The organism is Shewanella gelidimarina (genome assembly GCF_023283945.1).
GTDB lineage: Bacteria > Pseudomonadota > Gammaproteobacteria > Enterobacterales > Shewanellaceae > Shewanella > Shewanella gelidimarina.
On sequence record NZ_JAKIKW010000028.1, the window covers coordinates 1 to 57,671 of the forward strand.

The window sequence follows — 57,671 nt, forward strand, 5'->3', positions numbered from 1 at the left end:
GCTTGGTACTTGAACCCCGGCGGGAAAGAACATTCCCCAGAACAGTAAAGCCACGGCCTCAACGATATGCTAGAAACAAAAATGCCGCTCACCTTAAGTGAACGGCATTAGCCCAAAGGCTCCTTTTTTTGTGTAATAAGAGCAGGCTTTACTGAGCCAAATACGCTAGCACAACTTCATGGTGATCTTTAGTTTTAAACTTATTGAACACATGAGCAATATTACCATCTTGTCCCACGAGAAAGCTTAAACGATGAATGCCATCGTAGATCTTACCCATAAAGTTTTTCTCACCCCAAACGCCAAAAGCATCAGCAATGGCGTGGTCTTCATCACTGAGTAATGAAAAGTTGAGTGCTTGTTTATCTGAAAACTTAGCAAGCTTTGCAACTGGATCTGGGCTAAGGCCCAATACAGTGACCGATAAGTCATTAAGCTGAGGTTGGCTATCACGTAGGCCACAAGCTTGCACGGTACAACCTGGGGTTGAAGCTTTTGGGTAAAAGTAGACCAGTACGGGTCCTGACTTTAACGCATCGCTCAAGCTAACTGTTTCGTTATTTTGATTCTGTAAGGTAAACAGCGGCGCTTTATCGCCAGCAGCTAACGTATTCATATAATGTCCTCTTTAATCTAAACTATCAATGCCTTGCATATGTTCCAAGGTGCACTCTAACGACATCTCTTTGGCAAGCTCGTAAATACTGATTTCGAGTTTTTCGAGATCAACTTTCTCGGGAACATTAATGGTGAATAAAATATTTTGAGATGGTTTACCCGCATCATCTTCGTCAGCATGGGACTTAACGGCGGCTAAATCTAACGAGCGGTCAGCTAAAAACTGGGTGATCTTCTTCATGGTGCCACGTTGGTCATGGCCATTAAAGTTGACTTCCAAACGGGAAATATAATTCTGCGTAGTATGTTTTGATGTTCGCTTCATGACGGTCATCAATTCAAGCTCAACACTTAAACTCGGCAGGGTAGATTCCATCCTCGTGATAGAAGACCATGAACCTGACAACATCATAATCAAGGTAAACTCATTACCAAAAAGTGCCATTCGACTGTCGACAATATCACAGTCACACTCACTTGCGAGTCGAGCAAATTTACTCACAATGCCTGGACGGTCGGCCCCCATTGCAGTAACGACCAAGTGATTGGACATTAAGTACCTCATTTTTTGTATTAGTAGAACAAAAAAACAGCAGATTTATGATGTGTGCTTTTTTGCGGTTAACAATGCTACCACAAGTTAGTTAATTTGCGATCTTTGTCGTTGATGCAAGCTGGCATATTTAATATATTTCAAGTTGATAATGAATCTGGCATCAGTTGCTCAGTAGTGCTTGTTTTTAACGGCTTGCATCAGTACCATAGCCAGTCCTGAACCCTTGGGGAATACACATGATAAACGGAAGCATCGTCGCCTTAATCACACCAATGAATAGTGATGGCACAGTAGATAATAAGAGTCTTGAACATTTAGTTGAGTACCATATCGCCCAAGGTACAGATGCAATTGTTGCTGTTGGCACAACAGGTGAGTCGGCAACTTTGCCAGCAAACGAGCATATTCAAGTTGTTGCACAAACTGTAAAGTTTGCAGCAGGGCGCATTCCAATTATTGGTGGAAATGGCGCAAATGCAACATCAGAAGCAATAGAACTGACAAAAGGACTATCAAGTGTTGGCGTTGCCGCCATGCTTGGCGTGACCCCTTATTATAATAAGCCGTCGCCTAAAGGGCTTATCGCACATTATAAAGCGGTTGCACAAAGCACTGATGTTCCTCAAATCCTATACAACGTACCCGGTCGTACGGCCGTTGATATGTTACCAGAGACAGTTGCAGAGCTATCGAGTGTGAGTAACATCATTGGCGTTAAAGAGGCTACGGGCGATTTAGCTCGAGTGAGTCAGTTGCGCCAATTATGTGGTGATGACTTTTTACTCTATAGCGGTGACGATGCAACGGCTCGAGAATTTATTTCTTTAGGTGGCAATGGTGTTATATCGGTAGCAAACAATATCGTTCCTAAAGCGTTTAAAGCTATGTGTGATGCTGCATTAGCAGGAAACACTGCCGAAGCTATAAAAGTCGAAGAATCTATTAAATGTTTGTTCGGTGCACTATTTTGTGAAGCCAATCCTATCCCAGTAAAATGGGCAGCTCATAGAATGGGACTTATCAGCCAAGGTGAAATTCGTTTACCTTTAACGGAACTTTCTACCGAGTTTCATGGTCTGTTGCTAGAAGCAATGAAAAATGCCCGAATTGAGGTTTAAGAATAAATGCTAAAGCAAGTATCACCATTATTACTGATCGCAGCTGTTACAGCGTGCAGTACGCCGATTGACAGAAGGCAAGCAAATGACGTGGATCAACAATATCAAGATCTCTCTTCTGCGCCTCAGTTAGTTATGCCTGAAGGTCTAAATCAACCTAACTACAGCAAGGAATATGATATTCCTGAAGTGGGTTCTAAAGTTGATACCACATTAGTGGGTAGTACCTTAGACATTCGTCCGCCGCTACAGGTTTTACCTATGGCAGCAGGTACACGTGTTGAAGAAGGCGATGACAACATTAAGATTATGGTTGAATCGATTGATAATGATTCAGACCTAAAGCAAGAGATCTTCGATGTTCTAAAAGAGTATTTCGCGAGTCAGTCGGTTGAAGTTCGCGCCGAAGATTATGAAGCGGGTACATTTGAAACTGATTGGATTGAAAGTTCTGAAGTGGTCGAATCCAGCTTTTGGGGCAGCGACAAAGTCTATCTATTACGTCAACGCTACAAATACAATGTTGATGTTCGACCACACGGTCGCAGCGGTAGCGTCACCATCGATCTTATCGAACATGAAGAATCTTATGATGGTGAGGAGCAAGAAATTCTACTCAGTGGCGAAGATAAGCGTCGTTATACCATCGATATTCTAAATGAATCGATAAGCTATATGAGTGTGAAACGTGCTCAAGCAATGAAAGCTAAGCGTCTTAAGCAGAGCTTAGGTATTGACGTCAATCTGATTTCAGAGCAAGACGAGCAAGCGTATTGGCTTGCTGACGCTAAATTTAAGCGTACTTGGGATCGTTTGCGCATCGTATTGCCAGAAATGGGCTTTGAAATCGTTGATATGGATAGCAACAAAGGGCTGTTATATATCAATGTGACTGATGACTCAGGTTTTTGGAGCTCATTGTGGGGTGAAAAGAAACTGACACTCGATGAAGGTTCTTACCGTATAGAGCTTAAAGACGACACTGACGATAATAAAACCCAGATCAATCTATTAGGTGCTGACAATGCGCCATTAGATAGCGAAGTTGTTATTGCTATTTACGAAGGCTTTTCCGAGTTAATGGAAGAAGATCGAAAAGTGCGTTAACGCATTACTGCGCATATAAAAAGGAGCCTTGGGCTCCTTTTTTTATATCTGCAATAAACGGGTTTAGAGTTTTGTCATCTCTCGAGCTAATCATATTGAGTGTGTTATATCCGGTCGATAGAGGCAAATTTTAGGTAAAAGGTTGTGATAAGGGTTTTGACCACAGATATACCCCAAATAATTGATAATCTATTGATAAAGTGCTGCTGATTAAGAATGTGACTGGAGTGTGTTATTTGTAAGAAAAAGTAAAACGTATTGATGCATAGTCACAGCAAGGTAAACTACCCCCAATTGAATAAAGTAGTTTGTTAGGAAATCCATGAAAAAAATAACAATAATCATACTGATTGCATTAGCAGCAGGCTTTGGATATCAATATTATCAACAACAGAACGTGGTCAAGGTTAAAAAAGCTAGGCCTACACCCAATGTTGTGGTCGCTAAAGCGACGATTCAACCGATCCGTGATGAAGTGGAAGCGTTAGGCACCAGCAAAGCAAACGAATCTATTACGGTAACCCCTAAAGTGTCTGAGGTCGTGACTAAGGTCAACTTTGAAGATGGTGATTTAGTTGAGAAAGGTCGCTTAATCGTGCAGTTACAAGATAGCGAACAAAGAGCGCGAGTGACGGTAGCAAGAGTGAAAGTGCAAGACCATCAACGGGAATTGGACCGGATCCGCTCGCTAGTCACAAGCCAAACGATTGCAGAGCTTGAGCGAGATCGATTACAAACACTCATCGACACCGCGAAAGCAGAATTAGCGCAATCGCAATCTGCGTTAACCGATCGACGGATAACGGCTCCATTTTCGGGTGCACTCGGCTTACGTCAGGTCAGTGTCGGTGCATTAGTGACTCCTGGTAATGCTATTACTACACTCGATGATATCTCTGTCATTAAGCTGGATTTTTCCGTACCGGAACGCTTTCTTCAATCGTTAGCGATTGGGAAGGTTGTTGAAGCGACAGCAGTTGCGTTTGATGGTGAGATGTTTGTTGGCAAAGTGGTATCTATTGATAGCCGCATCAATCCCAGTACGCGTACCGTCATTGTTCGAGCACTGATCCCAAACCCTAAACACCGTTTGCTTCCTGGCATGTTGATGAAAGTAAAACTCATTAAACAAAGCCGAGAAGCGTTAATTTTACCCGAGTCTGCGATTATACCAATACAAGATAGACACTATGTTTACTTGGTCAATGATGAGGGCGTGGTTGAGCAGCAGCAAGTGACGCTTGGCTTACGAAAACGTGGCTGGGTTGAAATTCTCGATGGCGTTGAACTCGACGAGCAAGTGGTGATCCGCGGTATTTTGAAAGTCCGTCCAGGTGATACCGTTAAGGTGACCTTTAGTGAGAAATTTAGCTTCCTAAAGCAAGCTAGCGTGGAGCCAGTGGCATGATCTTAACGGACATTTCGGTTAAGCGGCCGGTCTTCGCTTCGGTTATCAGCATCTTGTTAATCATTTTTGGTTTAGTGGCATTTGAAAAACTGCCGTTGCGCGAATATCCTAATATCGACCCCCCAGTCGTTTCAATTCAGACTAACTACCGCGGCGCCAGTGCGGCTGTCGTTGAAAGCCGAATTACCCAGCTCGTCGAAGATAGAATTAGTGGCGTTGAAGGCATTAAACATATTAGTTCATCAAGCAGTGATGGGCGCTCGAACGTCACATTAGAGTTTGACGTTGGTCGAGACATTGAAGCCGCTGCCAACGATGTCAGAGACCGAGTGTCAGGTCTTTTGAATAACCTTCCTGTAGAAGCTGATCCACCAGAAGTTCAAAAAGCCAATGGCGGTGATGAAGTCATTATGTGGCTCAACTTGGTCTCGGATCAGATGAACACATTGCAGCTGACCGACTATGCCAGGCGATATCTTGTCGACCGTTTCTCTGTGATCGATGGCGTGGCTAATATGCGTTTAGGCGGTGGTAAAGTCTATGCGATGCGAGTCTGGATCGATAGACAAGCATTGGCCGCAAGAAACTTAACGGTTGCTGATATTGAATCGGCATTGCGATCTGAAAACGTTGAGTTACCTGCAGGTAGCATAGAATCTAAAGAGCGACACTTTACCGTTAGACTAGAAAGAAGTTATCGCACCTCTGATGACTTTGCCAATTTGGTACTCGCCGAAGGTGATGATGGCTACTTGATTAAACTAGGCGATGTGGCAAAAGTCGAAATAGGCTCTGAAGAGGAGCGTATTACGTTTAGAGGTAACCGAGAGGCGATGATTGGTCTTGGTGTGTCTAAGCAATCGACAGCCAATACCTTGGATGTTGCCCGTGCAGCCAATGCTTTAGTGGATCAAATTAACCCCACTTTACCAGCAGGCATGGAAATAAAACGCTCTTACGATAGCTCCGTCTTTATTGAAGCCTCGGTCAAAGAGGTTTATCAAACGCTGTTTATTGCCATGTTCTTGGTCATAGCGGTGATCTATCTGTTCTTGGGCAGTGTTCGTGCCATGCTAATACCAGCACTCACTGTCCCCGTGTCATTAATGGCGACCTTTATCGTGCTTTATGCGCTGGGTTACACCATTAACCTACTGACGCTACTGGCGATGATCCTCGCCATTGGTATGGTGGTTGATGACGCCATCGTTGTACTAGAAAATATCCATAGACGCATTGAAGAGGGCGATAGTCCGCTAAAAGCGGCGTACCTTGGCGCCCGGGAAGTGGCATTTGCTGTAGTCGCGACAACCTTAGTACTGGTTGCGGTATTTATGCCAATCACCTTTCTCGAAGGTGATTTGGGTAAGCTGTTTAAAGAGTTTGCCGTCACAATGAGCGCAGCAGTGATCTTCTCTAGTATTGTGGCGTTAACATTAAGCCCAATGATGTGTTCTAAACTGCTTAAGCCTGCAGGTCAATCTTCTTGGCTTGTAAGGAAAATAGATAGCGGAATGAATAGGCTATCAGCGGGCTATCGAGCTTGGCTTAGAAAGGCAATGTTACATCCGTTTATTGTGTCATCATTCATTCTTGTTGCATTGGTCAGCAGTGCATACCTTGCAACAGAAGTACCGCAAGAGTTTGCACCCAGAGAGGATAGGGGATCTATGTTCCTTATCGTCAACGGTCCACAAGGGGCAAGCTTTGAGTATATCGAATCTTATATGGATGAGATTGAAAACAGATTAATGCCGTTAGTCGATTCTGGTGAGATCAAACGCTTATTAATCCGCGCGCCCCGTAGTTTTGGTCGTAGTTCTAACTTTTCTAACGGTATGGCGATCATCGTATTAGAAGACTGGGCCGTAAGACGCAGTGCCTTTGAAATTATCGGCGATATTCGCGGACGTTTATCTGATTTAGCCGGCGTACGAGCGTTTCCTGTTATGCGTCAAGCTTTTGGGCGTGGTGTGGGTAAACCGGTACAGTTTGTACTGGGTGGCCCTAGTTATGAGGAACTTGCTCGCTGGCGCGATATTATTATCGAAAAGGCGAAAGAGAATCCTAATCTTGTTGGCGTAGATCATGATTATAAAGAGACTAAACCTCAGCTTCGAGTGGTTATCGATAAAGATAGAGCTGCAGATCTTGGGGTTTCTATTTCACATATCGGTCGTACGCTGGAATCCATGTTAGGTTCAAGGCTAGTGACAACCTTTATGCGCGATGGTGAAGAGTATGATGTCATTATTGAAGGTAATCGTGATAATCAAAATACGGCAGCGGATCTTGAGAATATCTATGTGCGTTCAGAACGTTCACAAGAGCTTATTCCGTTATCAAACTTGGTCAGTGTTGAAGAGTTTGCAGATGCAAGCCAGCTGAATCGTTATAACCGTATGCGAGCCATTACCATTGAGGCAAACCTTGCAGATGGTTATAGTCTTGGTGAAGCACTTGATTATCTCAATGATTTGACTCTCGAGTACCTGCCGGCTGAAGCGATCGTCAGTTATAAAGGTCAGTCATTGGATTACCAAGATTCAGGTAATTCTATGTACTTTGTCTTTATCTTAGCGCTCGGTATTGTGTTTCTGGTATTAGCGGCGCAATTTGAAAGTTTTGTTCACCCTGTGGTGATCATGCTGACAGTGCCATTGGCGACACTCGGTGCCTTAATCGGATTGTGGGCAACGGACCAAAGCCTCAATATATACAGCCAGATTGGTATTATCATGTTGGTAGGCTTAGCGGCTAAAAATGGGATTTTAATTGTCGAGTTTGCCAATCAACTGCGTGATAAAGGCGTTGAGTTCCAAAACGCTATTATTCAAGCATCTAGCCAACGTTTACGCCCTATCTTAATGACTGGGATCACCACAGCAGCTGGGGCTATTCCATTGGTAATGGCTGAAGGTGCTGGCGCAGAGACACGCTTTGTCATTGGTGTCGTGGTTTTATCGGGAATCAGTTTAGCGACTTTCTTTACGCTATTTGTTATTCCCGTAGCTTATTCGCTGTTGGCTAAAAATTCGGGTTCGCCAGAGATGGTTGCTCAACAACTCGAAAAAGAGCTTGCGGATTAGGCTAGTTAGAAAGGTGAGTTAAAAATAGACAACAAAAAAGGCGCTTTAAGCGCCTTTTTTATTGTCTGAATATCAACAAAATAGAAAGATAAAATTACTGTGGTTTATCGCCTTTATCATCTTGTTCTTTCTTTTTATCCTGATCGACAGGATCTGTTGATTTAGGTTTCTTCTGATCTTTACCGAACTGAGGCATCTTGTATTTAGCGCTGTATTTAAGCACGGCTAAATTACTGGCGATGACACCAATCACTAATAAAATAAGTAAGCCAACTTCTAGATCAGACATATTCTTACCTTATTGTTAATCAACTGCCAAACGAGATTCACAGATACGAATATCTTCAGGTGTATCCACTTCTGGCGAGTCAAAAGCACTGATGGCGACTTTGATCTTGTAGCCATGTTCTAGGGCGCGTAACTGCTCAAGCTTTTCCAAATCTTCCAATCTACCGAGTGGCAGCTTGGCAAACGTGTGCACAAACTTACGCGTGTAGGCATATACCCCTAAGTGTTTATACACCGGGTAATCGTCAGTATCACGGCCAAAAGGGATGCGTGCACGTGAGAAATACAATGCATTAAACTCATTATCAAACACCAGCTTTACATGCTTTGGATCGTTGAGCTCTTCCTCTTCGGTAATTTGAAATCCGAGAGTTGCCATTCCGAACTCACCAGGGTGACGGTCGAAAAGGCTAATAATTTGTTCGATAGAGATAGGGTCTATCAGTGGCTGATCACCTTGTAGATTAACCACTAAGTCGTCTTCTGCAAGCCCTAGCTGTGTGATAGCATCTTCGATACGATCCGTACCTGAAGCGGCTTCTGCACTTGTCATGATAACCTTACCACCAAAACCTTCGACGGCATCTTTTATGCGTTCGTCATCGGTTGCGACATAGATATCTTTAAGCCCTTTTGCTAGTGATGCACGCTCGTAAACATGCTGGATCATCGGTTTACCGTTAATTGGAGCCAATGGCTTGCCAGGAAAACGACTTGAGCCGTATCGAGCAGGGATCAACAAGGTTACATTCATTCAATTTACCTAATAATAAAATTAATGGGCTTCTTGATAGAAGCCCATTTAGCATCTAAAGAGGACTTAGATACGACGGAATAGCTTAGTGAGCATTTCGTCTGTGACTTTCTCTTCCCAGCCTTCGCCATAAACATTGTCCCAAAGTGGGCCCATGCTCTTCGTGACGGCAACCATCTTAGCGATAGTTTCGTCAGGCAAGTCTTTACAGATATTCTTTGGTAGGACAATGTTATGTTTATCCATCATCTTACGGAACTCTGCAACACCCTCAGGATAGAACTCTTCGAGCACGTCGAATGCTAAACAGTTACCGATACCGTGATGGTAACCAAGTACATAGCCTAGACCATATGAAACAGCATGACATGCACCTACTTGGCTGTAAGCAATGCTCATTCCGCCCATGTAAGATGCCATCATCAGCTTGTCATCTTTCTCTTCATGGTCGTCAATGAAGACTTGGCGACAAAGATCCATCGATTTTTCAGCGAACGCTTTAGCAAATTCGTTGAGGTAGGTACCTTCAAGTGATTCAACACAGTGAATATAGCAATCCATACCGGTATAGAACCACTGATCGGTAGGCACGCCAGCAATTAATTCTGAATCCATGATGATTTGATCAAAAACGGTGTAATCAGAGTTAAGTCCAAGCTTACGCACAGGTCCGCAAAGCACTGCAGTACGAGACGCTTCTGCGCCAGTACCTGATACTGTCGGAATACCGATGTGGTGTACTGCTGGGTTGTTTATTAGATCCCAACCTTGATACTTAGCACTGCCACCGTCATTGGTTAGCATAAGAGCTACAGCTTTTGCTAAGTCGAGGGTAGAACCACCGCCTAGACCGATAACACTTACTGGCAACTTGCCGCTAAAAGCTTGTACTTGTTCAGTCAGCGCATCAACTTGCTTAGTGCTTGGCTCGTCATCGACATTGACATAGATAAGCATGTCTTGGTCTTTAGCAGGGACTCGGCCACTAAGAGGCTTATCTTGGTGAACGTCATCGACCAAAAAGACCACAAAATCATCTTCACTTTTGCGTTCTTCAGCGAGAACAGTATCTAGCTGGACAAACGATCCGCGACCAAAAATCATTTTTGGTACACATTTGAAATTTTTAAAACTCATTACAACATTCTCCGTTGAGACTATTACTGTAAAAAGTGCAATCGCGTCTTAAGAATAGACGCGACAACGAAATAAATCTTATTAAGCGAACGCGCGCTTAATATTTTCGATACGTTGGTTTATCTCTTCTTCAGTCCAAGATAGCTTGATCAACATCGAGATAGTACGGCTCATAATGGCATCAGACTTTGGTACTGAAACCTTAGTATAATCAGGACGATCTTCGATTAATGTGATCGGTAAAGCGGCCGGAGACTTAAGCTCTTGGATATGCTTCCAGTTGTTTAGGTAATGCCAGTTATTGATATACCAGTAGAAACAACCATCAACGCCATTTTCAGCTAACTTCTTGTTGATCTCAATAGTGCGAGCTTCAGTCGGCATAAAGAATGTTAGGAAACCTGCTGAATCGCCTTCTGGATCGGGCAGTTCGCGGAAGGTAAGTTCCGGAATAGTCGCCATTGCATCTTTGATGACTTTCTTATTGGTACGTTGAATATCAATAATTTTATCAAGTTTACGCAGCTGCGCTAAGCCCATCGCAGAGTTTAACTCTGAGATGCGGAAGTTCAGCCCCATCATGGGATGACCTTCAGCGCCACGATCGTTGCCAACATGGTCATGGCCGTGGTCAGAGAACATGTGTGAGTTGTTGTATATGGTTTCGTTGTTAGTGATGACCGCTCCGCCTTCACCACAGGTGATGGTTTTAACAGAATCAAAAGAGTAGCAACCTACATCACCGATGGTACCAAGGGCCTGACCTTTGTAACTAGCACCAATTGCTTGGCAAGCATCTTCAAGAATAACCAGGTTGTGCTTAGCGCAAACTGCTTTAATCTCATCCATCTTACCCATAGAACCACACATTTGAACTAAATTGATGGCTTTAGTTTTTGGTGTGATAACCGCTTCAATACCTTCAGGAGATAAACAAAGCGTTTCATCAATCTCAGCAAAAATAGGAACAGCGCCTGCCATGAATACAGCTTCAACTGAAGCGACAAACGTGAATGGTGGTACGATAACTTCATCACCCGCGCCAATGCCAGCTGCAGCCATTGCGGTTTGCAGTGCAGCGGTACCACTTGATACTAAGTGAGCATGCTTTGCATTCATTTTCTCGCAAAGTAAGGCTTCCATCTCGCGTGTTTTCCAACGATCATTACGCATATGATCGAAGTTATAACGGAAAGTAAAACCGTTCTCCATTACGTCTGCAACTTCCTGCTTCTCTTCAGGACCAAATAATTCAAAACCAGGCATGGACATTTCCTTAGAATTTACTGCGCTCATAAGCGCTAAAAATAACTAATGGATTATAACTGTGATATGGGGGTAACTGCGAGATTTCTTAGCAATTTTCTATCGATTAATGCAATTATACCAATTGCATTAAGTATTTGACCCATTCAGAGCGCCTCAGACTTTTCAATTCAAGGCGCATTGGTGAAGAAATGGTTATTCCCTTTTAAGCCAATGCAAAGCAGAAGTGGAAAGTCTAAGCCGCTCACGTAGTGCGGCCGACGTTTAAAGGAAATGGCAAAGCCCTTTAAGCTTCGTTGTGGGCTTTAGATATACGACTAAATGGTCTATTTTGTTCCATACAAAATAAGACATTCCCACCCTCCTTGGCGGTCAGATTTAGGAGGTAGAGCGAAGCAGGATGCCAGAGCCGAGAATAACTATTAGCTTCAATCCCCCATCTTGCCTACAGGGCTTTGAATTCCCGCTGAATGGTCAAACTTTTAATGCAACTGGTATTACACGCAATAACGGCAGTTTCTGAAATATGAGTATGCTTGTTTGGTTATCGGGAGTCTCAATTTCGCGGTTTAGTGAAAGGAACTACGGCAATAAAAAAGCGCTGCTAAGTTTAGGGAACTGCCACTGGAGAAATCGACAAGAGCGGTGGATTTGGCTAATGCATTGACATACTTGATATAACAAAGGCTATCGACTCTAAAGCACTGATAGCCTGTATTTATATAGAAGCTACTTAGTTTTTATTAAACTCGCTTTCTTTGTTTATTGTCACATCAAGATCAGAGAGTAGGCCGTTTTCGACACTGTATATCCAACCATGAATGGCCACTTCTTGGCCACGATGCCATGCCTCTTGCACTATTGTGGTGCTGCAAACGTTATCGACTTGTTCCATTACATTAAGCTCACACAAACGGTCAAAACGTTCCGCTTCATCCATCTTGGATAACGTTTCTTTATGCAGACGATGAATGTCTCGTATGTGACCTAACCAATTATCAATTAACCCAAGCCTTTCTGTGCCCATTGCAGCCTTTACACCACCGCAACCATAATGCCCTACGACCATGATATGTTTAACTTTTAACACATCGACGGCATATTGAAGTACCGAAAGACAATTAAGATCGGTATGGATCACCATGTTGGCGATATTACGATGAACGAATACTTCGCCAGGCATTAGATCAATGATCTGATTAGAAGGGACTCTGCTATCAGAACAACCAATCCATAAATACTCAGGGTTTTGCTGTTTGGCTAATTGCTCAAAAAATTTGGGGTCTTCTTTGAGTATGCGACCAGCCCAGCGTCTATTATTATCAAAAAGCTGTTTTAGTAATTTCATTCTGCTCTTATTTTCAGTCAGTTAACTAGAACGATGATGCAGGGCAAGCATATCATCAATTGATTACCTTGCTGGTCTATTCAGTAATGGTTGTTTGTGTTCTAACAATCAGTAAAATTGTAGAACACAAACCTTAACTGGTTGTTAAATAATGTTGCGTGACGGTAATGTATGTTTAGTTTGTTTCATTTCTAGCTAATTTGTAGCAGTCAGAAATTCAGTTAGGTGCTGATTAACAAATTCAGCTTGCTCTAAGGTCGATATATGGCCCGCATTAGGAATATGGATAAACTTACTGCCATCAATGGCATCGTGCATTAGGTAACTTTCTAATACTGAGCGTGCTTTATCTTGCACTCCAGCCATAATCAAACAGGGTAACGTCAGTTCTTCCACTTGTTCCAACGTATCTCGTCGGCCGAAAATCATCTTTCCTAAACGGAATAGGCTATCGATTTGCTCGCTGTTGATATTGGCGAGTGTTACATCAAACTTATCAACCAGTAATTGATTAGGATTATCCGCAAAAAACAACGGAATTATAGTGGCTCGTAGAGCTGGGGAAATACCTTTTTCATGCTTTATGACGTCAAGCATAGCGTAGTATTTGTCGCGGGTGATCTCTGGCTCAAAGCCGATAAAGCTATTGAGCATGACCAAGCGTTTAACGCGGGTTGGCGCAAGTAGCGCTAATTCTGCGCCCCACATAGCACCGACAGATAAACCGATAATCGAAAAATCTCCGATATCTAACGAATCCATTAGCGACAGCATTTGAGCAGAGACATCGCGTAAGTTACGGCATTGGGCTGGCATATCTGTTGATAAACCATGACCCCATAAATCGGGGACGATACAACGATATTGTTGACTCAAAAGTTCAATCTGTGGCGCCCACATTTGCGCATCCCACAGGTAGCTGTGCCCAAACAAAAGCACAGGGCCTTGGCCGATATCAATATAGCTAATGGTTTGATTATCGATAGTGTATTGCTGTCTATGAGTGGCAAAATCTAGATTTTTCACGGATTATTCTCTGTCATTGTGAATTTATTTGTTATTAATTTCGATACTTGATTATAGCGGGACTGGCGCGACACGGTAAACATATTCTCGGGTTAACGCGTCTAACTTATCCAGGACTTGTTCTTTATATAATACCGACGAGTGTTGCAGGATATCGGCTAAGGTCTCTACATTGAACGCATCAACATAGTGCTTAGATACCGGATAATAACTAAGATGCCATGGCTCTGCACTGACACCACTTAAGCCTTGTTGAAAAGGCAAGTAAAAGCCAAAGTGTTGAGCATTGCTCATTAACCACAAACTCAAGTTATAGCAGGGCCCATTCAGTTGATACTCCTGCGGAATTAGCTGTAAATCATGCTTTGATATCTTGTTGCTATCAAAAATATCGATATCAGTACCCCAATGATGTCTTGAGGTCCCAGGCAGTGCGGACCATAGCAGTATTAGCGCCATAATCTGCTCTGCTGTTTTGCCGTCGATGTCGACTGGCTGAGCGTCTTTGTTCAATAATACGCGAGTGCCACTGGCTTTTGCATTCCAAATTAGCTGCTGCCGATCAAAATCTCGAAAAGCAGAGCATATCTCTATCGCTAACCCTTCTTTTTCAGCAGCCGTGCGCATTCTATCAAATGCGTTCGCGGTTTCTTGCTCAAGGAGGTAACCGTAGCACTCAATTAAATGAGCACTGCTGAGTCCATAAAGGTGAGGCGCTGCTATTGGCACAACAGATTTTCCAAAATAGCTTCATAACACAGAGCCAGTTGCTCGAGGTCGGAGACTTTCACGCATTCATTCACTTTGTGAATTGTGGCGTTAACAGGGCCTAACTCCAGCACTTGTGCACCCGTTGGCGCAATAAATCGGCCATCAGAAGTCCCCCCTGATGTTTGAGGATCAGTCTCCAGCCCGGTAACCTTTCTAATGGCATCGCGCGTCGCATCTAACAGGGGACCGTTGCCGGTTAAGAATGGCAGGCCATTGAATATCCAGCTTATATCATAATCTAACCCGTGTGCGTCGAGTATGTTAAGCACACGTTGGATCAAGATGTCAGCGGTGACTTCAGTAGAGTACCTAAAGTTAAACATGACCTCCAATGCACCAGGAATGACGTTTGATGCCCCAGTGCCACCATTGATATTAGCAATTTGAAAGCTGGTCGGCGGGAAAAACTCATTGCCATTGTCCCACTTCATCCGGGCTAATTCATCGAGCACTGGTGCCGCTTTGTGAATAGGGTTGTCAGCAAGGTGAGGGTAGGCGACGTGTCCTTGCACCCCATTGATGGTGAGGTTGCCTGTTAAGCTTCCACGGCGTCCATTTTTAACAATATCACCCAGTTTATGCGTTGATGATGGCTCACCGACTAATGACCAAGTGATTTTTTCATTACGCTCTTCTAAGGTATCAATGACCCGAGTAGTGCCATTAATAAATGGCCCCTCTTCATCACTCGTGATAAGAAAGGCGATTGAGCCGTTATGGTCGGGATGGTTTTTAACAAACCGCTCAGTAGCAACTACCATGGCCGCAAGTGAGCCTTTCATATCTGCTGCGCCGCGTCCATGCAGGTAGTCATCAATGACGACAGGCTCAAAAGGTGGCGTGTGCCAACGGTTGAGATCGCCAACGGGTACCACATCAGTATGGCCAGCGAAACAGAAAACAGGGTCTTGGGTGCCTTTTCGAGCCCACATGTTAGTGGTGTCTTCGAACACCATATCTTCAATGTTAAAACCGGCATCAGCCAGCCTTTTTGCCATCAAGGTTTGACAACCTTCATCTAGCGGCGTAACCGATGGACGAGAGATTAAATCTTTTGCCAATGCTAGTACTAAAGAGTCTTTAGATTGGCTCATAGATTAAACCACGCTTTATATTCAGCTTCTTTGAATCCGACATTAACTTTGCTGCCGTTGATGAGTACTGGGCGTTTGATTAATGTTGGATAAAGTACCATTAGTGCGATAGCTTTCTTTTCATTAATGTCATTTTTTTCGGTGTCAGTTAAATTTCTAAAGCTGGTACTACGCTTATTAAATAAGGTTTCCCATCCAACGACAGCGACCCATTCTTCGACTTGCTCTGCAGTGAGCCCATGTTCACGAAAATCATGAAAATCAACGCTAAGATTATTCTGTTCGAGCCATTTACGGGCTTTACGTACGGTGTCGCAATTCTTAATGCCGAAAAGTGTCAAAGCGGGTACTCCATTATTAATTTTATTAGTGGATCTCATTGTGGCATTGGTTTTGTTAAGCCTCAAGGAAGAAATAGCTCAGCTTGGGGTTATTGAGTTTTATTCAACTTATTGGCGTTGATATGTGATAAACCTGATGAGGAAACATTACATGTAAGCAACAAAAGCCGAATGATTGTATTCGGCTTTTGTTATGTGAAACGAAACATTATCTTAAAGTATGGCGGAAAAAATAATATCTTTACCCGCTTCTAAGGTCCCCTGCTTTTTATCTAAACCTTTCACATCTTCCATGTTGGCGATAAGTACAGGCGTCAATAAGCTATCGGCATGCTCTTTTAGATATTCAATATCGAACTCTAAGATAGGCTCTCCCATTTTGACTTCTTGGCCCTCTTCAGCGAGACGTTTAAAACCGTTCCCCCTAAGCTCTACAGTGCCGATCCCAAAATGAACAAAAATCTCTAATCCTTGCGGAGATTCAATACTAAAGGCATGGTTGGTTTCAAAAATTTTGCCTATGGTTCCATCTATCGGCGCAACAATATGCTGGCCTGTTGGTGCGATGGCTAATCCATCCCCGACAATTTTTTCAGAGAATACAGCGTCGGGTACTTTCTCGATCGCAACAATTTTGCCAGAAACGGGTGCATATACATTTACACTGCCCGCGATGTCTGTTTGTCCGGAAACAAGACGTCTAATGCGGCTTAAAAATCCCATTTATTTGCCCCTTGGAATCATTATAATATTCAAATTAGACTGCATTTATTATATCTCTATAAACTAAGACCTGTTAGATAAAGATTTAATTCTTCGATTCTTTCTATCTTTTGTGCCTGTTTGGCCATCTCTAAGCAAGATGGGTAACTGCTGGCTCTTATCGCCGATTTGACTTCCAATAACGAGACTAGATTGACACTGAGTTCATCAATACCCATTCCCACAAGTAAAGGTGCAACAATAGGGTCGCTGGCCAATTCGCCACAAAGAGAGACTTTGACATTGTGCTGCTTGGCAGTATCAATACTCATTTGAACCAAAGTTAAAATGGCGGGTGAAAGCGAAGGGTAATCCCGTGTCAGTTGCGGATTTGTTCTGTCAGCAGCCATTGCATATTGTGTTAAATCATTGGTGCCAATGCTGATAAAGTCGAGCCTAGGCAGCATTGATGCAAGGTTTATCACGGCGGCAGGTGTCTCAACGACGATTCCGTAACTGAGTTCACCATACCCTTTTTCTTCTTCGTTTAAGCTGCTTTTACATTGTTCAATCAATTCAAAAAGTGTGTCTAGTTCTTCGACTTGGTTGATCATAGGAAACATCAACCGAATAGGTCCGTGGTTCGCAGCACGCAAAATGGCTTTTAGTTGGGTGATCAGTATTTCAGGATGTGCGAAGGTATATCGAATGCCTCTGATGCCTAGCGCAGGGTTATCTTCACAGGCTGGATTTAAGCAGGGTAACTCTTTATCAGCGCCCACATCGAGGGTACGTATGGTAAAGGGCTTGCCATCCATGAGCTGAAGCGCATCGCAATAGAAATGGTATTGTATTTTCTCCTGTGGAATAGTCATGGTATTCATTAGCATGAATTCGGTTCTAAAGAGCCCGATCCCTTCAGCGCCAACATCGGTGAGATGGCTTATTTCATTTAAACTGCCCACATTAGCCAGTAATCCCACACTGTGCCCGTCGAGGGTCTGAGCGGGGAGATCTTTAAGCAGCAAGAGTTGCTGTTTATGCGCTTCATCTTGTTGGCGTAGTTGGGTCAGTCTTTCGATGATGTCAGCTGTGGGGTTTAGATGCAGCTCGCCGTCGATAGCGTTGAGTACGACGGCGTCGCCATCGTTAATTTGTGACCGTTCAAATTGGCAACTTAACAGCGCTGGGATCCCAGCGCTGCGTGCCAAAATCGCAGTATGGCTTGTTAACCCTCCGGTGTTAAGCACTAAGCCTGTTATGTGTTGTAGCGGTAGCATGGCGAATTCAGCGGGGGTGAGATCATGGGCCAATATAATGGTTGGCGTTGTTAACTGGCTGAGGTCCAGATGTTGTGCGCCGCTGAGTCTGGCGATTAAGCGACTCGCTAAACACAAAACATCCTGTGCTCTATTGGCTAAATAGGGGTCTTCTAGTTGTTCAATCTCTGAAGCTTGATGGGAAAATACTCTCTCTATGGCCACCGCTGCATTAATTTGTAGCTGGCTAATTTCATTTACGACGACCTCTAGGAGTGAATCATCATCAAGAAAGAGTAAATCAGCTTCAATCAGATCATAATGCTCAGAACCGACCTTAAGCTTTGCTAGTACCTCTGCTAAATGGCCTTTTTGCTTATTGAATGCTTGTGCTAGTTTTCGTTGTTCATTGGGTATTTTATCAGAGGACAAGCGTCGATAGTCGATTTTTTCATGGTGTAGATTGAGGTGTAGGGCTTGGCCGAACGCGACGCCTGATGAAACAACAATACCTTTAATCGACATAACGGAGCCTTTTAGCTAAGTGTAATAAGGAGTTCAGAAACTTCTTCAACGGCTTGCTGAGCTTGTTCACCTTCAGCGATAACTTTGACTTCTATACCGAAATAAAGCCCCAGTGTTTGCAGCTTAAAAAGACTTTTTGCACTGGCCTGCTTTCCGTTACATTCTACGATAATATCGCAATCAAATGATTTGGCTTTTTTAACTAATAGTGCCGCAGGTCGAGTGTGTATACCGTGCTTAGCGGTTATTGTAACGGTTTTTTGGTACATATAATCTTCTCGTTAAAAGGCTAAGAATCGGCTGTATAAGCTGATGATTATCTGCTCTGATGTTCAATGATTTGATAGTTCTTTTTCTTGAGCGCTTTTGTAGCTTCAACCAAGGTGTCTTTTTTTACCAGAATATAGTCGGTATCGAATGTAGAGATAGCAAATATACTAATTTTTTCTGCGGCCAACGCGCCTGATACGCTCGATAAGATGCCTGTCATGGAAAAGCCTAAAGGGCCCAATACTTCAAGACAGCGCCAACCATTTTCCTGCTCTAGACTTTCCATTTCGAAGGTTGAAATTACGACAACTGACAGTTCTTCGCTCGTTTTCCCGATAAAGTAGATCTCTTGCTGAAAAATCGCACTCGGTACGATACTGTCAGGGGCGAGGCTATGAATAGTAAAAAGTTGCGGATGAATCGCTAAGGTCATGCGTGCCATAAATTCAATTCCGTATTGATAGAACGTCCGAATTGAATTTAGCTTAACATAGTTTGAATAATGAAAAAGGGGCAAATTATGCCCCTTTATTAATGTGGGTAAGCGCTTAGCTGACCTTAAACTGGCTTAAGGTTTTGGCTGAGTTTTTGCTAATTGATTGTAATGACACTGCGGCATGACGGTTGCTTTCGTTGGCCTTCACCGACACTTCAGTCAGTTCTGTAATACTGCATATGTTGCGATTAATCTCTTCAGTGACCAGAGATTGCTCTTCTGTTGCGCTGGCTAACTGCGTGTTCATATCGCTGATATGAGCAACGAGATCCAAAATTTCAGTTAGCGATTCGCCCACACCCTTAGCTTGACTCTGCACTTGCTCCGATTGTTGTTGTGTACGCTCGTTACTTGAGACGACCGAACTCACGCCTGATTGGATCTCAGTGATGATTTTTTGAATTTCATTGGTAGAGTCTTGAGTTCGGTTTGCTAAAGCACGCACCTCATCGGCAACGACTGCGAATCCTCTACCGTGCTCACCTGCACGGGCGGCTTCAATCGCGGCATTAAGCGCAAGCAGGTTAGTTTGATCGGCGATGCCTCTTATCACATCTAATATGCTGCCAATCTGTTTTGAAGACGTGCCAAGATGGTGGGTTATCTGCTCAGATGTCTTTAACTCTTCGACTAATCGCTGCGTATTATCTAAGGTGTTATCCATTTTCTCCATGCTGAGCTGGGCTTGCAGTTTGACACTGTTTGCGGCGTCTGCGGCTTGATTGGTGTTGGTTGCCATCTCATGGGTGGTTGACAGCATCTCGTTGATTGCAGTTGCAACGCTGCTGGTTTCTTGATGGAGGTGATCAACACTGCTATTTGACTCCTCTACGGCATTAAGTAAACGCGCGGCATCATCATCTAGGTTTTTTCCAAGCGGTTGCAGTTGAGCAACCGTATCTGCAATCTTTATCACAAACAGATTAAAAGCCTCTGCTAGCTCTGCTACCTCATCTTTACCTTTTGTGGGTAACCTTTTGGTTAGATCGCCGTCACCTTGCGCAATATCTTTCATCGCCGCAATCGCATTTTTAAGGGGGGCGGTAATAGATAGATTAAGCAACAAGAAGAATGAAAAAATGGGAATAGATATCATTAGCATGATAAGCACGTAATCAAATGCCATCGAATACATGACATTGTTGATCTCGCTATTATAACTGCCGGTAATGAGTGTCCAATCCCAAGCAGGATAGTACCTAGCCTCAACCAATTTATCTTCTAACTGACGGCTTTGAGGGTTAATAAAGCTGACTTGGCCTTTGGCCGTACCATTGATTGCTGCAGCTGCAACGATTGCAGAAAGTGTGGTGTCATTACCTTGCTGGTTAATGCTGGCAAGCTTGTTGCCGATAGTTTGCTTACTGGCGCCATTGGCTAAAATGGTGTTGTCTTTATCAAGTAAAATGAAGTGGCCGTTATCGCTAGAATGGATCTGGCTGATAAGGCTAGCACTTTCTACCTTTGCATCTCTTTCAGAAATGTCACCATTACCCGCTTGCATCCGATGTGCTTCAATAACACTGATAACCGTGTTTAGCTGCGCATCATTTTGCTGCCACTTTTGCGTAACAAGGTTGTTGTATTGCTCGTTTATCGAAAAACTGGCAAAACAAACGGTACCGATCGCTGCCAGCATGAGCATTAAAATAAGTCGTTGGAGGATGGTTAGTTGTCTTAAAAGGGCAGTCATAAGAGCCTGGCTCCATTAAATAAAGAGTGTCATGAATGTATCGTTTATTGTTAAGCAAAAGAACCCATAACAGTATGTTTATTTTAAAAATGTTAACTACATCTACTCTTTATTTATTTTTATATTTTCTAAATCATAGATCTCAATTTCAGCCGCTAAACAGCATTTTATTTTGAGGTTTAGAATAGATGTTCTGATGACTTTTTTTTAAGCATAATTTATTTCGCCTAATGTCTGAACACCTGCAGATGAAATCGACGTTTTTGCTTTGTTTTGTTACGGGATTGCGGCACTATGAAACGATTACTACAACAAGGTTTTAATTATGCTAACAACGCAAGAATCTGTAACAACTGATGACATATTACGCAAGCTGTGTTTGTCAGTCTCTCACGTGCTTTCTAGCACCACCAACAGCCAGATCACGCACGCTGGAATGGTGCAATCCATCACGCGTACGTGTCTAAAGCCTGACTTAGGTTGTTTTTCAATATTTGACGGTGGTTTCTCTGGATTAGTGGTTATCAATTTTTCGGCACCCGCTGCCGTTGAGATTTATCGCGAATACATGATTAACATGGGAATGCCAGAATCTGAACTGGCGTTTTCGCATACCTCAGATGAAGTCAGTAATGTGATGGGCGAACTGATGAATCAGATGTTAGGTGATTTCATTAATAAAATAAGTAAAGAGCTGCAAACGTCGATTAGTCAAAGTCAGCCAAAAATGTTGACGATTAATAAGGAACTTACTATTTCGGTTGATACCAACCTCGATGAAGCCGTGGCCAGAAGAGTGTCTTTCAAAACACAAAACAACCATATTTTTTATCTTGAATTCGCAATGGATAAAACGGAGTTCATTAAGTTAAACGATTTTGATGCCGATGAGGATTTTGACCTAGACGCCTTATTAGCTGAACATGCTCAAGGCAATGGTGCGCAGTTGTCAAAATCAGCACCAAAAGAGGCCCACATGAACACCAGTGCAGACGATCTGTTTGACGAGTTAGGAATTTAAGACGATAAGGCAACCTCGGTTGCCTGCCGGTATTGTTTAGATGGAATTTAAACGTGCTATAGCGCTATTTATATACTAATAAGAAAGGTTTAAATAAATATTTTGGTCATAAAAGCAACCTCAATCAATATCGCCTACACAGCAGGGGGGACTCTCAATCTACCGTGTCTAGAGTATTGCGAAACAGCCCTCTAGTTAATGTGGAAACACGTCAGCGGATCCCAACCATAGCAAAAGAGCTTAACTACAAAGTCGATAAACATGCCAGTAACCTCCGCATGCAAAATAGCCAAACGCTTGTCTTACTGCTTTGTGAAGATCCAGCCAATGACGATTCACGCATTAATCCTTTTTTCCTAGCGATGCTGAGAGCGAGCTAATCGCGATTAGCGTCATTGGGCCTCAATGCTAAAAGGTTATCAGTACCCGCTGAAATTGCAGTGGTAGGTTATGACGACATTACTGTAGCAAGTTTACTAATCCACTGTTGAGCAGAACACTAAGCTTGCCAAAGAGCTTCTAGTCGAAAGCTTGTTAAAGCTAATGAATGGCGAAGAGGTAATTATCACCATTGATCTTGACGAACCTTGTGATTTGGCCATCGGCTTAGCCGCTTATTATGTTTTACAGCTTGCTAAGCGTATTGAGCCAATGTATCGGCCTAACGCATGGGTGTTAACGGCCTTGGCTTGTTAAGTATCTTTGTACGTTGGCTTTACTTTGTTTGGTTATCGCCTGCATCAACTTAAATTCAGGGTGTTGAATATGATGATCTTGTTTAAGATCCTCGAGCATCACCAACCATAAATCCGCTGTCATTTCTGAATCCGCTAACGCTCGGTGAAATACACCGTCGTGTTCAATCTGCTTATAGTGGATCAGGCTGCCAAGTTTATGATTAGGCGCGTCTTGATAAAGTCTTCTGGCAATTAACATAGAACAAGCAAACTGACCGTTATAGTCCCGACCTATCAATTGAAGCTCAGCGTCTAAAAAACGCTGATCGAAAGAGGCGTTGTGGGCAACTAGATTATAATCATCGATAAAGTCAGCAAATTTATCCATCACCTCTTCACACGGCGCTGCGCTACTGAGCATTTGATTGCTAATGCCAGTGTAACTTTCGATAAAGCTACTGACTCTAAATCCTGGATTCATTAGCTCTTGAAACCTATCGATGACAATGCCGTCTTTTAACATCACCGCTCCGATCTCTATTGCACGGTCACCTTGAGTGGGAGACAGGCCGGTGGTCTCAAAATCCAGCACAATGACAGTGTTGGCTTTGTTGCTAAGTTCGGTGCTTAAACGATGCGGATCTACTGCAGTTGAAAAGTGTGCCAATGTGCTACGCGCCCTATTAAATTTGTCGTTATTGTAGTTCTACAGCGAAGTGAGTCAATTTAAATGTTGTGGTTAATTGAATACCGCGGTGTTAATACGTCGTTTAAGACGACTAATCTGTCATTTTATGATCTCGACCAAATTACTAAATGCTAATACTTGTTAGTATCGCCGCAAATTATAGTGGGTAACAAATATGCAATTAGATTTAAATGGTATAACGCCAAAACAGTTTCTAGAGCAGTACTGGCAAAAGAAACCACTGGTGATCCGTCAAGGCTTTAAAAACTTTAAAGATCTCCTTTCACCAGAAGAGATGGCAGGGCTTGCTTGCGAAGACGTGGTTGAATCTCGCCGCGTGTTTAAAGAAAATGATGAATGGCAAGCTGAGTTTGGCCCATTTGAATCTTATGAAGAATTGGGTGAAACTGACTGGACGCTAATCGTGCAAGCGCTTAACAACTGGGTGCCTGAAGCTGAAGAACTGATAAAATGTTTTGATTTTATCCCACGCTGGCGCTTAGATGACGTCATGGTCAGCTATGCCACACCGGGTGGCGGAGTCGGTCCACATATCGACCTTTATGACGTATTCATTTGCCAGGGTTCTGGCCGACGTCGTTGGAGAGTGGGTGATCTTGGACCCCATAAAGAATTTGCAGCACATCCAGCATTACTCCACACCGAAGCATTCGACCCCATTATCGATGTTGAATTACTACCAGGCGATATCTTGTATTTACCACCAGGGTACCCTCATGACGGCGTCACGATTGAGCCATCAATGAGCTTTTCTGTGGGTTATAGAACGGCGTCAGCCAAAGATATGATCAGCGCTATGGCAGACCACATCATCGACAAAGATATGTGTAATGAGCAAATTGCCGATCCTGATCGTGTATTAAGCGAAAACTCTGGCGTTGTTAATAACAGCGATCTTGAGCGTATTAAGCAACAACTTTTTGCCACGCTTGATGACAAGTTAGTCAGCGAGTTTAGCGGTCGTTACCTCACTCAATCTAAGTGCGAACTAGATTTGCCAGAAGAGTGTTTAGGGTTCCAAAGCTTAGATGTGACAGAGCAACTTAAGCAGCAACCTTTAATTAAGCTTGGCGGTCTACGTACCCTGTATTTTGAAGCAAGCGTTGCTGACGGTGTGCTTTATATCAATGGCGAGCAATTTACGCTTTCAGCAAGTCGCGAAGCGTTCATTGCATTGTTATGTGATACCCAAGCGCTAACAGCAGAAGACTTAAGCCCGTGGTTAGAAGATAACGAAGTGGTTGAGCAATTAACCGCTTGGGTTAATGCTGGCTATTGGTATTTTGACGATATCGACTAAATCTACTTAACACTGTAGATTCAAAAAAGGGTTCAGTGACTGTTGTCGTTGAACCCTTTTTTTGCTCATTGTTTAAGGAGGATGTAGCGAACAAGCTTAATGCTCTTATATGAGCAGTAGGTACAGCGTTAAAATATGTACTGCCATACCGCGCCGATGGTATCAAAATCACTGCCAACTTGCGTTACCACTCCCGTACTGGCGTAGAGCTTAATGCTATTGCTGCGGTTTATTGGCGCTGAGTAGGTAAGGCCAAAACGTGAATTTTCTTGAGAATCTAAAGAGTCGATATTATTTTTCTGAGTCTCTCCCCCAAAATAAAAGTTGGCGTTGAGCGACAGCCAGTGACCACGGTTGAAGATATAAATTAAATGACCTTGCATGGTATATTGTGGCTCCTGCTTAAGCTCCACATTATTAAAGTATTCATCGTTATCGCCATAAAATCGTACCGAAGCCACTAAGTCGTAATACCAATCACCCAATCTGTGAGACATGCCGATCCCAGGTCTAAATACCCAGCGATTAGCCCCCGAATTAATTAACTTATCTTTATCGTACGATCCAATGGGTAGGGTGAGCTGTAGACTGGTACCAACGACAACGCCCTGTTGCCAAGCGGCGAAATCTTGAGGCTTCAATGCGGGCGCGCCGTAAAAATTCCAAGAGAGTCGAATGTTTGGGTCACCATAACCGCATCTATCAGCGCTGACTTGTTCGCCCTGAAAATCGGCGCTGCCTTTGTAACAGATCCGGCTAGCAGTCATATCTATTTTTGATGAGCGTCCCGCTAAAGCAAAAGTGTGGGCATAACCAATCACCCCCGCATTGATGGTGAGATCGGCATTTTCAATGGGTGCAGAGGGAGCAGGTGATAGATCACCTTCTGAGTGGGCAGCACCCACAACCAAAAAGTTCATTCCAATGGGAATATTGGTATAACTTCTAGGTTCCAAATCTTGGGCAACACAAAAGGATGCGTGGCTGAATAGCACCGCTAGGGTAAGGGCCTTAGCGGGGGATAAATAACATTGCTTAAATTGATGACTAATATTCAACCAGTATCCTTACTTGATAAATAGTGAGCAACTCTGTTTGGGCTCAGTGTGAACCAATACAGTGTTTATTCACACTCTAAGTTAACCAATTTGTCAGCTTAATCAAGCATGTTATGCTGCTAAATATTCAACAGTTACAAACAAACCGGTTTTCTGAAATTGGTAAGTATGTCAAAGCCATCAAAATAGGTCGTTAAGTGTTACCAAGAATCACCATTGAGCAGTCAATTCGACAAGCGCTCACTATCGCGCATCAAGATGCCGTTAATGCGGCTAAACGTGCACATGACACGGCAACGGGCAGTGAGAGTGTTGCCGAGAATAAGTACGATACATTCGGCTTAGAAGCATCATATCTTGCTCACGGTCAATCCGTGAGAGTCGCTCAATGCAAAGAGGATATGCTGGCTTACGAGCAGTTATTTGCAGTATTGAAACAGAAAGCGGCTACCGACGCTTTAGCTGAAGTTTCAATAAAAGGACCAAAAAAAGTCGCGTTAGGTCACTTAGTCGAGCTAATTGATGAAGATGATAAAGTGAGTCGACTCTTTATGGGTCCTAGTGCTGGTGGCCTAAAAGTACCGTTAGATAAGGCCAGTTTTATGCTGATAACGCCTCAATCACCCATAGGTCAAAAATTACTGACATGCGCAGTTGATGATGAAATAGCGTTAACGGCTGCAGGTAAGTGTCATCGTTATGAAATCAGTGCCATAAGTTAGGGTGTTATTTTATCAAAGCGCTTCGCTTTAAGCACCAAGCACCTAACCATTTTGAACATTGCAGCGTGACTTATTTTAAAAGGATTGAGATGGCATTAATGACTACCGAGCGGCTTATTTTAAGAGAAGTCACCTCAGCCGACGCCGAGTTTATTCTCGCACTCTATAACGAGCCCAGTTACATTGAAGGTATAGGCGATAAGCAAGTTTATACAGTCGAGAAAGCAATTGAATATATTGCTAACACCTTTACTAAAAGTTATCACCAAAATGGTTATGGCATGTACTTAGTTGCATTACGCGATGTTGGTACGCCGATTGGGATCTGTGGTTTGATCCGTAGAGATTATCGCGATGACTTTGAGCTTGGTTATGGCTTTTCTAAGGCTTTTTGGTCGAAAGGATACGCTAGTGAAGCGGCAGCATCAGTGCTGAAATACGGCAAGCTGCAGTTGAATGCTAAAGAGTTTATTGCGGTAACATCAATGTCGAATCAAGCATCAATCAAGACATTAGAACGTTTAGGTTTTATATTTGATAAAGTAGAGAAGCTAGCAGCATATGAAGAAGAAAGTCGTTTATTTAAGTTATCCGCAGAGCCAATAAAGGTGCCCTTGCTACTCGAAATCGATGAACTCAATATTCGTGCATTTGAAAAGAGCGATCTGCACACTTTTGCCACCTACCGAGCCGTGCCTGATGTTGCTCAATATCAAAGCTGGCACCATTACAGTTATGATGATGCAAAAAAATTATATGACTCAATGCAAGGTCATGTATTTGGCGAGGTTGGGCAGTGGTTCCAACTTGCTATAGTAGACAAGCAAAGTAATCAATTGCTCGGGGATCTGGCAATACACTTTATTGATGAAGATCAGGTTGAGGTTGGCTTTACGTTAGCACCGGAAAATCAAGGCAAAGGCATTGGCAGAAAAGCACTTTCTGCTTTTGTTGACTACCTGTTTGATCAGATGGATAAATATCGGATTATAGCAACCACTGATTGCGACAATCATGCCTCTTATAAATTACTCGAGAGGGTCGGATTTCGCCGCGAAGCGCATTTCGTGAATAACACATTTTTCAAAGGCGAGTGGGGCAGTGAATATCAATATGCACTGTTAAAGTCCGATAGGGTTTAAGCTTAGTGATATAGGCTGAACTGTATACATACGTATACACGCTGCGATTTTGACGGTATAGATACATGTGAGTAATGGAGTCTTGATTGATGCTAATTTTTTTTAAAGTGCGATTACTAGTTATCTTGTCTATTTTTTTAATTTCTGGCTGTAATGTAGCAAACCATGGGTCATTTACCAGTAAAACCTATCAAACACCAGCTCAACAAGAACGGTTGGTAAACTTGGGGCCTGTGGTGGGTGAAAGTTGCCAGACACAGTTTTTATATTTAGTGCCAATAGATGGGAGTGTTTCCACGTTGGCAGCGATTAATCAGGCAAAGCAAAAAATTGAAGGTACCGTCATATTGGCTGACATGATCATTGACGATACGCTTTCAATTCAATTTGGCTATTCCGAGCAATGTATAAGTGTGCATGCGATAGCCTATGGTTCGCCTGTTAGCGATTGAACCTGTGGCATTAAGCTTCTTCACATAAGGCTTTGCCTGCTTGATAACAGCTAGGTTGTCTTGGACAAACGGCGCCGCGTGAACAAATCAGTCGTGCTTCGTTTTGTATGCCACGTTCTACCCAATTGATATTAAGAATTTTAGCGACGCTCATTAGGTTTTGTTTAATATGTTTCGGCATATCTACTGAGCCGCTATTGTCTGCACAGATCTGTTTTAGTTCCGCTGCGATAGAAGCTGCATCACCCCCTTGGGCATCAATGGCGGGGTTAAGATCGATACCTGCGCAAAGCACGTGATTGTTACCCGCCATATCTTCAACTTTTATCGATTCACAGCAATAAATCCTTGGCTCTTGAGCCACATCCAAAATAGATATTTGCGCAGATGTGCCAACTTGTGGCTCGTTTATCATTCTAAATACCGCCCAATGCTGGCAAGGATCTTCGACCACCCGCATGTTGCCCCAAGGCAGTGGAATGCCGTTGCCACGGTAAACTGCTTTTAATTTACCCGGCGCATAGGCATCAAAGTAATGCCAATGAGGATAAGGGGATACTACCGTCATACGGCGCATGGCGACCGATGCGGAGACACCTACGGTTTTATTGACGTTTATCTCATAACCATGGCGGTCAAGGAGTTGTCTAAAGGGCACTTTAGGGCAAAGCAGGGCACCAGCAAAAAAGCTTGATTCAAAATCCCGCCAAGCATGCAAAATATCTTGAGCGTTTAACGTCGATGATGCTGGGGTGGCTATCTCTTCGTGCGCAGCAGTGTGGCGACGGCCTGCTGTTAGAACGCATTTTAAACCGTCTTTATTATGTAATACGCAATGTCCTATATGCACAGACAGATCGTATTTAAGCCGTGTTGGATAAGATTTAAGCATCTTGTTTAAGTAGATAGTGGACGGTGGCTCAAAAAATGAAGTCACCACATGGGCGGTGCTAACGCCCATTTCATCGACGACCTCTTGTGGCGTTCTGTCAATCCACTTAAGTTTTAGCCCTAACGATTTAGCAATTGCCTTTATGTCATCTAAGGCGAGTGGAAGACGCTTTTGACCGACCTCTTCTGCTGCACGTTCTAGATCCGGGAAGTGGTTTTGGTGGTGTTCTTGGTGGGCTCGAATGAGTAAATGCGCAAATTCTCGTCCCGTGGTGCCTGTTTGTGACAACATTTCGGGTATGGCAATCTGTAGAATATCACTCGAAAACAGAAAACTAGGCTCTAAAGCCATACCGCTAATCCCCCCTCGACGACCTTTTTCGGGGGTGATAGCATCATCTTCTGGTACATCATCGAGGAACCAATCAACCTCTTTTTGGAACACTGTGGCGATGACGGCAAGCATACCGGCACTGGGTACACGTTTCCCTCGTTCAATCATCGAAAGGTAAGATACAGAGGGGGCTGACTCAGGATCGACTCGCACACAACGGGCAGAAAGATCTTCCATTGTAAGGTGATTTCTTTTACGCAAATTTCTAATCTTGGTACCAAGAAAATGTGACTTTCTGATCAGGCTCTGATTACTTTTCATATTGTAAAATTCACAGTGTAAAATTTTTATTGTGAAATTGTAATCAAATTTGCACTAGACTACAAATCAAGCAGTCAGAAAACGAACACGTTATTTGAAAGCAAATGAAGTTAGTAACGATGAGTGACCTATTTTAGGAATGAATGAGGACAGGGCTATGGATATATCAACAATCAATAATACTGCAAATAACCACGAGAATAATCTTTATATTGGTTCAGAATTTGCTGATGTTAATGTTGTCAGCCAGGCAGCAAACGACGCATCAACACCCTGTGCTAAAATCTTTTTGGATGATAAGTTTCCGCTAGCACAAGGTTCACATAAAGATGCGTGTAGTTATGTTGTCTACTACCAGCAGCTGTTAGTGTTTATGAACGACGGTAGTCAAACTGGTTTACGTTGCCCAAAACAATTCGTTGCACTTAACGGCCATAAAAGTGAGCCGACAGCTATTTTGCTTAAAGACAATGGCGTTCATGTAGAGCTGATTTTCGACAGAAAAAGTGAAAAGGGCGCTCAAGATTGTGCCAATATTGAAGATATCTTAGTTGAAGGGCATCAGTACTGGATTAGCTTAGTTAATGTCGAAAATACGATAGTAGCGTCATCGGTACTCGATCAAGTATTTACCGCTAAAGATGGTAGCGACTACACGCTAAAGCGCTAGTCGAATTAGCCTTTAACGGAATGTTATCGGTATAAAAACACAAAAAGCCCCTTTATAAGGGCTTTTTTAGTGCCAAAGACGACGAGTGATTGCTCCCTAAATTTGAGTTTTAAATTTGAGCTGATTTAGCGATAGTGTTTAATCAAGTGCCTTAAATTGAATTGCGGTTTCACCGCTGGAGGCTAGTGATAGGCTCAACACCTCATCGGGTGCAACAATTTTAGTTTCGATAACATCGTCGTAAGGATTATTACGCCTATTTGTTGGTTTACCATCTTGGTAAACCAGCACCTCCTCGCGAACACTTTGAGTTAAGAAATCCAATTTAATGTCTATATTTCTGGCGTTATCGTCGGTAATTGCGCCAAGGAACCAGTCTTTACCTTTAGTGCCCCCCCACGCCCTTGTCTGACACAGACAACAAATTCACTAATCTCACCAGCTAATGCAACGCTTTTCCCAATCGGTTGGTACGTCCTTGATAAATTGAAGGTATCAAGCGTTCAACATCGTTTCTTGGCAAATTAGCCGCCATCGCTATTGGACTATATAGCACGACATAAAAGGCGAGCTTTTTAGTTAAGGTGGTTTGCATCCGGTTGAGCGCATGAAGCCCCTTTGGCGCTAAATCAAAAATAAAGGGAGTCAAGTGCATAGGGCCTGAAAACTACGCATGTACGCACGGGTTGTATTGTGAACGGGGCTATTTAGCGGTGGCCCCACGCATTGAATTCTTGACCTCTTGCTCCTTTCAGAGCAATCGTCTTTTGGGATCCAACAAGCATGTATTCTGCCTGTTTTTTGTTGCGGCTTTACGGTGCTAAAGGTTCCAAATTATAGGCGAGTAAGCTTTCTACACGATTAAACAAGGGCTATTTTAAAAGCGACTTCAGCTAATACCAATTGCATCAGGTATTTAGTCAATTCAGAACCGCTCAAGCTTTTCAATTCAAAGCGCATTGATGATGTAATGGCTACTCCCTTATAAATTAGTGCAAAGTAGAAGTGAAGTGCTTGAGCTGTTCCCGTTGGCTAGGTTTCAAAGCACTGTATTCTGCGTCGTGAACCCTTGATATAGAATAACTATTATCTTCGAGTTCACAACTTGCCTTCAGCGCTTTGAAATCCCCCTGAATGACCAGATATGGAATACAATCGGTATAAGTCACTTTTTATTGCTGCTTTTCTTAAGTTGACTTGCGTATTGGCCACTTTGCTCCTATGATCGCTGCGATTTCTTTCTATGGTAACTTTTAAATGTTAAATTCGTCTTTATCTCCCAGCTCGACTGAACTTGTGATTAGTATTCTTGACCTTGTATTAAAAGAGGGCAAGCCACTTGATCGTGCTTATTCACAACATTTTTCAGGGCTACAATTAGAGCCTTCTGAGCTAGGACGGATCACCTTTGTTACAGGTGACATTTTAAGACGTTTGAACTTGTATTGTTATTTGTCTGACGTTAAGCCTGAAGAGATGGTTCGAATGGGCTCTCGTCTACTTAATGTTTGGCACTTATTTCATCAATTGCCGTTACCTAAAATGCAATATGCATTACAAGTAGATGAAAATGATCTCGCTGAACGAACCGAAATTGCTCGTCAACAACCGGTGCTTTGGGATGGTTGTCCTGATTGGTTGAATGAAATGGGTCAAGCGCAGTTGGGTGATCGTTGGCCTGCTGAGCGTGCAGCGCTAAATAAGCCTGCTAAACGTTTTATTCGTGTCAATACGCTCAAATGTACTCGTGATGAGCTTGCTAAAAAGCTGCGTAACGAGCGCGTCCAAACAGAAGACGTTGAAGGTGTTGATACTGCTTTAGAAGTGGTATCAGATTCAGCGCTATTTAAAACAGAATGTTTTAAAAAAGGTTGGTTTGAACAGCAAGATGCTGGCTCGCAACTGATTGCTACTGCACTTGATGCAAAGCCGGGTATGTGTGTAGTGGATGCTTGCGCGGGTGCGGGTGGCAAGACGCTATCAATATCGGCACAAATGCTGGGTAAAGGTCGATTGTTAGCGATGGATGTTGAGCAATGGAAACTCGATAACCTTAAGCAACGTGCCCGTAGAGCGGGTGCTCACAATGTTGAGACACGCATTATTGCCAGCAGCAAGACCATTAAACGCCTTAAGTTGACCGCTGACCGCGTACTACTTGATGTACCGTGTTCAGGTCTTGGGGTACTAAAACGTAACCCAGATGCTAAATGGCGTGACACGCCAGAGAGATTGCCAATATTAGTCGCACTGCAAAAGGATATTCTACAGAGCTATAGTAGAATGGTGAAAGTCGGCGGTATTTTGATTTATGCAACGTGCTCTATCATGCCTGAAGAGAACCGCGACCAAGTTGATGCCTTTTTAGCTGCAAATAAACATTTCAGCTTTATCGAAGAAGATAACATCAGCCCTGCAGAAACGGGTTTTGATGGTTTTTATTACGCAAAACTTGAACGTATCGCAGAAGCTTAAGCTTTTTGTTTTACCGTCATAAAAAAGAGCGCTCACAGCGCTCTTTTTTATGGATGTAATTTAATGATAATCGCTAGGTGATTGCCTATTCACCTTGCAGCGTGACTAAGACCTTTCGGCTACCACCAAAATCCCTATGCTCACCAAGATAAATACCCTGCCAAGTGCCTAGATTAAATCGTCCATTGGTTATAGGGAGCATTAAGCTCACACCTAATAAACTCGATTTCAAGTGTGCTGGCATATCGTCATCACCTTCAAAAGTATGGGTATAGTAGGAGGCTCGTTCTGGTGCAAGACGATTAATAAAAGCTTCAAAATCAACTCTAACACTTGGGTCTGCGTTTTCGTTTAACGATAATGAGGCTGATGTATGTTGCAGTAATAGATGTGCGATACCAACGTTAAATGGTGTTAACTCTGTTAAGCATTGTTCTATTTCGTTGGTTACTAGGTGAAAACCGCGCGGTTTAGGGGCCAATGTCAATGATTTTTGAAGCAACATATCTACTTTATTCCGTCTTTATTTATAGAATGACCTTCCGATTCTATTACAAAAAGAGCCCCAATTGAGATAATGATCAAATACAGAGGTTGTGAGTGGTAGAAAGTGCCGTCTACCAAACTATGTATAGAAAGACTGATAATAATTGTTAAGGCTAAGCGGCTTTCAATTATATCTTTGTTCTTTATATCCAAAACTTGCTTGACCGCGAGGATGATAATCTTTATGTAAAAATGGATAATAATTAAAGTGCCAAACAGGCCGTAGCCGATTAGCAACTGCAATATAGCATTATGCGGTTGAAGCCCAAATATATGTTCAGGGTGAAACCGGTAACCTTCAGGCCCGTAACCAAGCCATGGTTTATCTTTTATCGCTTCTAGTGTTTGTGTCCAAATTGCTATGCGGTTTGACGACAAACGATTGAGATCTATTCCAGCATCGTCAGCAGGTGACGTTGATGAACGTATTAAACTAAGCGGTCCATTCCAGTCGAAAATATTACAGATATAGGCAAAATAGAATGATACTAGTGTAAGCAGTAGGAGTAAAATTAATCTATTTTTCTGAAGTTGACCGAGAAATGCTAAATAACTGATGTAAATTAAAGTTGTTGAAAATAAAGAAATAAGTGAACCTCGTCCACCTAGCCAAACTAATAACCCTAGGTTAATGGTGAAAAGGACGCTGACTCCAACTAGCTTGTGGTTGATGATTTTAGTCTGAAGTAATGAAACCATAACGACAGCCGTTGATGCCGTAACTAAATAGCCTAAATAGCGAATATTTGTAGAAAATGGAACTGAAGTTGTGCTTCCATAGAGTACAGAAGGATAGCCAGTTATTTGCATGAAAATATATAAAAATGCTAGACCAATCATTGTGATAGGCAGTTTATTCACCGATTAGAAAGAGGCTCAAATTATTAAATGATAATACACCAATTAAAACAGAAGATGTAACGGGGACTCTTGAGCATGGCATAGGCGAAATGGCGAAAAAGCCTTTTTTAAATTTATCCAACTATCAAACAAAACGACTACTCATACATGCAGGCTTTCATTCTCAGAATGCATTAGCAGTGTTCAATGCTTCTCGTTTATTGTTGATTCTATTGGGCGCTATTATTGCTATCGCTTTGCTCAATATTTTTCCGAATATTTCTGGAATATGGACTATTTATATATTTTGCTTATGTCTAGGTGGTGCTTTTATAACCCCATCTACGGTCTTGCAATCGTTAGCCAATCGTCGTATGCGTCAATTGCGGGTCGGTTTTCCAGACGCGTTAGACCTACTTGTTGTTTGTTGTGAAGCGGGTCTAGGCTTGATGGCTGCGATGCAAAGGGTTGCTAGAGAACTTGCATTTAGTCATCCAAAGCTAGCGAGTGAATTAGAGCTTGTTTGCAGTAAAACCAGAGCGGGACTAACGATTAAGGTCGCTCTTCAGGAGTTCACCGACAGAACGGGCCTTGAAGATATTAAAGGTCTTAACTCTGCTATTTCACAAAGTATGCGCCTAGGTACTGGTATAGCCGAGACGCTCAGAGTATTTTCAGATGAGTATCGTGATAAGCGCTTGCAAGCTGCTGAAGAGCAAGCTGCAAAGTTAGCAGTAAAGATGATATTTCCAATGATGTGTTGTATTTGGCCTTCATTTTTTATTGTGGCTGTAGGACCTGCGGTGTTAAAAGTGATGAAAGTATGGGGTCAGGCTTTCTAAATAATTAATGGCTACAATCAGAGACCAAAAGGGATCCAAAATGCTGACTGTTAAACCTCTTTTTAAAATTTCACGCCACTCTGCTTTAGCGATATTATTTGTCATACTATTTTGTGGTTGTTCTTCAACCACTCCAGAAGAGCCGCTGGCAATCAAAGCGCCTGACAGACAAGATCTACTTGATACTGGCGCCTTATCATCTATAACCTCTGATTTTGAAGCCCCAAAAACGGAAGAGGAAGCATTGAGTAAAGCAAGGAAGGAGGAGCAAGCTGGTAATTTGGAAAAAGCGCTTTATGCGTATATTCAGGCTTTAGATTTTAATGCCAAAAATGCCAACACCTTTTATCATATAGGCCGGATCCATACGATGCGAGGGAATGCTGATATCGCTTTTAGAGCTTATAATGAAGCCCTTGTACTTGATCCTAATTTGGTGATGGTACATGCAGATCTTGGGGTCGTTAGCATGGATAAACGTCAATATAGAGAGGCGAGAGTCCATTTAGAAAAAGCGATAGAGTTAGATCAAAAAAGGTTAACGTCAATCAATACCAGTCGTCTAATTGGCACATTGTATGTCCCAGATCGTGAATCACCAGCACGAGTTTATAATGCGATTGCCATCCTTGACGATGTACAAGATGATCATGACAAAGCGCGAGAGTATTTCAGACTTTTAATAGAACTTCAGCCACATTCAGCCATTTTAATATCAAACTTGGGATATTCATATTACTTAACGGGTGATCTCACTACCGCTGAAAAATATTTACGACAAGCGATTCAAGAGGACCAAAACTTGGACCGCGCTTGGACCAATTTGGGTTTGGTTTATGTTAGAAAAGGCTTGTATAAGCGAGCGCTAGCGACATTTGAACAAGCAATGGAACCTGCTGATGCGCTAAATGATCTTGGCTATTTTTTAATGTTAGAAGGCAACTACGATAAAGCCATAGAGCTATTTGAAAGAGCTATCGATACCTCACCAAGCTATTTTGAACAAGCACAGAAAAACTTAAAAAGAGCGAGAGCTGAATTATCAGATGAGTTTAGGCACGCGACTAATTAGACTAAATATGAATTCAACTTTTTTGTTAAAGGATCACTGACTGTAATGCCTGTGACCCTTTATTAATTTTCATTCTGTATAAATCCAATTGAAATCATTTGATAAATGACTAAACCTGTTCTAGCTCTAGTTGCATTAACATCATATCTTCACCGTCTAAAACCTTGGTATCGGTGCTTTGACAATGGATACAAACGATGTTCCTTTGGTCATGTATCGATTCTTTGTTGCACGATAAACAGCAGATGACCAGTGGCTGTATATTCATTTCGAGGGTCGCTTCTGCGCATATACCTTCTAACTTAAACGTTTCAAAAGCGGTTTTTAGTAGGCTGGGCTCTACACCACTTAAGATCCCCAGTTTAATACTAACCCGAGTCACCTTATTAGCATTATTTTGCTGCGCAAACTTTTCACACTCTTCGATCAGTGCAGTGACTATTGAATATTCGTGCACTAACAGATCCTCGGTAGGAGCTCGCCCTGGGGGACATCTAAAAACCGTCGGCTACCCCATGGAGTATTCAATATCACTTTACCCGGTTTTATTTGATTTACATGGCCAATAAGCGAGGCTTGTTCGCAATGGCAGAATGTCTTCATTATTTCTAGTGTTGCCATGACAGAGGTTTGAGGTACCGCAAGAATAAAGGTGCCTTCATTGGCTAAATCAAAAGGCTCAAAACCATATAACTCACATAAGCCAGACACTTCACTGCTCACTGGTATCGCTGATTCGTTCACCTCTATGCCGACGTCTGACGCAGATGCCCACTCATTTAACACAGCGGATAAACCACCACGCGTTGCATCTCTCATGGCATGGATCTCTATATTGGCGGCAATTAGCTGCTCCACAATAGGCCACAGGCTAGCGCAATCGCTGGTGAGATCCGATTCGAGTGCAAGGCCTTCACGAGCCATTAAAATAGCAGCGCCATGACGACCTATATCTCTGGAGACTATAATGGCATCTCCGTCTTGTAGGTTTTTAACGGAGATTTCATTATTAAGAATTCGGCCCACACCAGAGGTATTGATAAAAAGACCATCTGCACAGCCTCTGGGCACCACCTTGGTATCTCCACAAACAATACGGGCACCTGAACGTTTAAGCTCGTTCGCCATGCTCGTTACAATGACCTTAAGATCATCAATGGCAAAGCCTTCTTCGATGATAAAACTGCTGCTTAAAAATTGTGGTTCAGCCCCCATCATCGCTAAATCGTTAACCGTTCCTGCAATGGCAAGTTTGCCTATATCTCCACCCGCAAAAAAAAGGGGGGCAACGGTAAAGGAGTCAGTTGTAAAAGCCGTATATCCACTTAAATGCAGTCGAGCTGCATCCTCTTCACTTCTAAGGATAGGGTTGTCAAAGGCCTTAAAAAATATATCTTTAATCAAGCGGTTCATCTCTTTACCGCCACCGCCATGACTTAGCTGAACGGTTTTATTGGCTTTTAAATGACTCATTCAGTAACTCCGTTATAACGAAAATGTGCATTACAAGCACCTTCAGAGCTGACCATACAACTGCCTAAAGGTGTTTCTGGGGTGCAACCACGGCCAAAAACTTTGCAATCTTTGGGTTTTGATAAACCACGTAAAATATCGCCACACTGGCAAGCTTTATGATCGTCTATTTCAATATTTGGTAGTTGCTCTTTATATACCTGTTCTGCATCTCGGTGACGATATTCATCGCGAAGCATTAGCGCTGAATCGGCAATGGGACCAAGCCCACGCCAACGAAAACTGGGTCTAATAGTCATGTATTTGTTGATTAATGCTTGAGCGGTTAAATTACCTTGTTCTGACACTGCACGGCTATATTGGTTTTCGAGCAATGCGATGGCTTTAACCTTTTGCTTAGCAATCATTAAGATCGATTCCATTACATCCACGGGCTCAAAACCAGATATAACTAATGGTGTGTTATAGGTTTTAACTGCAGAGCGATATACCTTAGCGCCACTGATCACACTGACATGTGCTGGGCCGATAAAGGCGTTAACTTTAACATTTGGATCTGCCATGACAGCATCGATGGCCGGTGGGACCAGTACATGGTTGATATGAAAAAGCAGGTTGGAAATATTGCGTTTCTCTGCTTGCTCTAGCAACACTGCCGTCATTGGGGTTGAGGTTTCGAATCCAATAGCAAAAAAGATGACTGTTTTGTCCGGGTTGTCAGTGGCTATAGTGAGGCAGTCTAGTGGATCGTAAATGGGCCGAATGTCGCAGCCGCTGGCTCTGTATTGGGCAAGGTTGCCGTTGGAGCCGGGCACCCGGATCATGTCTCCGAGCGTAATAAGAATAGTATCAGGTAAGCTTGCTAACGCTGCAGCATGGTCAATACGCTCTTTTGGCATAATACATACGGGGCAACCAGGGCCATGAATAAATTCAATATTGGCTGGCAACAATTGATTTAAACCGTATTTCATTATGGTGTGGGTATGTCCGCCGCACACTTCCATAATATTAATTTGGCCCGGATATTTTGCTGCCGTTATGGCTATTTGCTTTGCTAACGACTTAATCACATCGGGATCTCTAAATCCTCGGTAGAGCTCGTTTAAAGAGAGCATTATGATACGTTCTCCTCTTGCTCTAGTTTCTCTACGATCTCTTGATATAACGCGAGGCTTTCGAGTGCGTCGGCCTTATCTATCTTATTCATTACAAACCCAATGTGGATCAGGACATAGTCACCAAGTACCAGAGGTTCACCCATCAAATGGCTACTGACTTTACGTTTAACACCCATGGTATCGACAGTGACAGATTCTTGCCCTGCATGTACTTCAACGACCTGTGATGGGATTGATAAACACATTAGGCGTTACCTCCCATATGCTTCACTATCCAGTCGGCGACGTTGCGCAATGATTGAGTATCTTTAATGGAGACCTCAATAAGTTCAACATTGGGGTTAAGCTTTTTAAGTTGAGATTTTGATTCTTCAATACTGAAATCAAAATGGGGCAGTAAGTCACACTTGGTGACTAATACAACATCTGCACGGCGGAACATTACCGGATACTTTTCGATTTTATCATCACCTTCTGGTACTGATAGCAACACGATATTTTTATGTGTGCCGACGTCATAGCTAGCAGGGCAGACTAAGTTACCTACATTTTCGATAAAGCAGATATCGAGTGGTTCCAGATCAATATGGTGCAATGCACTATGGACCATAAAGGCATCTAGATGGCATGCAGAGCCAGTTTGGATCTGGAAGGCTTCGATTCCTCTTGCTGTTAATCTATCGGCATCTCTTGATGTTTCAAGATCTCCTTCAATAACAGCATATTTCAAATCCATGTGCAGGTGTAAATGTTCTAGCAGTGTTGTTTTACCACTGCCTGGGCTGCTCATTATATTAAAAGCAGTCACTGACTTGGCTTCAAAGTGTTCGCGGTTATGTTGTGCTTCTATGTCGTTTTTATCGAGAATTTTGTGGATCAAAGACAGAGTTTTTTTGTCGTTTAGCTGAGGGTTAGTTGCTATGTTATGATCTGTTTCTGAATGAGAATGGCTCGGGTTTAAAGAGTGATCATGACGGGTAATTGAACAGCCACAGTCTTGGCACATAGGTAACTCCGTATTATTAGTTATATCTCATTGTCGGCCATCTTTAATGGCGCAGCATTGATGTAAATCAGTTTTAGCGGTATCGAAAGGTGATACAGCTCATGTTTGTTAGAGGGTGTTGATAGTGTTGTCGCTGGTGTTATGGATAGCGTACCAAGCTTGGCCTAAGGCTATGCCGGCATCATTGATAGGTACGGTACCACTTGGCATTAGCTTATTGCCTTGTATTTGCAGTACGTTTTCACAGCGCTCAGAGAGGTAGCGATTTTGAAACACCCCGCCAGTTAACACGATGGGGTGCTGAGGATATTGTTTCGCAACGTCACAGATGGCTTTGGCAAGAGTGTCCATAAACGCTTTTGCAATTAAGGCTGTTCTAGCCTGAGTTAACGGTTGGTTTATCACTTCATCAAGGATTTGTTTGATAAGCGCAGTTGAGTCCCATTGATTGTCAGTTGATAATGTCATGTTAAAAATCATGCTTTCTGAGTCGCTATCGACCGCTTTATGACTGACCAGAGTTGCTGCATGAGTAAGATCTTTTTTATTATCAATACTTTTGATCGATTGTGCGTAAACAGCTTTGTTTGCAGCCGTTTCGAGCAGTATTCCGGCTTGCCCTTCATATTGCGTTTTATCAATAAGGTTCAGTAACACTGCAACGACGTCGAACAAACGACCGATGGAGCTTGTGCTTTTAGCTGCTGGTGTTGTTCGCCATACCTTATTTAAATTAGACAAGGTTAGAGTGGATAAATTACCTATAGCAGGTATTGCAAAGTGATTTATCTGTTGCAGTGAATATTTTTCAAGCAATATGGATAAAAGCAACCTAACGGGGTGTTTAATGGCTTGTTCGCCGCCAATTAATTTAAAGGGTTTTAGGTGGGCAATGCGGTGATAACAGTGCGCGTCGGCGATCAATGCTTCGCCACCCCAGAGGGTGTTATCGGTACCGAGTCCAGTTCCATCAAAAGCAAACGCTAAGACTTGTTGTGTTGATTTGTTTTCAGCAAGCACACTTAACACATGAGCATAATGGTGCTGGACTGCACTTCTTTTTACACCTGTTAATGATCCCGCCCAGCGGCTAGTAAAATAGTCAGGATGAAGATCATGTACTAGCCGCTCAGCTTTAAAACAATATAGCCTTGAGAATGTCTCTAGCGTGTCATGAAAATAGCTTTCAGCCTCTATAGAGACAAGATCGCCAATATGTGGACTTAAGAAAAGATTATGCTCAAAGCCAAAGCAAACGGTATTCTTTTGCTGTGCACCTAAACCCAATGTGGGTGAAGTTATCCGCTCAGGACTGTAAATTGACAGTGGCGCATAGCCACGAGCGAGTCTAATGACTTGTAATCTATTGCTTATCACCTGTACGACACTGTCATCGCAGCCGTTTAAAATGGGACGGTTGTGGTCCAAGATGTAATCAACAACGTGGCCAAGCTTAAACGCTATATCTGCGCTATCGGTAATGATAGGTTCGCCGGATAGATTGGCACTCGTCATTACTAGCGGCAAGTCGACTTGTTGCAGCAATAAGTGATGCAATGGGGTATAGGGCAAAAATACTCCGAGCCTGTCGATATCAGGCGCCACCAACTCACTTATGGTTAAGTTTGGCTGAAGCTTTTTTCTCATTACAACAATAGGCCGTTCATTGCCAGCTAAAGTGAGCCACTCGGTTTCATTCCCTTCAACAAGCAGCTTAGCCGCTCGAATATCTTTAACCATTATCGCTAATGGTTTTGCGGGTCTGTGCTTACGAGCTCGTAACGCCTCCACGCTGTGTTGATTGCTTGCATCACAAACGAGATGAAATCCGCCTAATCCCTTTATAGCAACGATATTCCCCGCTTTAAGCGCTGCAACGGTTTGCTCTAGAGCATCTTTGTGGCCGTTGTGATGGCTTAAGTCTGGTTTTTTAAAGGTCAGTCGGGGACCGCAATCTGGGCAACTTACAGGCTGTGCATGATAACGTCTGTTTAACGGATCTTGGTACTCGCTTTCGCAGGCTGAGCACATGTTAAAATCTGCCATTGAGGTATTTTTACGATCGTATGGTAATGCATTGATAATCGAATATCTTGGCCCACAATTAGTGCAGTTGGTGAACGGGTATCTAAAATAGCGACTCTGTGGATCTGTAATATCGGCAATACAATCATCACAGCTACATTTATCCGGCGATACCGCAACGATGGCATCTGTCGTATGCTTGCTATGGATGATACAAAATGGCTCTGTCACTTCAACAGGCGCTAGATCAGTCATCGAGATGTTATCGATTCGGGCGAGTGGCGGTGGCGATTGGATGAGTAATGTTTTAAAATGACCGATCACATCTTCACTGGCCTGAGCCTCAATCGTAACGCCTTCACTATTATTAAGGACACTGCCAGTCAATTCTAGTTCGTGGGCTAATCGGTAGACGAAAGGCCGAAACCCGACACCTTGAACGATGCCGGTGATCTTAATACGAACCCGTTTAATGGACTGGACCATTAATGTCTACGCTGCTTTAAAAACAGTGAACCTACTGCGATATTGACACCCTCTAAATCCATCTGTTGATTGGGGTTGAGGGTAAAGTTTTTACCTAAGCGCAATGAGATCCTTTTTCCTAACAACTCATTATTAAAAGAACTGCCTGCTAATGCGACCGATTTAATAGAGATGTTTTGATCTAAATGCTCAATCCAGTTACAGATGAAATCGGCGAGCGAATCGTGCATACCAAACGCGAGCTTTTCAATATTGCCATCTTCTGCCAATCTAAAACTGATAATGCTGCCAAGTGTTTTGCACCAGTTTAGACTGCGAAATGCTTCGCCTCGCGTGAGAGGAAAGTCGACTCTTGGTGCATTGCTGCCTTTATGCCGCATAGCACTAGCGATAATAAAATCACTTAGCTGGACTTTGTTTAACGTTATATTTTCATTTGTTGTGGCAGCGCCGAGTAAAATGGCCGCTATCGCCCACAAAGACTGAATATTGTTTGTCGGTGCCGTCAGTTTTAATTCGAGTAATGCTAAATAGTCTTCTGGGTGTTGCTGTTTAAATTTATCAAACAAGTTTTTTTGTGGTGATGAATCGATTTGATGGACGATGTCATAGCCATTATCAGGTAACGTTGGAAACTCAAAAAACAGTTCTAATTTTTGTTTAGAATCCATGGTTACAATACGACTTTTGTTGGTATCGCTTAAGTAGAGTACGGCGCAGTTTTTCGCCTTTTTCACCCCTAGGTTGGCTGCATGTAGTGCACAAGTTGCTGCTTCATGCAGTTCTTGAACCGATGCGAGCTCTATATCTGTAGACTGCGGAGAAGATAACGTACTCACTTCAATATGATCTTTCACCCAGTGCACGTCATATTGTCCAAGATGTACATCATCATGTAGAGGAGTCTTATCTGAGTGATAAGTTTTATGGCCCGTTTCTTTAAGAGGTACCCATAGCGCGTCAACTAAAGCGAGCTGTGGGTTATCGGTGCGACTAATATAGATCCAATCCACGCCACGCTGACGTAACAGTTCGCAAATAACTAATAATAATCTCGAATTAGCGAAACAAAGAGAGTAAAGCGGGTCTGTTAGCCTGGGGTGGTTATCAATTGCTCTGCTACAAATGAGTGGTTTTTCGATGCTTGATAATGCGAGAACTTGCTGCTCTGTGACCACAAAGTGTGCATTGAGGTTGTTAGGGTTACAGATCACCAGCTTTTGCCGCTCACTGTTCCCGATTGCATTATTGGGCTTATAGCTAAGCTGTACTATCTGTTTGCCATCAACGGCTGGAAGATCAACATAGCCTTGTGTTTCAAGGCTATCAACCAGCAACTTGACTGCCTTTAGATCGATAGCCTTATGTTGTTTGTTAACGCGTTTTTCTGCTTGGCAACAAGGACAAACATAGTCCAGTTGGCCAAAATACCCGGCTTGATTATCACCAAATTGTGGCTGACAGTGCTGGCAATACTCTTGTAACAGCGGTGTATGCTGCAACAGTTTATGATTCCCTATAGGAGCTTCAATAAGCGAGATATTGGGCTTTATCAGCCATGATGAGATCAAAAAATCTTCCGCTATGGCATCAGCAAGTTGTTCTAATTCTGGTTGTTCACCTTTTGCTTCAATAAAATAGCGATTGCCCGTTTGTCCGATAGTGACATCGTATTGGTCGTTTAATAAGTATTGATTGCAGAGGTGGCCATAAAAGGGCACCTCGCGCTGACAGTCAAATTCAAATCTAATATTCTTCATCTGATATTAGGCCCCGTTTGTATGAGTCTGGGATAAGAGCGTTGATATCGATGTTTGCCCGTCGGCTGTGTGAGAAGCCCAATTGTTCAAGGTGATTCATTAAGGTACGCTCCATTAAAGGTACCGCGGCTTGAATTTGCGGCGTTAAGCCCAGAGTCATAGGTTCAAGCACGGTGGGAGTAACACCGAGAACAAAGGTTTTTGGCCTGTCGCCGACCATTTCCATCATAATCAAGGTTTGCAGCATCTCAACTTCGTGAGCACTGCCTTGCCAATCAATTTCAGCGGGAGCGTTATCGAAGTCGAAGAAATAAACTTCTCCGGGTTCGACACCATTGGCGTTAACAGTATCAACCACCAGTAAATAGTCATATTGGCATAACGTGGGAATAAGTCCCTGAGCGAGCGTGCCACCATCAATGAGATCAAGTTGATGTTCTGGATGGTGGAAAAGGTAATTTTCTTGGATGTAATTGACGAAATGTACGCCGATACCTTCATCGGCGTACAGGACATTGCCAATACCAAGTAGCAATATCTTCATGTTTTCCTTTTATTTCTTTTTATGATAATCATAACCAGAGACAATTGAGTCCACTGAATTGTGCTTAAAGCGAATCCCAGTCCAAACAGCCATATAGACGTGGATAACGACAAAAATAATAAAGACCCAAGTAAAGTAGTGGTGCCATATTCTGACCGGTGCTAATCCCCCCATCATCATGGTGATCCAACTAGCCACTCCACCAAGCATTCCTCCCAGTCCTTGATGATATACATTGGCATATAACACTAGGCCCGTAACGCAGATCAGCAAGGCAACTAATGAAATTGCAAGGTAAGTCACAAATTGCAGTGGCCCGTAGACTCCGGCTTTATCTAAATGTCCCATCCAAAGGTAAGATTTAAGTTGGGTTATCCAACTTTTGGGGCTTAATACATCTTTAAATGAACGCCTTTCGTTATCACTTTTACCAAAGAAGAACAGGTAAGCTCTCACCAATGTAATGGAAACCAGAAGGAAACCAAAAATTTGGTGAGCGGCGCGGATATAGCCTTGTACCAAAACATCAGAACTTTCTGGTGCAACCAAAAATGGCCAGGAAATGTAGAATCCTGTAATGATGAGGATCAGAATGGCTAATGCTCTTAACCAATGAAATATCCTTATCGCCGCACCAAAAACAAGTTGTCTTTGATAGGGTGCAGATTGATTTTCCATGCTAAACCCCTTAACTAAAATCCGTTGGGATTGATTTTAAACTCACCCAAATCAGTACCCTTGAAATCCATGACGTGCACTGCACAAGCCATACAAGGGTCAAATGAGTGAATAATACGGATGACCTCTAATGGCTTGGTTGGGTCTTCAAGTTTTAACCCAATCAAAGATGCCTCATAAGGTCCCATGTTGCCGTTCACATCCACAGGTCCAGCATTCCATGTGGTTGGCACCACAGCTTGATAATTCTCAACCTTGCCGCCCTTAATTCGGATCCAATGACTTAGCATGCCACGCGGCGCTTCAATCATAGAGTGACCGACATACTCTTTATTAGGATCAATTTCAGGCTTGGTATAAGTAGACTCATCAGATTGCAGGTTGGTCAGCAGAGCATCAAAGGTTTTAAGGCCTTCTTCTGCAACAATCACCGTCTGTAGCATACGAGCGGCTGTACGACCAAGGGTGGTAAATAGTGCCTCAACCGGCAGACCTGTTGCGGTGAGTAGTCCATTTACAGCGTTAACCACCACTTGATTGCCACGAGCATAGCTCACCAACAAACAGGCCAGTGGACCAACTTCAACGGGTTCACCTTGGTAACGAGGCGATTTAACCCAGCTGTACTTGCCATCTCCATCAATGGTAGGCAGTTTGCCGTAAACAGTGTCTCTTTCTACAAACCCGGTGTAATCAGGTACCGTAGTGCCATCGTAAGGGTGCTGAGGCCCATCGGCTTTATACCAAGCATGAGTCACATCTTCTTTGATTAAATCAGGGTTTAAATCGCTCACCCCCGCTAAATCACCATTCATGATCACGCCTTGGTTGAACATGTACTGCCCGTCACCCAATAAGAAATCATCTGTGGCTAAGAAGTTCTTCACGTTGACGCCACCGAGTACGCTTGGCTCACTGCCAAACGCTTCTGCAGCCATCACTATGTCTGCTTTATAGGCGCGAATAATGAAATCATTTACGATCGCGTGTTTCTGCTTCCACTCTTGTAGACGTGCCGGGCTTAACATGTCACGTACTGAGGTGACTCCACCAACAACAATTGATTGTGGGTGAGGTGATTTACCACCGAAGATAGCCAGCATTTCAGCTGCAACACGCTGTACTTCAAGTGCTTTGAGATAATGCGATAGTGCGATTAGGTTTTGCTCAGGGGTAAACTTGTAGGTGCCATTGCCCCAGTATGCGTTAGCAAATGGACCCAGCTTACCAGTCTCTACTAAGCCTTTGACGCGCTCTTGTACTGCTCTTAAATCACCTTCACCGGCATTAATCGGATTATCAGTGTATTTGAGCGCAACTTGAGCGGCTAAAGCAGGATCTGCACTTAATGCCGAAACAACATCCACCCAGTCTAAACCGTGAAGATGGTAGAAATGCACAATATGGTCATGCATATAAAGCGAGACCTGCATCAAGCTACGTAGATATTTAGCATTTAACGGAATTTTCACGCCTAATGCATTCTCTACGGCTTCTGTACCACAGCGGTAATGTGAATAGGTACACACACCACAAATACGCTGTACGATTAAGCCCACGTCCATTGGCGTGCGACCTTTAAGAATCACTTCGATACCGCGCCAAAGCGTAGAAGATGACCATGCTTTTTGAATGACATTATTCTCATCCACCTCTACCTCTACTCGTAGATGACCTTCAATACGAGTGATAGGATCGATTACTACACGTTTGCTCATGATTCTTCCTCTTCAGATTTGGCAAAGACACTGGCGACGGCATGTGCGCCAATACCGACAGCTGTGGCACCTAATATGACGGCACCTATCGTATCGGTCGTGGCGTCTAAGCCGTGTAGTAACTGTCTACCCAATGGTTTTTCAAAGTCTGCCATATCATCCCAAAAATTGGGCTCTGAGCAGCCCATACATCCATGGCCCGCTAATACTGGCCAGCTGGTATGGTGGTTAAATCGCTCAGTTGGGCAGTTGTTGTAGGTGTAGGGACCTTTACAGCCGACCTTATATAAGCAGTAACCGTCTTTAGCCCCTTGGTCGCCAAACTCTTCTACGAATTCACCGGCATCGAAACGCCCACGTCGTTCGCAGTTGTCATGTACACGCGCGCCATAAGCCCATTTAGGACGATTAAACATATCTAGCGCAGGAAGTTTGCCGAACATAATGAAATACATCAGCGTGCCGACAATATTTTTTTCACTAGGGGGACAGCCGCCGAGGTTTATAACGGGCTTATTAACCACTTCATAAACGCCTTTAGCGCCGGTTGGATTCGGTGATGCAGCTTGCACACCACCAAATGCCGCACATGTACCTACGGAGATTATTGCAGCAGCGCCTGCTGCTGCCTCTTTAACGATATGCAGGCCTGTATGACCCTTACAACCAACAGTAAGGTAAGCCCCGTTATTAGCCGTTGGTACAGCACCTTCAACAGCAAGTAAATAGTTGCCTTTATAGGCTTCTAATGCGTGCTCTAGGTTCTCCTCAGCCTGCCAACCTGCAGCGGCCATTAATGTTTCATGGTACTCAAGAGAAACATGGTCAAAAATCAGCGCATCAAGATTAGGGGTATCGGTGCGAATAAGGGATTCCGAACAACCTGTGCATTCGGCCAAATGTAACCAGATAAGCGGCACGCGGTTTGCCAGTTCTGCAGCTTCAGCAACCAAGGTGCTAAACGGCAAGGGAAGGGCCAGCATGGCAGCAACGGATGCGGTCCATTTCATAAAATCACGGCGGCTAATGCCATTTTGCAACATCTTTTCTTGGAGCGTTTCACCGTGACGAGGTTGTAATTGGCGCAGCTGCTCCATTCGCGTCACACCTTGCTGATAAAGGGCTTCGTGTGTATCCATGGTTATACCTATTATTATGGGTAAGGAATTTGCTCTACGAAAACAGTCTATGCCTCAAAAAGAGGAACAATATTGATATGCGTCAAGGTTTATAGGAGTTTGGAAGGCTGGGTTTGCGGTAGGGTTGACTCCCTTGAGCTAGATCATTTATTTATTGTGGCAAAGGACAATTTGTCTACGCCGCAAAATAAACGTGATTCACGTCACCTTTTGACGCCGATTCATCGTTAAGTAATTGTTAATTAAGGTGGTAGTGGTAAGCATCTGATTTATATTGCTTTGAGGCTGAGGTCAGCGGATCTGGGCTTAATGCGTTAACGTGGTGTAACAATAATGCAGCCATATTAAAGGGCGTAATTACGGCTGAAAGAATGTTTTTAGCGTTTTTAGTGGGACGGTACTGTTATTTAAATGGAGTGTACTGGTACTCGGGCCTGTACTTGCATTGGATCCTGTGGCGTTAATGAACTGTAATATCCAAGGTGAGATTGTCCCATTGGTGATTGTAAGCAGTTTACGTTTGGGCAGAGTATGGGCAGAGTATGGGCAGAGTTTGTTAGATGCCGCTTTGATTTGATTAAGTTTGATGGCAAGCGATATCTCCACAATGAGATTGATGGAAAGCAGTCAATGACCCGCATCGCGGGCGAGTACTAACATAAGCGTTAAAGCTAATGCAGACGTCTATATAACAATGAGATAAAGAAGATAGGTAGCGTAGTGTGTCAGTTTGATGACTTAACTGACTTGGCGACAGATACAAAAAAGCCTCTAATTTCGTTAGAGGCTTTGTTTAGTTAAGCAATTTAAATCTACACTAAGAATTAGTTAACACTAATCGTTAGAAGCTAGCTGATTTAGGTGCTCTTGGGAATGGGATCACGTCACGGATGTTAGACACGCCAGTAACATAAGAGACTAGGCGTTCAAAACCCAATCCAAAACCTGCGTGTGGCACAGTGCCATAACGACGTAGGTCACGATACCACCAATAATCTTCTTGGCTTAGTTCCATCCCTGCAAGACGTGCATCAAGAACGTCTAAACGCTCTTCACGTTGAGCGCCACCGATGATTTCACCAATACCAGGTGCTAATACATCCATCGCTGCCACTGTTTTACCATCGTCATTCAAACGCATATAGAATGCTTTGATATCTTTAGGATAGTTTTTAACAACAACAGGGGCTTTAAAGTGTTCTTCGGCTAAATAGCGTTCATGCTCCGAATGTAAATCGATTCCCCATTCAACGTCGTACTCAAACTTCTTACCAGACGCTTTAAGAATTTCGATAGCATCGGTGTAATCAATTTGAGCAAAGTCACTGGTGACGAATGCTTCTAAACGCTCAATAGCCGTTTTTTCAACACGTTGTGCAAAGAACTCAAGATCATCTCTGCGCTCTGCTAATACCGCTCTAAAGCAGTACTTCAACATATCTTCAGCAAGTTTTGCTACATCGTCTAGATCGGCAAAAGCAACTTCAGGCTCAACCATCCAAAATTCAGCAAGGTGACGACTGGTGTTTGAATTTTCAGCGCGGAATGTAGGACCAAAGGTATACACCTTAGATAGCGCACACGCGTATGTCTCTGCGTTCAACTGACCCGATACGGTTAAGAAAGATTCTTTACCGAAAAAGTCTTCGCGGTAATCAACAGCGCCTTTATCGTCACGGGGTAGGTTTTCGAGATCCAACGTTGAAACTCGGAACATCTCACCAGCACCTTCTGCATCAGAGGCGGTAATTAAGGGAGTAGAAACCCAAATATAACCTTGTTCGTGATAAAAACGGTGAATCGCTTGCGACAAACAGTTACGCACACGAGCTACTGCACCAATAATATTGGTACGCGGACGTAAATGCGCTAGCTCGCGTAGATGTTCAATAGAGTGGCGTTTAGCTGCCATCGGATAAGTGTCTGGATCTTCTACCCAGCCAGCAACCTCAACGTGAGTCACTTGCATTTCGAAGGCTTGGCCCTTACCCGGTGATTCAACAACTTCACCGGTCATAATGACAGAACAACCCGCAGTAAGCTTTAACACTTCGTTGTCGTAATTCTCTAAATTATTCGGTACTACGCCCTGAATAGGGTCGAAACATGAACCGTCATAAATAGCGAGGAATGAGATCCCAGCTTTAGAATCGCGGCGGGATCTAACCCAGCCACGTACTGTGATTTGCGAACCAATCGCAAATTCACCTTTAAATACAGAAGCGACAGATGTAATGCTCATTGTTGCTTAGTTCTCCAACGAAACGTTTTAAATAAAAATTTGGACGTTTATATTACCCTGATACACGCTTTTCTCAAGTGGAAAGTAAGGTAAGTTGGTCAGGATCTTGTTATTGTTTCAAAAAGATGGCGAAAACTACGGATAGTATCGATGAAAAGGCTCAGGTTTTTCCAATATTTGCTGACAACCTTGTCTGTTGTGGGTTGGTCATTAGCGGTTTATGCATTGATTTTGTTTGATGGTGCAAGGCCTGACACCGCAGTGGGCTATCTTAAAAGTAAGGGCGTTGAAATTCAGTTCGAATGGGATCCCGTACAAACGGTGTTACTTGCCGATATCGTTTGGTGGTGTGCATTCGTGAGTTTTATTAACTTAGGCTTCAATTATTATATTGCCAAGCACAGCCGTCTTGGCTGGTGGGTAAACATTCCTTTGCTATTTTTATGCTCATTATCGGCGGGGCTCTATATTCGTTTTGTGGTGTAACTCAGTGTGCAATCAAAACACCATCTAATACCCATCACATTAAATTTTCAGTCAATACATAAGTGGTTAAGTGTGTTAATCAAAGGTGTGTTGATGGGCTAAGGGCGAGTGTCATGCCAATCACAGCCAATAATAAGCAGAGTGTTTAGGTGTTTCCCGTAGAAGACAAAGCAGCGAACGTTGAGTTTATCGGTTTAAATAGGTTAACGAATAACCTAGAGTGGATCTAGACGGCGCAGCTTAGCTTTGCTGCTTAGCACTTCCACTTAATCAAGCTAGCGTGGATGCATCGGGTATAACGAATTCGGATAGGGATTAAGTATCGGAGTGGGAGATAAGCCTGCACAGTTGATCAATCATTGCTGCCGTGGCGCCCCAAATAAAATAGGACTTGTAAGGGATAAAGTGAACCGGGTATTCAATCCCATTACGGCTAAAGTACTGCGTGTGTCTATTATCATTATTCAATAGAAATGACAGCGGGATGGTAAACAGCTCATCGACCTCGCCGGGATCAATAATGGGTGTAAACGGCTGTTTTACAATGCTCACTACCGGGGTTATATCAAAACCAGTAAACGTTTTGTGGTCGTGTAATAAGCCAATGACATCAACATTGTCAATAAACAGTCCGATCTCTTCTTCAGCTTCACGTAAGGCAGTAGCCTCAAGGCTAGTATCGAACGTTTCTACTTTTCCACCTGGAAAACTGATCTGCCCAGGATGTACTCGCAGATGGGTAGGGCGACGAGTAAGAATAAGCTGAAGTTCACCGTGATTAAAACTCAGAGCAATGAGTACGGCGGCCTTACGAAAAGGTTTAGCGAGTTCAAACTGATGAGAAGCCGGCAAATGATGAGACTGTGGCAAAGAGTGGAGATTAAATTTGAGTCTAAACTCCACTAAATCCATATCATTACGCCTTTTGATTAACTCGAGATAGCACCGGTAGGATCTTACTTACTTTATCAAAACTTTCTTGATATTCAGCATCCACTTTAGAGTCAGCGACGATGCCGCCTCCCGCCCAACAATACAGAATGTTATCCCGCTTGGGACTGATATCCCTACTTTGCTGTTGCGCGACTAAAGTACGAATGGTGATACTGGTGTCCATATTTCCGTTTTGGCTAATGTAACCAATAGATCCACAGTAAAGACTTCTTCGTGATGGTTCAAGCTCTTCAATGATCGCCATTGCGCGTATTTTAGGTGCGCCAGTAATAGAACCTCCAGGAAAGCAGGATTTTAAAAGGTCACTAGCGTCTAAAGTTGGTTTTAATGTCGCTGTTACCGTACTCACAAGATGATGTACTGCCGGAAAGCTTTCTATGTCAAATAGCTTAGGCACATTAACGGAACCTGCAGTGGCAACTTTACCAATATCATTCCTGAGTAAATCAACAATCATTAAGTTTTCAGCGCGATCTTTTTCAGATGTAGCTAACAGCGAAGCCATTTGTTTATCAATCCGCGGATCGCTATCTCTTGGCATCGTGCCTTTTATCGGCTTCGTCTGGATTTGGTCAGCTTGCAAGGAAACAAAGCGTTCGGGCGATATCGATAACACGGCATGCTGAGCCAACCTAATAAACGCGGAGAAGGGCGCGGCATTACTTTGTCTAAGCGCTAAATATGCCTGCCATTCATCACCTTCATATTGGGTGCTAAATCGTTGTGTCAGGTTTATTTGATAACAATCGCCGTTATGAAGGTACTGCTGTATCTGCTTAAACTTGCCACTATAAGCAGCGGCATCAATTTGGTTTTGCCAATCACTAGTCAATCTAAAAGGCGTTTTACTGGTAGATGTAAAATCAACCGCATTAACTGCGCTCGATTCTGATGGGATAAGATTTGCCTGAACAAGTAACACATCCAGTGCGGCTTTTGTTGTCTCTAACGCTTGTAGACTTTGATAATGCACCAGAGTCCACACTCGTTGTTCATAGTCAAACACCAGCGCCCAATCATAGAAGCCGACATTCATTAACGGCAGTGAGATGTCATCTAAGGCTATAGCGGGGATTTTCTCGACCTTACGGGCTAAGTCATAACTAAAACTGCCCATGGCGCCCCCTGAAAAGGGTAACAAGCTGGTTTTATGAATGGGAAATAGTTCAGACAAGGTGGTTTTTAACAGGCTAAAAGGCTCGCCTTCGTGTTGTTCAATGTAATGGGATGATGATAATTGATCGCTTGCAAGCGCAAATAAAGGCTCTCTATTTGCTGTTTTTGTTATTTGGGTAGAGCTTTCGCTGCTAACCAATGTCGCTATAGGGCTGGCGCAGATCACATCGAACTTTGCATCAATGTGATCAGCGTCGGCTGAATCGAGTAAAATGGCCCAAGGTGAATCTGAAAACAGGCCGAAAAGTGTTTCTGTGGTTAAATTCCAATCAAGACGCATCGAAAATACGGATTTAGGCGCCAATTTGTTCATCTATTAACCCTATCTAAAATGTGATGTTTAACTCAAAGTCGCGAAAGAGTATCATATTGCTCACACAAGTTATAAAAACAAAACACACATGCCGCTAAGGCAGCTGGAGCGTACATCTCGGTCTATTCACGGGATGTATCAGTCAATAGAATAAGTGTCTGTTAAAAAGGAAGTGTCTGTGAGCAAAATAGTCCCTGTAATCAAGCAAGCCGATTTAATCGAAAGCGTTGCTGATGCCCTGCAATATATCTCCTATTATCACCCAAAAGATTTCGTTGACTCAATGGCTGACGCCTATGAGCGTGAAGAAAGTGCTGCCGCAAAAGATGCGATAGCGCAAATCTTGATCAATTCGCGCATGTCAGCCGAAGGTAAACGTCCTCTTTGCCAAGATACCGGTATCGTGACCAGTTTCGTTAAAATCGGCATGGCAGTTCAGTGGGATAAAACCGATATGACGGTTCAAGAAATGGTCGATGAAGGTGTACGCCGAGCCTACACTAACCCTGATAACCCTCTTAGAGCTTCTATTGTTGCAGATCCTGCTGGTGGCCGTAAAAACACCAAAGACAACACCCCGTCAGTTGTGCACGTTGAAATGGTGCCAGGCAATCATGTTGACGTTGCTATTGCGGCGAAAGGCGGCGGTTCTGAAAACAAATCTAAGATGGTTATGCTTAATCCATCAGATGACATCGCAGCATGGGTAGAAAAAACACTGCCGACAATGGGTGCGGGTTGGTGTCCTCCAGGAATGCTCGGGATCGGTATTGGTGGAACGGCCGAGAAAGCCGCGGTTATGGCGAAAGAATCGCTAATGGACCCCGTCGATATTCATGAGTTACAAGCTCGCGGCGCCAAAACGACTGAAGAAAAACTTCGATTAGATATTTTTGACCGAGCGAATAAACTCGGTATTGGCGCTCAAGGACTTGGTGGCGTGACGACGGTGTTGGATGTAAAAATCAAATCATCACCTACCCATGCAGCATCTAAACCTGTGGTTATGATCCCCAATTGCGCAGCAACACGTCATGTGCATTTCCATTTAGACGGCAGCGGACCGGCAGAGCTTACGCCTCCGTCACTTGAAGACTGGCCTAAAATCACTTGGGAAATCGGCGAGAGTGTACGCCGGGTTAATCTTGATACGATTACTCAAGCAGAGATGCAAGAGTGGAAAAGCGGTGACACAGTGTTGTTAAGCGGTAAAATGCTCACCGGACGCGATGCGGCGCATAAGCGTATTCAAAGTTTGATTGAAAGCGGAGAAGGCTTACCTGAAGGCGTGGACTTTAAGGGTAAATTTATCTACTACGTTGGTCCAGTTGATCCCGTTCGCGACGAAGTGGTTGGCCCAGCGGGTCCTACAACGGCGACTCGTATGGATAAGTTCACCGATCTTATGTTAGATAAAACCGGCCTGATGGGCATGATAGGAAAAGCTGAGCGTGGCCCTGCGACAGTGGAATCCATTAAGCAGCACAAGTCGTGTTATTTAATGGCAGTGGGCGGCGCGGCATATTTAGTGTCAAAAGCCATTAAGAAGTCGAGAGTGGTGGCGTTTGCTGATTTAGGCATGGAAGCTATTTATGAGTTTGACGTAAAAGATATGCCCGTGACTGTGGCGGTTGATTCTAATGGCGTGAATGCTCACGAGACTGGACCTGCTATCTGGAAAGTGAAGTTAAACGGCTAGTGATACAGTGTCATGACTTAATAGTTTGCTATTACATTAACGAAAAGTTAACGGCGCTATTGATATAGCGTCTGCTTTGAATGGCTTAAACGTATTGCTTAAGCCATTTATTTTGGATAGTGTCTGTATCGCTCCAGGGATTATGTTGTCGCCCATCGTGGTAACACACCTTTAAACATAACAATAAGACTAAAACGATGAAAAAAACTGCAATCATTATGGCGTTAGCATCTGCTGGCGCTGTTTTTAGCGTACAAGCTGCAACACCAACGCCTTTCACCGTCCAACAGTTAGTTAAAATCAATAAGCTCCATTCGGCTGTATTATCCAATGATGGCACCAAAGTGGTCTATGCTGTCAAAAATGTTGATGCTAATGGAAAGGGCAGCTCTGACCTTTATATTCAAGATTTAGACTCAAGCACAGCTAATGCGAAACAAATTACCCAGTTTGCCGGTACAGAGCACAGTGTTGCATTTGGCCCAAACGACAAGAGCATCTATTTTCTTGCCGCTCGCAATGGTTCAAGTCAGCTTTATCAACTAGCACTCGATGGTGGCGAAGCTAAACAAGTTTCTGATTTCCCACTCGACGTTGAAGGCTTTAAGCTTTCAAATGACGGTACTCAAGCCGTGGTTAACATGCGTGTTTTCCCAGACTGTAAAGACCTCAATTGCTCAAAAGAGAAGTTTGATGCCGAAGCTGTGCGTACCTCAACAGGTCGAGAGTATAAGCAGTTAATGGTTCGTCACTGGGATACCTGGAACGACCATTCAAGAAGCCACTTATTTGTTGCTAAGCTAAATGGTAAGACGGTCACTACGGCTGTTGATGTTACCGCAGGCTTAGATACTGAAACACCGCCAAAGCCTTTCTCAGGTATGGAAGAAGTGACGTTCACGCCCGATGGCAAGTACGTTGTTTATAGCGCTAAAGCGCCGAGTAAAGATCAAGCTTGGACGACAAACTACGATTTATGGCAAGTCAGTGTTGATGGCGGTGAGGTTAAAAATTTAACTGAAGCGAATAAAGCATGGGACGCTCACCCCACTTATTCTGCAGATGGACGTTATTTAGCTTATTTAGCGATGTCGAAACCCGGTTTCGAGGCTGATCGTTATCGCATCATGCTGCGTGACACTGTCACAGGCCAAGAAAAAGAGGTTGCGCCGCTGTGGGATCGTAGCCCAAGCTCATTGGCATTTGGTAAAGACAACAAAACACTTTACGTCACCGCTCAAGATATTGGGCAAGTCTCTATATTTGAAGTTAATACCCAGTTTGGTGATGTTAAAACCATCTATAACGAAGGCAGTAACAGTGTCGTTGGGATCAATGCGGACAAGATTATATTCAGTAATAAGTCACTGGTTGAACCCGGCGATCTTTATTCCATTAATCTAGATGGTCAAAATCTAAACCGATTAACTGAGATAAACAAAGATAAGCTGACCGAAATAAAATTTGGTGAATATCAGCAGTTTAGCTTTAAAGGTTGGAATAACGAAGAGGTTTATGGTTACTGGATAAAACCAAGTAACTATAAAGCTGGCGAGCAATACCCAATTGCCTTTTTGGTTCACGGTGGACCACAAGGTTCATTCGGTAACTCTTTTAGCAGTCGCTGGAATGCACAGTTATGGGCCGGCGCTGGTTATGGCGTAGTGATGATTGATTTCCACGGTTCAACTGGCTATGGCCAAGCATTTACCGATTCAATTACTCAAGATTGGGGCGGTAAGCCACTTGAAGATCTACAAAAAGGCTTAGCGGCGGTAACGAAGCAGCAAAAATGGCTTGATGGCGACCGTGCTTGTGCGCTGGGTGGTTCATACGGCGGCTACATGATGAACTGGATAGAGGGTAACTGGAGCGATGGTTTTAAATGCCTCGTTAACCACGCGGGTCTATTCGACATGCGCTCTATGTATTACGTAACTGAAGAGCTATGGTTCCCTGAGTATGAATTTGGCGGCACCTATGCCGACAACAAAGAGCTTTACGAAAAGTTCAACCCAGTTAACTACGTCGATAACTGGAAGACACCGATGCTCGTTATTCATGGTGAGAAAGACTTCCGTGTTCCTTACGGTCAAGGACTTGCTGCCTACACATTTATGCAGCGTAAAGGGATCCCATCTGAGCTATTGGTTTACCCAGATGAAAACCACTGGATTTTAAACCCTGATAACTTAGAGCAATGGTACGACAATGTTCTAGGCTGGATGGACCGCTGGACCGAGAAGTAAATACGATGATGAAAAGCCAGAACATATGTTCTGGCTTTTTTTTGCTTTCTTGATCTCACTTTTTCCAAATAGCATTTAACAATGGAATGATATGACAACATTGGCCAATACTCCTAAACCACCGTATTACTGTGTGGTGTTTACTTCAGTTTTATCTGCCGATACTGAAGGCTACCATGCCATGGGGAGGCGCATGGTTGAATTAGCACTAAAGCAACCGGGATTTTTAGGGATTGAAGCAGCACGAGAAGAGCTCGGCATTACGGTCTCCTATTGGCAAACGCTCGATGCCATTAAGGCGTGGAAACAAAATGCTGAACACCTGCAAGCACAGGCGATGGGGAAAGATAAGTGGTACAGCCATTTTGCGCTGAGGATCGCGAAGGTGGAACGTGACTACTTAATCTAAAGTTTTAGTATTAATATAAGTGGGTAAACCTCTAGTGTTTCTGGTCTTCCACTGTGACTCAGAACCACTGTTTTTTCATTAGTACATGAAGCTGCTTTACCTACTTTTTAACTCTGTGGAAAAAAGCTAAGAGTTAGATTTGTGTACCAAACACCATGATGGCTAACAGTGGCTTAGAAAATGATTGGAAACGGCCTATTTTAAATGCTTGCTAACAGTCATCCGTGTATGCTCGTACAAAATAAGCTCTAGTGC

55 protein-coding genes and 2 pseudogenes (1 of these 57 running past the window's edge) are annotated in these 57,671 nt (G+C 43.3%); 20 read left to right on the top strand and 37 right to left on the bottom strand.

What is annotated here, in order from left to right:
* Positions 1–148: 148 nt before the first annotated feature.
* Entirely contained in the window at positions 149–616 is a 468-nt protein-coding gene (bcp, locus tag L2729_RS18800; protein WP_248989638.1) for a thioredoxin-dependent thiol peroxidase, read from the bottom strand.
* A gap of 12 nt (positions 617–628) precedes the next feature.
* Complete coding sequence (locus L2729_RS18805; protein ID WP_248989639.1) at positions 629–1,171, bottom strand: glycine cleavage system transcriptional repressor; 543 nt, start codon at positions 1,169–1,171, stop codon at positions 629–631.
* 239 nt (positions 1,172–1,410) lie between these two features.
* Between L2729_RS18805 and dapA the strand changes: the two genes are divergently transcribed.
* From dapA to L2729_RS18825, 4 genes are all read left to right on the top strand, one after another.
* Positions 1,411–2,292 (top strand): 4-hydroxy-tetrahydrodipicolinate synthase, encoded by an 882-nt coding sequence (gene dapA / locus L2729_RS18810; protein ID WP_248989640.1) that lies wholly within the window; start codon positions 1,411–1,413, stop codon positions 2,290–2,292.
* Between the two features lie 6 nt (positions 2,293–2,298).
* Positions 2,299–3,399 carry an NlpB/DapX family lipoprotein gene (bamC, locus tag L2729_RS18815; RefSeq protein WP_248989641.1) on the top strand — a complete coding sequence of 367 codons (1,101 nt, stop codon included), beginning with the start codon at positions 2,299–2,301 and terminating at the stop codon, positions 3,397–3,399.
* A gap of 322 nt (positions 3,400–3,721) precedes the next feature.
* Positions 3,722–4,807, top strand: coding sequence for an efflux RND transporter periplasmic adaptor subunit (locus L2729_RS18820; protein WP_248989642.1), 1,086 nt, complete (start codon positions 3,722–3,724; stop codon positions 4,805–4,807).
* Complete coding sequence (locus L2729_RS18825; RefSeq protein WP_248989643.1) at positions 4,804–7,896, top strand: efflux RND transporter permease subunit; 3,093 nt, start codon at positions 4,804–4,806, stop codon at positions 7,894–7,896. The genes L2729_RS18820 and L2729_RS18825 overlap by 4 nt, the downstream gene beginning before the upstream one ends.
* Before the next feature lie 94 nt (positions 7,897–7,990).
* Here L2729_RS18825 and L2729_RS18830 read toward each other — a convergent pair whose 3' ends face one another.
* The 14 genes from L2729_RS18830 to L2729_RS18895 all read right to left on the bottom strand — a co-directional run bounded on the left by L2729_RS18830 (position 7,991) and on the right by L2729_RS18895 (position 20,866).
* Positions 7,991–8,185: a DUF2897 family protein gene (locus tag L2729_RS18830; RefSeq protein WP_101090957.1), complete on the bottom strand. Its 195-nt coding sequence runs from the start codon at positions 8,183–8,185 to the stop codon at positions 7,991–7,993.
* A 15-nt stretch (positions 8,186–8,200) separates the two neighbouring features.
* Positions 8,201–8,938, bottom strand: coding sequence for a 3-deoxy-manno-octulosonate cytidylyltransferase (gene kdsB / locus L2729_RS18835; protein WP_101090956.1), 738 nt, complete (start codon positions 8,936–8,938; stop codon positions 8,201–8,203).
* Between the two features lie 66 nt (positions 8,939–9,004).
* The gene (gene kdnB, locus L2729_RS18840) at positions 9,005–10,075 is read right to left on the bottom strand and encodes a 3-deoxy-alpha-D-manno-octulosonate 8-oxidase KdnB (protein ID WP_101090955.1); all 1,071 of its coding nucleotides are present in this window, start codon (positions 10,073–10,075) and stop codon (positions 9,005–9,007) included.
* An 81-nt stretch (positions 10,076–10,156) separates the two neighbouring features.
* Positions 10,157–11,341: an 8-amino-3,8-dideoxy-alpha-D-manno-octulosonate transaminase KdnA gene (kdnA, locus tag L2729_RS18845; protein WP_248989644.1), complete on the bottom strand. Its 1,185-nt coding sequence runs from the start codon at positions 11,339–11,341 to the stop codon at positions 10,157–10,159.
* 733 nt (positions 11,342–12,074) lie between these two features.
* Entirely contained in the window at positions 12,075–12,689 is a 615-nt protein-coding gene (gene can, locus L2729_RS18850) for a carbonate dehydratase (RefSeq protein WP_248989645.1), read from the bottom strand.
* 195 nt (positions 12,690–12,884) lie between these two features.
* Positions 12,885–13,715 carry an alpha/beta fold hydrolase gene (locus L2729_RS18855; protein ID WP_248989646.1) on the bottom strand — a complete coding sequence of 277 codons (831 nt, stop codon included), beginning with the start codon at positions 13,713–13,715 and terminating at the stop codon, positions 12,885–12,887.
* A 51-nt stretch (positions 13,716–13,766) separates the two neighbouring features.
* Positions 13,767–14,444, bottom strand: a complete 678-nt coding sequence (locus tag L2729_RS18860) for a M15 family metallopeptidase (RefSeq protein ID WP_248989647.1) — start codon at positions 14,442–14,444, stop codon at positions 13,767–13,769.
* On the bottom strand, positions 14,435–15,580 hold the full coding sequence (gene dapE / locus L2729_RS18865) for a succinyl-diaminopimelate desuccinylase (RefSeq protein WP_248989648.1): 1,146 nt from the start codon (positions 15,578–15,580) through the stop codon (positions 14,435–14,437). The genes L2729_RS18860 and dapE overlap by 10 nt, the downstream gene beginning before the upstream one ends.
* Positions 15,577–15,921 (bottom strand): ArsC family reductase, encoded by a 345-nt coding sequence (locus L2729_RS18870; RefSeq protein WP_487250772.1) that lies wholly within the window; start codon positions 15,919–15,921, stop codon positions 15,577–15,579. Before L2729_RS18870 ends, dapE begins: the two co-directional genes overlap by 4 nt.
* Before the next feature lie 213 nt (positions 15,922–16,134).
* On the bottom strand, positions 16,135–16,644 hold the full coding sequence (crr, locus tag L2729_RS18875) for a PTS glucose transporter subunit IIA (protein WP_101090948.1): 510 nt from the start codon (positions 16,642–16,644) through the stop codon (positions 16,135–16,137).
* 56 nt (positions 16,645–16,700) lie between these two features.
* Complete coding sequence (gene ptsP, locus L2729_RS18880; RefSeq protein WP_248989650.1) at positions 16,701–18,407, bottom strand: phosphoenolpyruvate--protein phosphotransferase; 1,707 nt, start codon at positions 18,405–18,407, stop codon at positions 16,701–16,703.
* 11 nt (positions 18,408–18,418) lie between these two features.
* Positions 18,419–18,676 (bottom strand): HPr family phosphocarrier protein, encoded by a 258-nt coding sequence (locus L2729_RS18885; RefSeq protein WP_102039496.1) that lies wholly within the window; start codon positions 18,674–18,676, stop codon positions 18,419–18,421.
* 47 nt (positions 18,677–18,723) lie between these two features.
* Positions 18,724–19,119 (bottom strand): ACT domain-containing protein, encoded by a 396-nt coding sequence (locus tag L2729_RS18890; protein WP_248989651.1) that lies wholly within the window; start codon positions 19,117–19,119, stop codon positions 18,724–18,726.
* A 106-nt stretch (positions 19,120–19,225) separates the two neighbouring features.
* A complete protein-coding gene (locus L2729_RS18895) occupies positions 19,226–20,866 on the bottom strand; it encodes a methyl-accepting chemotaxis protein (protein ID WP_248989652.1) in 1,641 nt (546 codons plus the stop codon).
* A 325-nt stretch (positions 20,867–21,191) separates the two neighbouring features.
* Between L2729_RS18895 and L2729_RS18900 the strand changes: the two genes are divergently transcribed.
* From L2729_RS18900 to L2729_RS18910, 3 genes and pseudogenes are all read left to right on the top strand, one after another.
* The gene (locus L2729_RS18900) at positions 21,192–21,887 is read left to right on the top strand and encodes a DUF3334 family protein (RefSeq protein ID WP_248989653.1); all 696 of its coding nucleotides are present in this window, start codon (positions 21,192–21,194) and stop codon (positions 21,885–21,887) included.
* A 102-nt stretch (positions 21,888–21,989) separates the two neighbouring features.
* Positions 21,990–22,255 (top strand): annotated as a pseudogene (locus L2729_RS18905) (LacI family DNA-binding transcriptional regulator); the annotation flags it as partial.
* Positions 22,256–22,418: 163 nt separating this feature from the next.
* Positions 22,419–22,583 carry a hypothetical protein gene (locus tag L2729_RS18910; RefSeq protein WP_248989654.1) on the top strand — a complete coding sequence of 55 codons (165 nt, stop codon included), beginning with the start codon at positions 22,419–22,421 and terminating at the stop codon, positions 22,581–22,583.
* Here L2729_RS18910 and L2729_RS18915 read toward each other — a convergent pair.
* Positions 22,563–23,231, bottom strand: a complete 669-nt coding sequence (locus L2729_RS18915; RefSeq protein WP_248989655.1) for a 3'-5' exonuclease — start codon at positions 23,229–23,231, stop codon at positions 22,563–22,565. The genes L2729_RS18910 and L2729_RS18915 overlap by 21 nt on opposite strands.
* Positions 23,232–23,427: 196 nt before the next feature.
* Between L2729_RS18915 and L2729_RS18920 the strand changes: the two genes are divergently transcribed.
* Positions 23,428–24,573, top strand: a complete 1,146-nt coding sequence (locus L2729_RS18920; protein WP_248989656.1) for a ribosomal protein uL16 3-hydroxylase — start codon at positions 23,428–23,430, stop codon at positions 24,571–24,573.
* 128 nt (positions 24,574–24,701) lie between these two features.
* On the opposite strand, the gene L2729_RS18925 is transcribed toward L2729_RS18920, so the two are convergent.
* The gene (locus L2729_RS18925) at positions 24,702–25,631 is read right to left on the bottom strand and encodes a transporter (RefSeq protein WP_248989657.1); all 930 of its coding nucleotides are present in this window, start codon (positions 25,629–25,631) and stop codon (positions 24,702–24,704) included.
* Between the two features lie 197 nt (positions 25,632–25,828).
* Here L2729_RS18925 and L2729_RS18930 point away from each other — a divergent pair, with 197 nt between their 5' ends.
* The 4 genes and pseudogenes from L2729_RS18930 to L2729_RS18940 all read left to right on the top strand — a co-directional run bounded on the left by L2729_RS18930 (position 25,829) and on the right by L2729_RS18940 (position 27,947).
* Positions 25,829–26,353: a transcription elongation factor GreAB gene (locus L2729_RS18930; protein ID WP_248989658.1), complete on the top strand. Its 525-nt coding sequence runs from the start codon at positions 25,829–25,831 to the stop codon at positions 26,351–26,353.
* A 98-nt stretch (positions 26,354–26,451) separates the two neighbouring features.
* Positions 26,452–26,904: pseudogene (locus tag L2729_RS21850) on the top strand (GNAT family N-acetyltransferase); the annotation flags it as partial.
* 57 nt (positions 26,905–26,961) lie between these two features.
* The gene (locus L2729_RS21855) at positions 26,962–27,495 is read left to right on the top strand and encodes a GNAT family N-acetyltransferase (RefSeq protein WP_428848266.1); all 534 of its coding nucleotides are present in this window, start codon (positions 26,962–26,964) and stop codon (positions 27,493–27,495) included.
* Between the two features lie 89 nt (positions 27,496–27,584).
* Complete coding sequence (locus L2729_RS18940) at positions 27,585–27,947, top strand: hypothetical protein (RefSeq protein WP_248989660.1); 363 nt, start codon at positions 27,585–27,587, stop codon at positions 27,945–27,947.
* Between the two features lie 10 nt (positions 27,948–27,957).
* On the opposite strand, the gene L2729_RS18945 is transcribed toward L2729_RS18940, so the two are convergent.
* Positions 27,958–29,493 (bottom strand): DUF3612 domain-containing protein, encoded by a 1,536-nt coding sequence (locus tag L2729_RS18945; protein WP_248989661.1) that lies wholly within the window; start codon positions 29,491–29,493, stop codon positions 27,958–27,960.
* 157 nt (positions 29,494–29,650) lie between these two features.
* Here L2729_RS18945 and L2729_RS18950 point away from each other — a divergent pair, with 157 nt between their 5' ends.
* Entirely contained in the window at positions 29,651–30,163 is a 513-nt protein-coding gene (locus L2729_RS18950; protein ID WP_248989662.1) for an aldolase/citrate lyase/malate synthase family protein, read from the top strand.
* A 138-nt stretch (positions 30,164–30,301) separates the two neighbouring features.
* Here L2729_RS18950 and L2729_RS18955 read toward each other — a convergent pair whose 3' ends face one another.
* Positions 30,302–30,589: a glycoside hydrolase family 97 C-terminal domain-containing protein gene (locus L2729_RS18955; RefSeq protein ID WP_346347769.1), complete on the bottom strand. Its 288-nt coding sequence runs from the start codon at positions 30,587–30,589 to the stop codon at positions 30,302–30,304.
* 831 nt (positions 30,590–31,420) lie between these two features.
* On the opposite strand from L2729_RS18955, the gene L2729_RS18965 reads away from it, so the two are divergent.
* A complete protein-coding gene (locus tag L2729_RS18965; protein ID WP_248989664.1) occupies positions 31,421–32,638 on the top strand; it encodes an RsmB/NOP family class I SAM-dependent RNA methyltransferase in 1,218 nt (405 codons plus the stop codon).
* A gap of 85 nt (positions 32,639–32,723) precedes the next feature.
* Here L2729_RS18965 and L2729_RS18970 read toward each other — a convergent pair whose 3' ends face one another.
* Together L2729_RS18970 and L2729_RS18975 are read right to left on the bottom strand one after the other, a co-directional pair.
* On the bottom strand, positions 32,724–33,143 hold the full coding sequence (locus L2729_RS18970; protein ID WP_248989665.1) for a secondary thiamine-phosphate synthase enzyme YjbQ: 420 nt from the start codon (positions 33,141–33,143) through the stop codon (positions 32,724–32,726).
* 2 nt (positions 33,144–33,145) lie between these two features.
* Positions 33,146–34,024 carry an O-antigen ligase family protein gene (locus L2729_RS18975; RefSeq protein WP_248989666.1) on the bottom strand — a complete coding sequence of 293 codons (879 nt, stop codon included), beginning with the start codon at positions 34,022–34,024 and terminating at the stop codon, positions 33,146–33,148.
* Between the two features lie 110 nt (positions 34,025–34,134).
* On the opposite strand from L2729_RS18975, the gene L2729_RS18980 reads away from it, so the two are divergent.
* Both L2729_RS18980 and L2729_RS18985 read left to right on the top strand, forming a co-directional pair.
* Positions 34,135–34,866, top strand: coding sequence for a type II secretion system F family protein (locus L2729_RS18980; RefSeq protein WP_248989667.1), 732 nt, complete (start codon positions 34,135–34,137; stop codon positions 34,864–34,866).
* Positions 34,867–34,906: 40 nt separating this feature from the next.
* On the top strand, positions 34,907–35,938 hold the full coding sequence (locus L2729_RS18985; RefSeq protein WP_248989668.1) for a tetratricopeptide repeat protein: 1,032 nt from the start codon (positions 34,907–34,909) through the stop codon (positions 35,936–35,938).
* A gap of 109 nt (positions 35,939–36,047) precedes the next feature.
* Here L2729_RS18985 and L2729_RS18990 read toward each other — a convergent pair whose 3' ends face one another.
* From L2729_RS18990 to asnS, 12 genes are all read right to left on the bottom strand, one after another.
* Complete coding sequence (locus L2729_RS18990) at positions 36,048–36,395, bottom strand: hydrogenase maturation nickel metallochaperone HypA/HybF (RefSeq protein WP_248989669.1); 348 nt, start codon at positions 36,393–36,395, stop codon at positions 36,048–36,050.
* Positions 36,395–37,411: a hydrogenase expression/formation protein HypE gene (gene hypE / locus L2729_RS18995; RefSeq protein WP_248989670.1), complete on the bottom strand. Its 1,017-nt coding sequence runs from the start codon at positions 37,409–37,411 to the stop codon at positions 36,395–36,397. The genes L2729_RS18990 and hypE overlap by 1 nt, the downstream gene beginning before the upstream one ends.
* On the bottom strand, positions 37,408–38,529 hold the full coding sequence (hypD, locus tag L2729_RS19000) for a hydrogenase formation protein HypD (RefSeq protein ID WP_248989671.1): 1,122 nt from the start codon (positions 38,527–38,529) through the stop codon (positions 37,408–37,410). The genes hypE and hypD overlap by 4 nt, the downstream gene beginning before the upstream one ends.
* A complete protein-coding gene (locus L2729_RS19005; protein WP_248989672.1) occupies positions 38,529–38,777 on the bottom strand; it encodes a HypC/HybG/HupF family hydrogenase formation chaperone in 249 nt (82 codons plus the stop codon). The genes hypD and L2729_RS19005 overlap by 1 nt, the downstream gene beginning before the upstream one ends.
* On the bottom strand, positions 38,777–39,538 hold the full coding sequence (hypB, locus tag L2729_RS19010) for a hydrogenase nickel incorporation protein HypB (RefSeq protein WP_248989673.1): 762 nt from the start codon (positions 39,536–39,538) through the stop codon (positions 38,777–38,779). The genes L2729_RS19005 and hypB overlap by 1 nt, the downstream gene beginning before the upstream one ends.
* A gap of 108 nt (positions 39,539–39,646) precedes the next feature.
* Positions 39,647–42,049 (bottom strand): carbamoyltransferase HypF, encoded by a 2,403-nt coding sequence (gene hypF, locus L2729_RS19015; RefSeq protein WP_248989674.1) that lies wholly within the window; start codon positions 42,047–42,049, stop codon positions 39,647–39,649.
* Positions 42,049–43,809 (bottom strand): Kae1-like domain-containing protein, encoded by a 1,761-nt coding sequence (locus L2729_RS19020; protein WP_248989675.1) that lies wholly within the window; start codon positions 43,807–43,809, stop codon positions 42,049–42,051. Before L2729_RS19020 ends, hypF begins: the two co-directional genes overlap by 1 nt.
* A complete protein-coding gene (locus tag L2729_RS19025) occupies positions 43,796–44,353 on the bottom strand; it encodes a HyaD/HybD family hydrogenase maturation endopeptidase (protein WP_248989676.1) in 558 nt (185 codons plus the stop codon). The genes L2729_RS19020 and L2729_RS19025 overlap by 14 nt, the downstream gene beginning before the upstream one ends.
* Before the next feature lie 9 nt (positions 44,354–44,362).
* On the bottom strand, positions 44,363–45,031 hold the full coding sequence (gene cybH / locus L2729_RS19030) for a Ni/Fe-hydrogenase, b-type cytochrome subunit (protein ID WP_248989677.1): 669 nt from the start codon (positions 45,029–45,031) through the stop codon (positions 44,363–44,365).
* A 14-nt stretch (positions 45,032–45,045) separates the two neighbouring features.
* On the bottom strand, positions 45,046–46,749 hold the full coding sequence (gene hyaB / locus L2729_RS19035) for a nickel-dependent hydrogenase large subunit (RefSeq protein ID WP_248989678.1): 1,704 nt from the start codon (positions 46,747–46,749) through the stop codon (positions 45,046–45,048).
* Positions 46,746–47,888: a nickel-dependent hydrogenase small subunit gene (gene hyaA, locus L2729_RS19040; protein ID WP_248989679.1), complete on the bottom strand. Its 1,143-nt coding sequence runs from the start codon at positions 47,886–47,888 to the stop codon at positions 46,746–46,748. The genes hyaB and hyaA overlap by 4 nt, the downstream gene beginning before the upstream one ends.
* Before the next feature lie 841 nt (positions 47,889–48,729).
* The gene (gene asnS / locus L2729_RS19045; RefSeq protein ID WP_248989680.1) at positions 48,730–50,130 is read right to left on the bottom strand and encodes an asparagine--tRNA ligase; all 1,401 of its coding nucleotides are present in this window, start codon (positions 50,128–50,130) and stop codon (positions 48,730–48,732) included.
* A gap of 150 nt (positions 50,131–50,280) precedes the next feature.
* Here asnS and L2729_RS19050 point away from each other — a divergent pair, with 150 nt between their 5' ends.
* Positions 50,281–50,616, top strand: a complete 336-nt coding sequence (locus L2729_RS19050) for a hypothetical protein (protein ID WP_101089099.1) — start codon at positions 50,281–50,283, stop codon at positions 50,614–50,616.
* Between the two features lie 315 nt (positions 50,617–50,931).
* Here L2729_RS19050 and L2729_RS19055 read toward each other — a convergent pair whose 3' ends face one another.
* Positions 50,932–51,528 (bottom strand): CoA pyrophosphatase, encoded by a 597-nt coding sequence (locus tag L2729_RS19055; protein ID WP_248989681.1) that lies wholly within the window; start codon positions 51,526–51,528, stop codon positions 50,932–50,934.
* 4 nt (positions 51,529–51,532) lie between these two features.
* Positions 51,533–53,059: an aminodeoxychorismate synthase component I gene (gene pabB / locus L2729_RS19060; protein ID WP_248989682.1), complete on the bottom strand. Its 1,527-nt coding sequence runs from the start codon at positions 53,057–53,059 to the stop codon at positions 51,533–51,535.
* 178 nt (positions 53,060–53,237) lie between these two features.
* Between pabB and L2729_RS19065 the strand changes: the two genes are divergently transcribed.
* The 3 genes from L2729_RS19065 (at position 53,238) to L2729_RS19075 (ending at position 57,416) form a co-directional block, all read left to right on the top strand.
* Positions 53,238–54,758: a fumarate hydratase gene (locus tag L2729_RS19065; protein WP_248989683.1), complete on the top strand. Its 1,521-nt coding sequence runs from the start codon at positions 53,238–53,240 to the stop codon at positions 54,756–54,758.
* A 197-nt stretch (positions 54,759–54,955) separates the two neighbouring features.
* Positions 54,956–57,007: a dipeptidyl-peptidase 5 gene (locus L2729_RS19070; protein ID WP_248989684.1), complete on the top strand. Its 2,052-nt coding sequence runs from the start codon at positions 54,956–54,958 to the stop codon at positions 57,005–57,007.
* Between the two features lie 91 nt (positions 57,008–57,098).
* Positions 57,099–57,416 (top strand): antibiotic biosynthesis monooxygenase family protein, encoded by a 318-nt coding sequence (locus L2729_RS19075; protein ID WP_248989685.1) that lies wholly within the window; start codon positions 57,099–57,101, stop codon positions 57,414–57,416.
* 211 nt (positions 57,417–57,627) lie between these two features.
* On the opposite strand, the gene L2729_RS19080 is transcribed toward L2729_RS19075, so the two are convergent.
* Positions 57,628–57,671, bottom strand: the 3' portion of a protein-coding gene (locus L2729_RS19080) for a prepilin-type N-terminal cleavage/methylation domain-containing protein (protein WP_248989686.1). Its footprint extends 628 nt past the window's final position; 44 of the gene's 672 nt are visible here — the last part of the coding sequence; its start codon lies beyond the right edge, outside the window; the stop codon is at positions 57,628–57,630.

What these genes read in the sequence shown, in the direction of transcription:
- bcp (WP_248989638.1), bottom strand. Translation starts at nt 616, where the DNA reads ATGAATACGTTAGCTGCTGGCGATAAAGCGCCGCTGTTTACCTTACAG.
- kdnA (WP_248989644.1), bottom strand. Translation starts at nt 11,341, where the DNA reads ATGCCTGGTTTTGAATTATTTGGTCCTGAAGAGAAGCAGGAAGTTGCA.
- L2729_RS19075 (WP_248989685.1), top strand. Translation starts at nt 57,099, where the DNA reads ATGACAACATTGGCCAATACTCCTAAACCACCGTATTACTGTGTGGTG.
- L2729_RS18920 (WP_248989656.1), top strand. Translation starts at nt 23,428, where the DNA reads ATGCAATTAGATTTAAATGGTATAACGCCAAAACAGTTTCTAGAGCAG.
- hyaA (WP_248989679.1), bottom strand. Translation starts at nt 47,888, where the DNA reads ATGGATACACACGAAGCCCTTTATCAGCAAGGTGTGACGCGAATGGAG.
- L2729_RS18885 (WP_102039496.1), bottom strand. Translation starts at nt 18,676, where the DNA reads ATGTACCAAAAAACCGTTACAATAACCGCTAAGCACGGTATACACACT.
- crr (WP_101090948.1), bottom strand. Translation starts at nt 16,644, where the DNA reads ATGGGATTTTTAAGCCGCATTAGACGTCTTGTTTCCGGACAAACAGAC.
- pabB (WP_248989682.1), bottom strand. Translation starts at nt 53,059, where the DNA reads ATGAACAAATTGGCGCCTAAATCCGTATTTTCGATGCGTCTTGATTGG.
- L2729_RS18950 (WP_248989662.1), top strand. Translation starts at nt 29,651, where the DNA reads ATGGATATATCAACAATCAATAATACTGCAAATAACCACGAGAATAAT.
- L2729_RS18820 (WP_248989642.1), top strand. Translation starts at nt 3,722, where the DNA reads ATGAAAAAAATAACAATAATCATACTGATTGCATTAGCAGCAGGCTTT.
- hypE (WP_248989670.1), bottom strand. Translation starts at nt 37,411, where the DNA reads ATGAGTCATTTAAAAGCCAATAAAACCGTTCAGCTAAGTCATGGCGGT.
- L2729_RS19025 (WP_248989676.1), bottom strand. Translation starts at nt 44,353, where the DNA reads ATGAAGATATTGCTACTTGGTATTGGCAATGTCCTGTACGCCGATGAA.
- L2729_RS18825 (WP_248989643.1), top strand. Translation starts at nt 4,804, where the DNA reads ATGATCTTAACGGACATTTCGGTTAAGCGGCCGGTCTTCGCTTCGGTT.
- L2729_RS18975 (WP_248989666.1), bottom strand. Translation starts at nt 34,024, where the DNA reads ATGATTGGTCTAGCATTTTTATATATTTTCATGCAAATAACTGGCTAT.
- hypD (WP_248989671.1), bottom strand. Translation starts at nt 38,529, where the DNA reads ATGCTCTCTTTAAACGAGCTCTACCGAGGATTTAGAGATCCCGATGTG.
- L2729_RS18895 (WP_248989652.1), bottom strand. Translation starts at nt 20,866, where the DNA reads ATGACTGCCCTTTTAAGACAACTAACCATCCTCCAACGACTTATTTTA.
- L2729_RS18900 (WP_248989653.1), top strand. Translation starts at nt 21,192, where the DNA reads ATGCTAACAACGCAAGAATCTGTAACAACTGATGACATATTACGCAAG.
- bamC (WP_248989641.1), top strand. Translation starts at nt 2,299, where the DNA reads ATGCTAAAGCAAGTATCACCATTATTACTGATCGCAGCTGTTACAGCG.
- L2729_RS18985 (WP_248989668.1), top strand. Translation starts at nt 34,907, where the DNA reads ATGCTGACTGTTAAACCTCTTTTTAAAATTTCACGCCACTCTGCTTTA.
- L2729_RS18980 (WP_248989667.1), top strand. Translation starts at nt 34,135, where the DNA reads ATGGCGAAAAAGCCTTTTTTAAATTTATCCAACTATCAAACAAAACGA.
- L2729_RS19020 (WP_248989675.1), bottom strand. Translation starts at nt 43,809, where the DNA reads ATGAAGAATATTAGATTTGAATTTGACTGTCAGCGCGAGGTGCCCTTT.
- L2729_RS18805 (WP_248989639.1), bottom strand. Translation starts at nt 1,171, where the DNA reads ATGTCCAATCACTTGGTCGTTACTGCAATGGGGGCCGACCGTCCAGGC.
- hyaB (WP_248989678.1), bottom strand. Translation starts at nt 46,749, where the DNA reads ATGAGCAAACGTGTAGTAATCGATCCTATCACTCGTATTGAAGGTCAT.
- kdnB (WP_101090955.1), bottom strand. Translation starts at nt 10,075, where the DNA reads ATGAGTTTTAAAAATTTCAAATGTGTACCAAAAATGATTTTTGGTCGC.
- cybH (WP_248989677.1), bottom strand. Translation starts at nt 45,031, where the DNA reads ATGGAAAATCAATCTGCACCCTATCAAAGACAACTTGTTTTTGGTGCG.
- can (WP_248989645.1), bottom strand. Translation starts at nt 12,689, where the DNA reads ATGAAATTACTAAAACAGCTTTTTGATAATAATAGACGCTGGGCTGGT.
- L2729_RS18830 (WP_101090957.1), bottom strand. Translation starts at nt 8,185, where the DNA reads ATGTCTGATCTAGAAGTTGGCTTACTTATTTTATTAGTGATTGGTGTC.
- hypF (WP_248989674.1), bottom strand. Translation starts at nt 42,049, where the DNA reads ATGGTCCAGTCCATTAAACGGGTTCGTATTAAGATCACCGGCATCGTT.
- L2729_RS18945 (WP_248989661.1), bottom strand. Translation starts at nt 29,493, where the DNA reads ATGAAAAGTAATCAGAGCCTGATCAGAAAGTCACATTTTCTTGGTACC.
- L2729_RS19005 (WP_248989672.1), bottom strand. Translation starts at nt 38,777, where the DNA reads ATGTGTTTATCAATCCCATCACAGGTCGTTGAAGTACATGCAGGGCAA.
- L2729_RS19050 (WP_101089099.1), top strand. Translation starts at nt 50,281, where the DNA reads ATGAAAAGGCTCAGGTTTTTCCAATATTTGCTGACAACCTTGTCTGTT.
- L2729_RS18965 (WP_248989664.1), top strand. Translation starts at nt 31,421, where the DNA reads ATGTTAAATTCGTCTTTATCTCCCAGCTCGACTGAACTTGTGATTAGT.
- dapE (WP_248989648.1), bottom strand. Translation starts at nt 15,580, where the DNA reads ATGAGCCAATCTAAAGACTCTTTAGTACTAGCATTGGCAAAAGATTTA.
- L2729_RS18940 (WP_248989660.1), top strand. Translation starts at nt 27,585, where the DNA reads ATGCTAATTTTTTTTAAAGTGCGATTACTAGTTATCTTGTCTATTTTT.
- L2729_RS19055 (WP_248989681.1), bottom strand. Translation starts at nt 51,528, where the DNA reads ATGGATTTAGTGGAGTTTAGACTCAAATTTAATCTCCACTCTTTGCCA.
- L2729_RS18970 (WP_248989665.1), bottom strand. Translation starts at nt 33,143, where the DNA reads ATGTTGCTTCAAAAATCATTGACATTGGCCCCTAAACCGCGCGGTTTT.
- L2729_RS19070 (WP_248989684.1), top strand. Translation starts at nt 54,956, where the DNA reads ATGAAAAAAACTGCAATCATTATGGCGTTAGCATCTGCTGGCGCTGTT.
- kdsB (WP_101090956.1), bottom strand. Translation starts at nt 8,938, where the DNA reads ATGAATGTAACCTTGTTGATCCCTGCTCGATACGGCTCAAGTCGTTTT.
- L2729_RS18890 (WP_248989651.1), bottom strand. Translation starts at nt 19,119, where the DNA reads ATGGCACGCATGACCTTAGCGATTCATCCGCAACTTTTTACTATTCAT.
- hypB (WP_248989673.1), bottom strand. Translation starts at nt 39,538, where the DNA reads ATGTGCCAAGACTGTGGCTGTTCAATTACCCGTCATGATCACTCTTTA.
- ptsP (WP_248989650.1), bottom strand. Translation starts at nt 18,407, where the DNA reads ATGTCGATTAAAGGTATTGTTGTTTCATCAGGCGTCGCGTTCGGCCAA.
- asnS (WP_248989680.1), bottom strand. Translation starts at nt 50,130, where the DNA reads ATGAGCATTACATCTGTCGCTTCTGTATTTAAAGGTGAATTTGCGATT.
- dapA (WP_248989640.1), top strand. Translation starts at nt 1,411, where the DNA reads ATGATAAACGGAAGCATCGTCGCCTTAATCACACCAATGAATAGTGAT.